This is a genomic window from Streptosporangium sp. NPDC004379 (assembly GCF_042873875.1).
GTDB lineage: Bacteria > Actinomycetota > Actinomycetes > Streptosporangiales > Streptosporangiaceae > Streptosporangium.
Window position 1 is genome coordinate 172,860 of sequence record NZ_JBIAMC010000012.1, and the last position, 57,391, is coordinate 230,250.

General features: G+C 73.1%; 50 protein-coding genes, 1 tRNA gene and 1 pseudogene (2 of these 52 only partly in view). 40 read left to right on the top strand and 12 right to left on the bottom strand.

Translation table 11 applies throughout. The features are described 5' to 3' along the window. Positions 1 to 658, top strand: the 3' end of a protein-coding gene (locus tag ACFYSC_RS25255; RefSeq protein ID WP_389966268.1) for a Tex family protein. 1,733 nt of this gene lie to the left of the window's left edge; the window shows 658 of its 2,391 coding nt (coding positions 1,734-2,391); its start codon lies beyond the left edge, outside the window; it ends in the stop codon at positions 656 to 658. Positions 659 to 897: 239 nt separating this feature from the next. On the opposite strand, the gene ACFYSC_RS25260 is transcribed toward ACFYSC_RS25255, so the two are convergent. Together ACFYSC_RS25260 and ACFYSC_RS25265 are read right to left on the bottom strand one after the other, a co-directional pair. Then, positions 898 to 1,230: a YnfA family protein gene (locus tag ACFYSC_RS25260; RefSeq protein ID WP_389966271.1), complete on the bottom strand. Its 333-nt coding sequence runs from the start codon at positions 1,228 to 1,230 to the stop codon at positions 898 to 900. An 88-nt stretch (positions 1,231 to 1,318) separates the two neighbouring features. After that, a pseudogene (locus ACFYSC_RS25265) lies at positions 1,319 to 1,855 on the bottom strand (DUF998 domain-containing protein); the annotation flags it as partial. A 473-nt stretch (positions 1,856 to 2,328) separates the two neighbouring features. Between ACFYSC_RS25265 and ACFYSC_RS25270 the strand changes: the two are divergent. From ACFYSC_RS25270 to ACFYSC_RS25285, 4 genes are all read left to right on the top strand, one after another. After that, positions 2,329 to 2,691 carry a MerR family transcriptional regulator gene (locus tag ACFYSC_RS25270; protein WP_389966274.1) on the top strand — a complete coding sequence of 121 codons (363 nt, stop codon included), beginning with the start codon at positions 2,329 to 2,331 and terminating at the stop codon, positions 2,689 to 2,691. After that, positions 2,688 to 3,665 carry an aldo/keto reductase gene (locus ACFYSC_RS25275; RefSeq protein WP_389966277.1) on the top strand — a complete coding sequence of 326 codons (978 nt, stop codon included), beginning with the start codon at positions 2,688 to 2,690 and terminating at the stop codon, positions 3,663 to 3,665. Before ACFYSC_RS25270 ends, ACFYSC_RS25275 begins: the two co-directional genes overlap by 4 nt. A gap of 112 nt (positions 3,666 to 3,777) precedes the next feature. After that, positions 3,778 to 4,740, top strand: coding sequence for a sensor histidine kinase (locus tag ACFYSC_RS25280; protein WP_389966280.1), 963 nt, complete (start codon positions 3,778 to 3,780; stop codon positions 4,738 to 4,740). 277 nt (positions 4,741 to 5,017) lie between these two features. After that, positions 5,018 to 6,778, top strand: coding sequence for a 5'-nucleotidase C-terminal domain-containing protein (locus ACFYSC_RS25285; RefSeq protein ID WP_389966283.1), 1,761 nt, complete (start codon positions 5,018 to 5,020; stop codon positions 6,776 to 6,778). Positions 6,779 to 6,824: 46 nt separating this feature from the next. Here the strand turns inward: ACFYSC_RS25285 and ACFYSC_RS25290 are convergent, their stop codons facing one another. Together ACFYSC_RS25290 and ACFYSC_RS25295 are read right to left on the bottom strand one after the other, a co-directional pair. Next, the gene (locus ACFYSC_RS25290; protein ID WP_389966286.1) at positions 6,825 to 7,829 is read right to left on the bottom strand and encodes a phosphotransferase enzyme family protein; all 1,005 of its coding nucleotides are present in this window, start codon (positions 7,827 to 7,829) and stop codon (positions 6,825 to 6,827) included. Further along, positions 7,829 to 9,271: an XRE family transcriptional regulator gene (locus ACFYSC_RS25295; protein ID WP_389966289.1), complete on the bottom strand. Its 1,443-nt coding sequence runs from the start codon at positions 9,269 to 9,271 to the stop codon at positions 7,829 to 7,831. The genes ACFYSC_RS25290 and ACFYSC_RS25295 overlap by 1 nt, the downstream gene beginning before the upstream one ends. A 229-nt stretch (positions 9,272 to 9,500) precedes the next feature. On the opposite strand from ACFYSC_RS25295, the gene ACFYSC_RS25300 reads away from it, so the two are divergent. The 3 genes from ACFYSC_RS25300 to ACFYSC_RS25310 all read left to right on the top strand — a co-directional run bounded on the left by ACFYSC_RS25300 (position 9,501) and on the right by ACFYSC_RS25310 (position 11,219). Then, on the top strand, positions 9,501 to 9,785 hold the full coding sequence (locus ACFYSC_RS25300) for a hypothetical protein (protein WP_362930092.1): 285 nt from the start codon (positions 9,501 to 9,503) through the stop codon (positions 9,783 to 9,785). A 382-nt stretch (positions 9,786 to 10,167) separates the two neighbouring features. Next, positions 10,168 to 10,902, top strand: a complete 735-nt coding sequence (locus ACFYSC_RS25305; protein WP_389966293.1) for a glycosyltransferase family 2 protein — start codon at positions 10,168 to 10,170, stop codon at positions 10,900 to 10,902. 65 nt (positions 10,903 to 10,967) lie between these two features. Further along, entirely contained in the window at positions 10,968 to 11,219 is a 252-nt protein-coding gene (locus ACFYSC_RS25310; protein ID WP_389966296.1) for a prevent-host-death protein, read from the top strand. 113 nt (positions 11,220 to 11,332) lie between these two features. Here the strand turns inward: ACFYSC_RS25310 and ACFYSC_RS25315 are convergent, their stop codons facing one another. Together ACFYSC_RS25315 and ACFYSC_RS25320 are read right to left on the bottom strand one after the other, a co-directional pair. Beyond that, the gene (locus tag ACFYSC_RS25315; RefSeq protein ID WP_362930086.1) at positions 11,333 to 11,704 is read right to left on the bottom strand and encodes an STAS domain-containing protein; all 372 of its coding nucleotides are present in this window, start codon (positions 11,702 to 11,704) and stop codon (positions 11,333 to 11,335) included. Positions 11,705 to 12,155: 451 nt separating this feature from the next. Then, on the bottom strand, positions 12,156 to 13,526 hold the full coding sequence (locus ACFYSC_RS25320; protein ID WP_362930084.1) for an APC family permease: 1,371 nt from the start codon (positions 13,524 to 13,526) through the stop codon (positions 12,156 to 12,158). Positions 13,527 to 13,657: 131 nt separating this feature from the next. Between ACFYSC_RS25320 and ACFYSC_RS25325 the strand changes: the two genes are divergently transcribed. Further along, positions 13,658 to 14,044, top strand: a complete 387-nt coding sequence (locus ACFYSC_RS25325) for a hypothetical protein (RefSeq protein WP_389966301.1) — start codon at positions 13,658 to 13,660, stop codon at positions 14,042 to 14,044. A 158-nt stretch (positions 14,045 to 14,202) separates the two neighbouring features. On the opposite strand, the gene ACFYSC_RS25330 is transcribed toward ACFYSC_RS25325, so the two are convergent. Continuing rightward, positions 14,203 to 15,312: a glycosyltransferase family 4 protein gene (locus ACFYSC_RS25330; RefSeq protein WP_389966304.1), complete on the bottom strand. Its 1,110-nt coding sequence runs from the start codon at positions 15,310 to 15,312 to the stop codon at positions 14,203 to 14,205. A 115-nt stretch (positions 15,313 to 15,427) separates the two neighbouring features. Between ACFYSC_RS25330 and ACFYSC_RS25335 the strand changes: the two genes are divergently transcribed. From ACFYSC_RS25335 to ACFYSC_RS25355, 5 genes are all read left to right on the top strand, one after another. Then, positions 15,428 to 16,219, top strand: coding sequence for a PIG-L deacetylase family protein (locus ACFYSC_RS25335; protein ID WP_389966307.1), 792 nt, complete (start codon positions 15,428 to 15,430; stop codon positions 16,217 to 16,219). 34 nt (positions 16,220 to 16,253) lie between these two features. Continuing rightward, the gene (locus ACFYSC_RS25340; protein WP_389966310.1) at positions 16,254 to 17,315 is read left to right on the top strand and encodes a YbhN family protein; all 1,062 of its coding nucleotides are present in this window, start codon (positions 16,254 to 16,256) and stop codon (positions 17,313 to 17,315) included. A gap of 40 nt (positions 17,316 to 17,355) precedes the next feature. Further along, the gene (locus tag ACFYSC_RS25345; RefSeq protein WP_389966312.1) at positions 17,356 to 20,754 is read left to right on the top strand and encodes a BTAD domain-containing putative transcriptional regulator; all 3,399 of its coding nucleotides are present in this window, start codon (positions 17,356 to 17,358) and stop codon (positions 20,752 to 20,754) included. 411 nt (positions 20,755 to 21,165) lie between these two features. Next, entirely contained in the window at positions 21,166 to 21,705 is a 540-nt protein-coding gene (locus ACFYSC_RS25350; RefSeq protein WP_389966315.1) for a DedA family protein, read from the top strand. A 90-nt stretch (positions 21,706 to 21,795) separates the two neighbouring features. Then, positions 21,796 to 22,773: a D-alanyl-D-alanine carboxypeptidase family protein gene (locus ACFYSC_RS25355; protein ID WP_389966318.1), complete on the top strand. Its 978-nt coding sequence runs from the start codon at positions 21,796 to 21,798 to the stop codon at positions 22,771 to 22,773. Between the two features lie 230 nt (positions 22,774 to 23,003). Here the strand turns inward: ACFYSC_RS25355 and ACFYSC_RS25360 are convergent, their stop codons facing one another. Next, positions 23,004 to 23,336 carry an ArsR/SmtB family transcription factor gene (locus ACFYSC_RS25360; RefSeq protein ID WP_389966321.1) on the bottom strand — a complete coding sequence of 111 codons (333 nt, stop codon included), beginning with the start codon at positions 23,334 to 23,336 and terminating at the stop codon, positions 23,004 to 23,006. 164 nt (positions 23,337 to 23,500) lie between these two features. Between ACFYSC_RS25360 and ACFYSC_RS25365 the strand changes: the two genes are divergently transcribed. Next, positions 23,501 to 24,607, top strand: coding sequence for an NADH:flavin oxidoreductase/NADH oxidase (locus ACFYSC_RS25365; protein WP_389966324.1), 1,107 nt, complete (start codon positions 23,501 to 23,503; stop codon positions 24,605 to 24,607). Positions 24,608 to 24,814: 207 nt separating this feature from the next. Beyond that, a complete protein-coding gene (locus tag ACFYSC_RS25370; protein ID WP_389966327.1) occupies positions 24,815 to 25,123 on the top strand; it encodes a hypothetical protein in 309 nt (102 codons plus the stop codon). 164 nt (positions 25,124 to 25,287) lie between these two features. On the opposite strand, the gene ACFYSC_RS25375 is transcribed toward ACFYSC_RS25370, so the two are convergent. After that, on the bottom strand, positions 25,288 to 26,103 hold the full coding sequence (locus ACFYSC_RS25375; RefSeq protein WP_362930062.1) for an RNA methyltransferase: 816 nt from the start codon (positions 26,101 to 26,103) through the stop codon (positions 25,288 to 25,290). Between the two features lie 62 nt (positions 26,104 to 26,165). Here ACFYSC_RS25375 and ACFYSC_RS25380 point away from each other — a divergent pair, with 62 nt between their 5' ends. The 15 genes from ACFYSC_RS25380 to ACFYSC_RS25450 all read left to right on the top strand — a co-directional run bounded on the left by ACFYSC_RS25380 (position 26,166) and on the right by ACFYSC_RS25450 (position 46,420). After that, positions 26,166 to 26,864, top strand: coding sequence for a cation transporter (locus ACFYSC_RS25380; RefSeq protein ID WP_389966330.1), 699 nt, complete (start codon positions 26,166 to 26,168; stop codon positions 26,862 to 26,864). A 196-nt stretch (positions 26,865 to 27,060) separates the two neighbouring features. Continuing rightward, the gene (locus ACFYSC_RS25385; protein WP_389966333.1) at positions 27,061 to 28,839 is read left to right on the top strand and encodes a substrate-binding domain-containing protein; all 1,779 of its coding nucleotides are present in this window, start codon (positions 27,061 to 27,063) and stop codon (positions 28,837 to 28,839) included. 322 nt (positions 28,840 to 29,161) lie between these two features. Then, positions 29,162 to 30,928 (top strand): sigma-70 family RNA polymerase sigma factor, encoded by a 1,767-nt coding sequence (locus tag ACFYSC_RS25390; protein ID WP_389966516.1) that lies wholly within the window; start codon positions 29,162 to 29,164, stop codon positions 30,926 to 30,928. A gap of 230 nt (positions 30,929 to 31,158) precedes the next feature. Beyond that, a complete protein-coding gene (locus ACFYSC_RS25395) occupies positions 31,159 to 31,470 on the top strand; it encodes a hypothetical protein (RefSeq protein ID WP_389966336.1) in 312 nt (103 codons plus the stop codon). 11 nt (positions 31,471 to 31,481) lie between these two features. Next, the gene (locus tag ACFYSC_RS25400; protein ID WP_389966339.1) at positions 31,482 to 32,675 is read left to right on the top strand and encodes a GNAT family N-acetyltransferase; all 1,194 of its coding nucleotides are present in this window, start codon (positions 31,482 to 31,484) and stop codon (positions 32,673 to 32,675) included. A 180-nt stretch (positions 32,676 to 32,855) separates the two neighbouring features. Then, complete coding sequence (locus tag ACFYSC_RS25405) at positions 32,856 to 33,686, top strand: glycosyltransferase family 2 protein (RefSeq protein WP_362930052.1); 831 nt, start codon at positions 32,856 to 32,858, stop codon at positions 33,684 to 33,686. Positions 33,687 to 33,688: 2 nt separating this feature from the next. Then, complete coding sequence (locus tag ACFYSC_RS25410) at positions 33,689 to 34,630, top strand: glycosyltransferase family 2 protein (protein ID WP_389966343.1); 942 nt, start codon at positions 33,689 to 33,691, stop codon at positions 34,628 to 34,630. Then, positions 34,627 to 35,451, top strand: coding sequence for a polysaccharide deacetylase family protein (locus ACFYSC_RS25415; RefSeq protein ID WP_389966346.1), 825 nt, complete (start codon positions 34,627 to 34,629; stop codon positions 35,449 to 35,451). The genes ACFYSC_RS25410 and ACFYSC_RS25415 overlap by 4 nt, the downstream gene beginning before the upstream one ends. Next, positions 35,444 to 37,591: a lipopolysaccharide biosynthesis protein gene (locus ACFYSC_RS25420; protein WP_389966349.1), complete on the top strand. Its 2,148-nt coding sequence runs from the start codon at positions 35,444 to 35,446 to the stop codon at positions 37,589 to 37,591. Before ACFYSC_RS25415 ends, ACFYSC_RS25420 begins: the two co-directional genes overlap by 8 nt. A 72-nt stretch (positions 37,592 to 37,663) precedes the next feature. Then, a complete protein-coding gene (locus ACFYSC_RS25425; protein WP_389966352.1) occupies positions 37,664 to 38,572 on the top strand; it encodes a glycosyltransferase family 2 protein in 909 nt (302 codons plus the stop codon). 283 nt (positions 38,573 to 38,855) lie between these two features. After that, positions 38,856 to 39,980 (top strand): glycoside hydrolase family 26 protein, encoded by a 1,125-nt coding sequence (locus ACFYSC_RS25430; protein ID WP_389966355.1) that lies wholly within the window; start codon positions 38,856 to 38,858, stop codon positions 39,978 to 39,980. A 432-nt stretch (positions 39,981 to 40,412) separates the two neighbouring features. Beyond that, positions 40,413 to 44,126, top strand: a complete 3,714-nt coding sequence (locus tag ACFYSC_RS25435; protein ID WP_389966358.1) for a glycosyltransferase — start codon at positions 40,413 to 40,415, stop codon at positions 44,124 to 44,126. Beyond that, a complete protein-coding gene (locus ACFYSC_RS25440) occupies positions 44,123 to 44,548 on the top strand; it encodes a hypothetical protein (RefSeq protein ID WP_389966361.1) in 426 nt (141 codons plus the stop codon). The genes ACFYSC_RS25435 and ACFYSC_RS25440 overlap by 4 nt, the downstream gene beginning before the upstream one ends. A 184-nt stretch (positions 44,549 to 44,732) precedes the next feature. Continuing rightward, positions 44,733 to 45,317, top strand: coding sequence for an RNA polymerase sigma factor (locus tag ACFYSC_RS25445; protein WP_389966363.1), 585 nt, complete (start codon positions 44,733 to 44,735; stop codon positions 45,315 to 45,317). A 2-nt stretch (positions 45,318 to 45,319) separates the two neighbouring features. Further along, entirely contained in the window at positions 45,320 to 46,420 is a 1,101-nt protein-coding gene (locus tag ACFYSC_RS25450; RefSeq protein WP_389966366.1) for an LCP family protein, read from the top strand. 183 nt (positions 46,421 to 46,603) lie between these two features. Here the strand turns inward: ACFYSC_RS25450 and ACFYSC_RS25455 are convergent, their stop codons facing one another. After that, on the bottom strand, positions 46,604 to 47,674 hold the full coding sequence (locus ACFYSC_RS25455; RefSeq protein WP_389966369.1) for a phosphotransferase family protein: 1,071 nt from the start codon (positions 47,672 to 47,674) through the stop codon (positions 46,604 to 46,606). A gap of 44 nt (positions 47,675 to 47,718) precedes the next feature. Continuing rightward, positions 47,719 to 49,311 (bottom strand): PLP-dependent aminotransferase family protein, encoded by a 1,593-nt coding sequence (locus ACFYSC_RS25460; protein WP_389966372.1) that lies wholly within the window; start codon positions 49,309 to 49,311, stop codon positions 47,719 to 47,721. A gap of 34 nt (positions 49,312 to 49,345) precedes the next feature. Here ACFYSC_RS25460 and ACFYSC_RS25465 point away from each other — a divergent pair, with 34 nt between their 5' ends. The 9 genes from ACFYSC_RS25465 to ACFYSC_RS25505 all read left to right on the top strand — a co-directional run bounded on the left by ACFYSC_RS25465 (position 49,346) and on the right by ACFYSC_RS25505 (position 57,228). Continuing rightward, entirely contained in the window at positions 49,346 to 49,993 is a 648-nt protein-coding gene (locus tag ACFYSC_RS25465; RefSeq protein ID WP_389966375.1) for a pyridoxamine 5'-phosphate oxidase family protein, read from the top strand. Positions 49,994 to 50,271: 278 nt separating this feature from the next. Continuing rightward, the gene (locus tag ACFYSC_RS25470) at positions 50,272 to 52,047 is read left to right on the top strand and encodes a protein kinase (RefSeq protein WP_389966378.1); all 1,776 of its coding nucleotides are present in this window, start codon (positions 50,272 to 50,274) and stop codon (positions 52,045 to 52,047) included. Continuing rightward, positions 52,044 to 53,447 (top strand): hypothetical protein, encoded by a 1,404-nt coding sequence (locus ACFYSC_RS25475; protein ID WP_389966382.1) that lies wholly within the window; start codon positions 52,044 to 52,046, stop codon positions 53,445 to 53,447. Before ACFYSC_RS25470 ends, ACFYSC_RS25475 begins: the two co-directional genes overlap by 4 nt. Positions 53,448 to 53,499: 52 nt before the next feature. Further along, positions 53,500 to 54,654 (top strand): DUF2510 domain-containing protein, encoded by a 1,155-nt coding sequence (locus ACFYSC_RS25480; RefSeq protein ID WP_389966385.1) that lies wholly within the window; start codon positions 53,500 to 53,502, stop codon positions 54,652 to 54,654. Between the two features lie 22 nt (positions 54,655 to 54,676). Then, entirely contained in the window at positions 54,677 to 55,279 is a 603-nt protein-coding gene (gene orn, locus ACFYSC_RS25485; RefSeq protein WP_389966387.1) for an oligoribonuclease, read from the top strand. Between the two features lie 154 nt (positions 55,280 to 55,433). Continuing rightward, positions 55,434 to 55,509, top strand: a tRNA-His gene (locus tag ACFYSC_RS25490). A 154-nt stretch (positions 55,510 to 55,663) separates the two neighbouring features. Beyond that, positions 55,664 to 55,927, top strand: a complete 264-nt coding sequence (locus ACFYSC_RS25495) for a LuxR C-terminal-related transcriptional regulator (RefSeq protein ID WP_389966390.1) — start codon at positions 55,664 to 55,666, stop codon at positions 55,925 to 55,927. A 4-nt stretch (positions 55,928 to 55,931) separates the two neighbouring features. Further along, positions 55,932 to 56,153 carry a hypothetical protein gene (locus tag ACFYSC_RS25500; protein WP_389966393.1) on the top strand — a complete coding sequence of 74 codons (222 nt, stop codon included), beginning with the start codon at positions 55,932 to 55,934 and terminating at the stop codon, positions 56,151 to 56,153. Positions 56,154 to 56,349: 196 nt separating this feature from the next. Further along, entirely contained in the window at positions 56,350 to 57,228 is an 879-nt protein-coding gene (locus tag ACFYSC_RS25505) for a metallophosphoesterase (protein WP_389966396.1), read from the top strand. Positions 57,229 to 57,294: 66 nt separating this feature from the next. Here the strand turns inward: ACFYSC_RS25505 and lat are convergent, their stop codons facing one another. Continuing rightward, a protein-coding gene (lat, locus tag ACFYSC_RS25510) for an L-lysine 6-transaminase (RefSeq protein WP_389966399.1) crosses the window boundary here: on the bottom strand, positions 57,295 to 57,391 show its 3' end. Its footprint extends 1,205 nt past the window's final position; the window shows 97 of its 1,302 coding nt (coding positions 1,206-1,302); its start codon lies off the right edge, out of view; it ends in the stop codon at positions 57,295 to 57,297.

Below are 57,391 nucleotides of genomic sequence, written 5' to 3' on the forward strand. Positions count from 1 at the left end.
CATCCGCGAGCTGATCGGCAACGGCACGGCCCTGCGGTCGCTGCGGCCCCAGGACTTCGTCGACGACACCTTCGGCCTGCCGACCGTCACCGACATCCTGTCGGAGCTGGAGAAGCCCGGCCGCGACCCACGCCCGGCCTTCAAGACCGCGGCCTTCAAGGAGGGCGTGGAGAAGATCTCCGACCTCGAACCCGGAATGGTGCTGGAGGGCGTGGTCACCAACGTCGCCGCGTTCGGCGCGTTCGTCGACGTCGGCGTGCACCAGGACGGCCTGGTCCACGTCTCCGCGCTGTCGCACACCTTCGTCAGGGATCCGCGCGAGGTCGTCAGGCCCGGCGACATCGTCCGGGTGAAGGTGCTCGACGTCGACATCCCGCGTAAGCGCATCTCCCTGACCCTCCGCCTGGACGACGAGCCCGCCCGGGGCGGGGGCAGGCGCGACCAGGCCGACGGCGGTCGGCGCGGCGATCGGCAGGGTCAGGGGGGCCGGCAGGGCCAGGGCGGCCGGCAGCAGGGCCAGGGTGACCGCGGCCAGGGCGGCCGGCAGGGGCGAGGCGACCAGCAGGGGCGGGGTGACCGGCGGCGCGACGCGCCGGGCGGGGCGATGGCCGACGCGCTGCGCCGCGCCGGGCTCACCGGCCCCGGCGGCGACCGGTAGGCGCCGACGCGCCACACGGTACGGCCGCCGCCCACACGGGCGGCGGCCGTACCGCGGGTCAACGCCGTACCGCGGGTCAACGCCGTACCGCGGGTCAACGCCGAGCCACCGGTCGAGGCGGTGCCACCGGTCGGAGCCGTGCCGCCCGGTGGCCGCGTCCGCCGTCCGGACCCGGGCGGGCCAGGCGCCGGGCCCATCGTCCGGGCCCATCGTCCGGGCCCGCCGTCCGGGCCCGCCGGTCAGCCGCGCGGCGCGTACATGATCACGGCCATCCCGGCCAGGCAGATCAGCGCGCCCGCCACGTCCCAGCGGTCAGGCCGGAACCCGTCCATGACCATTCCCCAGACCAGCGAGCCCGCGACGAACACCCCGCCGTAGGCGGCGAGGATCCGGCCGAAGTCCTGCGCGGGCTGGAACGCCGCCGCGAAGCCGTACGCGCCGAGCGCGAGGACACCGCCCGCGATCCAGAGCGGCCCGCGTCCCTCGCGCACGCCCTGCCAGACCAGCCACGCGCCTCCGATCTCGGCGACCGCGGCGAGGGCGAACAGCGGCAGGGAGCGGAGGACGGTCATGGGTACGACGGTACCCGGCGGCGATCAACAGCCCGACCAGGGCCAGCACCGCCACCTCGAAGACCACGACCAGCCGCTGGGTCACCCCTCCGGGGATGTCGTCGCCCGCCAGGGGGATCCCGAGCATCCGCACCACGTACGGCAGGACCACCAGCACCAGCACGCTGAGGGACGCCAGGCTCAGCAGCCGCACCGGCCGGGCGTAGGGGCCCGCGGCGTGCCGTCTGGAGAGGATCAGGCCCGCCACCGGCATGGCGAGGAAGGCCGCGAACGCCGCGTAGCGGTGGATGCCCCCGGACATCGACAGCGGCAGGCCGGGCGCGTCCGTGGGGAAGACGCCGATCAGCAGCATGCACAGGCCCCAGGCTCCGACCAGCAGTGCGGCCCCGCGGTCCGCGGTGCGCCGGGCCAGCGCGATCCCGAAGGCCGCGGCGCCGGCGGCGAAGAACGCGAGGGACACGGGCAGCAGCCACCCGTCGGGGGCGAACGCGTACTCGCTGATCAGCGTGTGCACCGGATCCAGCCCCGTGGCCACGTGCAGCCCCACCATCGACGCGGCTCCCGCGCCGATCGCCGCGTAACCGCCGCGGATCATCCCTGTTCCGGAGAAAACCTGACTCGCCATGACTCAAAAATGGCGTCCGACCAGGGGCTCGGAGTATTGGAGATGATCCCCAGGCGCCCCTGAGCCGTCCCCGATGCGCACCGGCCCGGGGTGGGGCCCGCCCTTCGGGGACGCCCCGCATGCGACGTCCCTGAGCTGCGCGGAAACCGCCGGGGGTAGGGCTTTCCCCCTCAGGGTCGGTCCCCCGGGACGCCTCCGGAGCGGAAAGCCCCCTCGCGGGACGCCTACCGCAACCGGCGCCCGCCGCCGGGACCGGCACCCGTCGCCGAAGACCTCCGGCCCCGGCGCCGGGACGCCTCCGGGACCGGTTCCGGAACGCCTCCGGGACCGGTTCCGGAACGCCTCCGGGACCGGGTTCCCGTTCGCGGGACGCGTCCCCGGAGCCGCGTGTCCCGCCCGCCGGACCTCTCCGGACCGGGCGTCCCGGGGGGCCGCTTGACTTCGAGCGCGCTCTAAGGGGCAGGGTGAGACATATGGGGATCACCATCCAGGAGGCCTCGCGCCGCTCGGGGCTCAGCGCGCACACGCTGCGGTACTACGAGCGGATCGGGCTCATCCACGAGGTGGAGCGCGACCCGAGCGGGCACCGTGCCTACACGGAGACCGACCTGGCCTGGCTCGACTTCCTGACCAGGCTGCGCTCGACCGGTATGCCGATCGCGGACATGTGCCGCTACGCCGACCTGTCCCGCCGGGGCCCGGGGACCGCCGCCGAGCGGCGGCGGATGCTGGAGGTCCACCGGGAACGGGTCAGGACGCGGATCGCGCGGCTCACCGAGGACCTGGGGTCCCTCGACTACAAGATCGACCTGTACACCGCAATGGAGGCACGATGAACAGGCGCCGTCTCGGCCGGAACGGCCCCGAGGTCTCGGCCGTCGGACTGGGCTGCATGGGGATGTCGGAGTTCTACGGCGCGGCCGACGAGGCCGAGTCGATCGCGGTCGTCCACCGCGCCCTCGACCTGGGGGTGAACCTCCTGGACACCGCCGACATGTACGGCAGGGGGCACAACGAGGAGCTGGTGGGCCGGGCGATCGCCGGCCGCAGGGACGAGGTGGTGCTGGCCACCAAGTTCGGCATCGTCAGGAGCGACGACGTCAACGCCCACGGCGTCGACGGAAGCCCCGCCTACGTCAGGAAGGCCGCCGAGGCCTCCCTGAAGCGGCTGGGCGTGGACCACATCGACCTGTACTACCTGCACCGCCGCGATCCCGATGTGCCCATCGAGGAGACCGTGGGGGCGATGGCCGAACTGGTCGCCGAGGGCAAGGTCGGTCACCTCGGCCTGTCGGAGGTGGGCGCGGAGACGCTGCGCCGGGCGCACGCCACGCATCCGATCGCCGCCCTGCAGAGCGAGTACTCCCTGTTCACCCGTGACATCGAGGCGGAGATCCTGCCGGCCGCGCGGGAGCTGGGCATCGCCCTGGTGGCCTACTCCCCCATCAGCCGGGGCCTGCTGGGCGGCACCCTGCCGCCCGCCGGGGAGCTTCCCGACGACGACTTCCGCAAGCGCCACCCCCGGTTCACCGGGGAGAACGGGGCCCGCAACGAGGAGCTCGTGGCGAAGGTGCGCGGGATCGCCGAGGAGGCGGGCTGCACCCCGGCTCAGCTCGCCCTGGCCTGGCTGCTCACCCGGGGTGAGGACGTGATCCCGATCCCGGGCACCAAGCGGCTGCGCTACCTGGAGGAGAACGCGGCGGCGGCCGGCGTCACGCTGAACCCGGACCAGCTCGCCGCGCTGGAGGCGGCGGTGCCGGGCGGCGCCCGGGGTGAGCGGTACGTGAACATGTCGCTGATCGAGCGCTGACCGCACCGGGCCGGAGCACCGGGCCCCCATCCTCCGGGCGGCGCGAGAGTCGTGACTCCTATCAGTCTCACGGCGGATGCCGCGCGTCCGGGGCCCGCCCTACCCTCGCCCCATGAGCCTCCGCCTTCCCCCCACCGCGGCCGGCCGACTGCTCGCGCTGACGCTGGCGACGGCGGTCTGCGCCGCCGCCGGTGCGGGTCTCACCGTCGCGGGCCTCGCCGTACGGCGGCACCTGCGGATCGGCCGCCGCGCGCGGGAGCGCGGCGAGACGCTCGCCCGCGAACCGGTACGCGCGAAGCGCACCGTGAACGGCCGCGTGACGAACAGCCGCGTGACGAACGGCCGCGCCGTGAACGGCCGTACGGCGAACGCGCGGGCGGCCGGCGGCCTGACGGCGGGCGAACGGGCGGACGGCGAGTGGACGGCGAGTGAGGAGCGGGCGCGGATCGCCCGGGAGCTGCACGACGTCGTCGCGCACAACGTCAGCGCGATGGTCATGCAGGCGGGCGCCACGCGTCTGTCGCTCCGGCCAGATCAGGTCACCGAGCGCGAGGCGCTGCACGTGGTGGAGGAGACCGGCCGGGCCGCGGTGGAGGAGTTGCGCCGTACGCTGGGGCTGCTGCGCACCGGCGCCGAGGACGACGGGCTGGCGCCGCAGCCGACCCTCGCCCGCCTGGACGAGCTGATCGAGCGGATGCGCGCGGCGGGCCTCGACATACGGCTGAGCGTCGAAGGCGAGCCGAGCCCGCTGCCCCTGGGCCTGGACCTGTCGGCGTATCGGATCGTGCAGGCGGCGCTGGACAACACCCTGCGGCGCACGGGTCCCACCGCCGTCAGGGTTCGGATCGCCCACCGGCCCCGGGAGCTGGTCCTGGAGATCACCGACCGCGGCCCGTGTGACGGCCGCACCGGAGCGGCGGGCGGATCCGGATCCGGGCTGGCCGGTGTGCGGGAGCGGGTCGCGCTCTTCCACGGCAGCCTCTCCGCCGGCCCTGAGCCCGGTGGAGGGTACGGCGTGCGGGCGGCCTTCCCGCTGGCCGCCCACGCGGCCAGGCCGGACAGGGTCACGGGATAGGACGGCCTCTCACCCGGCCTCCCCGGTCAGGCCGTCAGGCCGGGCAGGACCACCGGCCCCTCCGCGGCCGGGCCGGACAGGGCCACGGAACAGGGCGGCCCGCTCTCACCGGTCCGGCCGGTTCGTCCCGGCGGAACCCACGGATCCACGGACCCCACGGACCCACGGGCCCACGAAAGGGACAAAGATCACCTAGGCGATAGAAACGCCTACATTCACCCTGTCCGTAAGGCCCCCGTGACCCTCCGGCAACCTGGGATGGTTACTGTCCCGTGACATGCACAGTAAGAAGCTCGCCGTCCTCGGCGTGGCCGGGCTGACCGCCCTGGCCATCCCCCCGTCGGTCGCACACGCCTCGGCCGGCAAGTCGGTGACGGTGACCGTGATGGGCACCTCCGACCTGCACGGGAACACCCTCAACTGGGACTACTTCAAGAACGCCGAGTTCGACGACGGCAAGGGCAACGACGTCGGCCTCGCCAAGGTCTCGACGATGGTCGGCAAGATCCGCGCCGAGCGCGGCGCCGACCACACCCTGCTGTTCGACTCCGGCGACACCATCCAGGGCACGCCGCTGGCCTACTACTACGCCAAGGTCGAGCCGATCACCCAGACCGGCGAGCTCCACCCCATGGCTCGCGCGATGAACGCCATCGGCTACGACGCGGTGACCCTGGGCAACCACGAGTTCAACTACGGCCTGCCGCTGCTGGCCACGTGGATCAAGCAGATGAAGGCCCCGGTGCTCGGCGCCAACGCCGTTGACGCCACCACCGGCAAGCCCGCCTACCAGCCGTTCGTCATCAAGACGATGAAGGTCAGGGGCGAGAAGCCGGTCCGCGTCGGTGTGCTCGGCCTGACCAACCCCGGCGTCGCGATCTGGGACAAGGGCAACGTCGAGGGCAGGCTGCGCTTCGACGACCTGGTCAAGACCGCCAGGAAGTGGGTGCCGGTCATCCGCGGCCTCGGCGCGGACGTGGTCGTGGTCACCGCGCACGCGGGCGACAGCGGCATGTCCTCCTACGGCGGCGACCTGCCGGTCGAGAACGCCGCCGCCCTGGTCGGCGAGGAGGTCCCGGGCGTGGACGCCGTGCTGTTCGGGCACGCCCACAACGAGGTGCCGCAGCGGTTCGTCACCAACAAGGCCACCGGCAGGCAGGTCCTGCTGACCGAGCCGGCCAAGTGGGGCCAGCGGCTCAGCGTGCTGGACTTCACGCTGACCAAGCAGAAGGGCCGGTGGACGGTCACCGGCAAGTCCTCCACCACGCTGAACACCAACACCGTCGCCGAGGACCCGAAGATCGTCGCGCTCATGAAGAAGCAGCACGACACCACGGTCGGGTACGTCAACAAGGAGGTGGCCACCTCCAAGGACGAGCTGCTGGCCGCCGAGTCCCCCTACAAGGACACCCCGATCCTGGACTACATCCAGAAGGTCCAGACCGAGACGGTGAAGAAGGCCGTCGCCGGAACGGCGGACGCGAACCTGCCGGTGCTGTCGATCGCCGCGCCGTTCAGCCGGACCGCGACGTTCCCCGCGGGACCGGTGAGCATCCGCGACATGGCGGGCCTGTACATCTACGACAACACGCTGATGGCCGTGAGGCTCACGGGCGCCCAGCTCAAGGACTACCTGGAGTACTCGGCGAAGTACTTCGCGCAGCTCGCCCCGGACGCCCCGGTCGACCTGGCCAAGCTGACCAACGCCGGCAACATCCCCGACTACAACTACGACCAGCTCTCCGGCGTCCGCTACGAGGTGGACATCGCCAAGCCGGTCGGCCGGCGGATCACCGGCCTGTCCTACGACGGGCAGCCCGTCGCGGCCGACCAGCGGTTCGTGGTCGCGATCAACAACTACCGCCAGTCGGGCGGCGGCGGCTTCCCGCACGTCTCGACCGCGCCGGTGGTCTACAACGCCCAGGTGGAGATCCGCCAGGCACTGATCGACTACGCCACGGAGACCAAGGTCATCGACTCCGCCGACTTCGCCGAGGCCAACTGGAGGCTGACCCGCGACGGCAAGCCGCTGTTCTAGGCCCCTCATCGAGGATCCCCGCACCCGGCGGGGCGCCCGGCCCGGCTCAGCCCCGGGAGGCGCTCCGCCGGGGCAGGACGGTGACGGGTTCCGCCATGTACCACCGGGTGAACCGCTCGCCGCGGGCCAGCGAGTCGAGCCTGCGGGGCAGTTCCCGGCGGGAGAAGGGGTCCGCGCCGGCGTTGCGGATGTGGATGCCCACGGCGTACATGTCGCGGACCTCCATCAGGGTGGCGTAGCCCGGCCACGACCGCAGGTCCCGGCCGTAGGCGAGGGCGAAGGCGTCCACGTCGGCGGCGGTGAGGCCGAAGCGGCGCTGTCCGTGGTAGGTGTGGACCAGGTCCCATTCGCACGGCCCGACCGCGACGCCGTCCCAGTCGCAGAGCACGACGTGCCCGTCGGTGCCGCGCAGGAGGTTGTCGATCCAGGCGTCGCCGTGCAGCAGCACCGGGGCGCCCTTCACCTCCAGGCCCGACCACCGCTCGGTCAGCTCGGCGATGCGGTCGCGCAGCCAGGTCCGCTGACCGGGGGTGAGCACGGCGGAGCGCTCCACCTCGGCGCGGATCCCGGCCAGCGGGTTGGCGAACCGTTTCACCGCCACCGGCGGCACCGGCAGCAGGTGCAGGGTGCGCAGGATCTCGCCCAGCTCGGTGGTGGTGGGGCGCTCGGCCGCCGCCGGGACGTAGTGCCAGAAGGTGACCACCCCGCCCTCGTGGACCACCGGCTGCTCGCAGATCGTGTCGGCCGGCCGTACCGCGGGGAAGCCCTGCTGGGCCAGCCACCGGGCCACCGCCAGGACCATCGGCAGGCGGGCCCGCGCGTCGGACGCGGTGGCGATCCGCACCACGATCTCCCCGCGCAGGTTGAAGACGGCGTTGCTGCGCACCCGCAGCAACTCGGCGCCCCGGTGGTCGATCCCCAGGCCCTCGCAGACGTCGCGCAGGACCGCGAACGCGTCCCGCGCCAGCGAGCCGCCCGGACCGCCTGAACCACCGGGACCGTTGGAACCACCCGAGCCGCCTGAACCACCCGGGCCGCCTGAGCCGCCCATCAGACGGCCCGCGCCGCGTCGTCGAGCAGGTCGGCCAGCCGGCGCGCCGGCGTCGTACGGTGCCGGGTCTGCGGCATCCCCGCCAGCACCGCCCGTGCCCGGTCGAGGACGATGGAGGTGCGGTGCTCCGCCGGCACCTGGAGGAGCGCCTTCTCCGCCAGCAGGCACGCCTCCTCGACCTCGCCGCCGCGGACGAGGTGCGCGGCCCGGTCGAGCAGGATGAGCACCGGGTCGATGGCGTAGGCGCCGGAGGGACCGGGCGTCCAGTCGACCTCCTCGCCCAGCTCGATCAGGGTGCCGATCCGGTAGAACTGCATCCGCCGTTCGGAGAAGCGGAAGGCCAGGTGGTCGTGGCCCTCGGGGGGCATCCTGGCGAAGATCCGCTCCGCTTCGGCGAGCGCGACCCGGGCGGCCCGGTGCTCGCCCAGCCTGGCGAGCGCGCGGGCCTCGGCCGCCGCGCCGAGGGCCGCGGGAGAGCTGGGCGCGCTGCCGGCCAGCGTCCGCGCCTCCCGGGCGAGCCGCACGGTCTCGGCGAGGTCGCCGTAGTAGTAGGGCAGCATGGCCTCCTGCGCCCGGACCAGGGCGCGCAGCCGCAGGTCGCCCGTGTCGTCGGAGGCGGTGCGGGCGGTGCCGTACCAGGTGTGGGCCTGGCGGGTGTCGCCGAGCTTCATCAGCGCGTCGGCCGCCAGCAGCGCGAGCATCACGGTGGCGTTGAGCAGGCGCCGCTGGGCCATGGCGGGCTGCCGGGCCCCGACGAGGGTCCGCACGTCGGACAGTTCCAGCATCAGCCGGTAGAGCATGGGCAGCGGGGCGCTGGTGACGTATTCGCGCCGGTAGCGCAGCACCTGCTCGTCGAGGCGGTCGAGCTGCTCCTCGGAGACGGTGGCCGCGACGAGCGTGCGGTCGAGGTCCTGGCGGATCCGCTCGACCTCGGCGAGCAGGCGCCCGTTCAGCGGCAGGCGTCCGCCGAGCAGCGCGTGGTGGAACAGCGCGCGGCGCTCCATGCCGTCGTCGCCGCCGGCCTCCTCCTGGGTCTGGTACGGCGTGCGGCCGTCCCCCGCCGCGACCACCACGACCCTGGCCCCGCCGCCGTCGTCCTCGCAGTAGTCACCGGCCAGGCCGAGCCGTACGGCGTTGGCCCGGTACAGCCGCGCCAGCAGGTCGATGGTCTGCGGCCGCGGCCGGGCCCGGTGGTTCTCCCACGCGTTGAGCAGGTCGATGCTGGCCCGCGCCTCGCCCAGGTCGTGGCGCTCGCACAGCTCCTCCAGCTCCTCGACCGCCTGCCGGGCCGACCATCCCCGGGCCAGCCGGTGCGCCTTGAGCAGGCTCACCCCGCAGCAGCCGTGGACGGCCTGCGCCGTCTGCCAATGGGTCCATCGCCTCGCCTGCGCCTGCTCGCGCCAGCGCCGCGCGCACGCGGGCGGGTGCTCTCCTCGGGCCACGGCGCCCTCCCCGGTCGCTGTTCACCCATCACGGACGGGGGCGCACCACAGCGTGAGCGCTCCCGCGCGTCGCTTTCCCGTTATCGTGCTTTCCGCACGGAACACCGGGAATTTTCCTCCCTATTCCACCAGTTCGGTGGGAGATAGCAAGATGGGACATTGCCTGTCGGGCCGGGAAAACGCACTCTGCTGGGAAGAACGACACCAGCATCCGCCGGGAGTGATCCGGATGACGGCAGAAGACGGCCAGGCCGTTGATCATCTGCGGCGCCTCGCCGCCCAACTGGAGGCCCACTCCTTCAAGGTGTGCCTCGACGCCCCCGCGGGACCGCTGCCCCGCCTTCACGTGACGAACCCGATGGCCCCCACGGTGTCCGAGGACGTCCTCGCCGCCCACGAGGAGGACGGCGAGTGGTGGTTCTGGCTGTCGTGGGCCGGCCGCATCGGGCACGCCGAGGACGTCGCCACGGCCGCGGAGCGCGTGGCCAGCGTGCTGCACGTGGCACGCCGATAGGTGATTCTTGGCGGCCACATGGGTAAAACGTGTTCAGCCCCGAGACAGGAGTGACCGTTGAGAAGGATCCAGATCATCCAGCGGCCGCGGCCGCCCCGCACACCGGCGCCGCTCGACATGCGGACCCCCTCGGGAAAGCTCCTGCCCTTCTAACCCCTCCAGCCCCGCCGGAGGAAGCCCCCCTCCGGCCCGGCCGGCGCGGCGCGCCGGAGCGAGCGCCCCACCGGCACACGCCATCCGTACCGAGGCCGTACGGAGGTCACGCCCGAGCCTCACCCGAGGCCGCGCGGCGAGACCGTCCCGCGACCGTGCAGTGGCCGTGCCATGGGCGTTGCAAGGAGGATTCAAGCAGGTTGCAGGCGGTCCGGAGGACCTTGGGACCATGAGCAGCCGTCCCTTCCCCGTCAGCGTCAGCGTGGTGGTCCCCGCCCTCAACGAAGCCGCCAACCTCCCGCACGTCTTCGCGACCCTTCCCTCGTGGATCGACGAGGTGATCCTCGTCGACGGCAACTCCACCGACGACACCGTGGCCGTGGCCCGGTCCCTCCGTCCCGCCCTGCGCGTGGTCGTCCAGACCCGCAGGGGCAAGGGCAACGCCCTCGCCGAGGGGTTCGCCGCCGCCACGGGCGACATCATCGTCATGATCGACGCCGACGGCTCCACCGACGGCCGTGAGATCTTCGCCTTCGTGACCGCGCTGGTCGAGGGCGCCGACTTCGCCAAGGGTTCCCGCTACGCCCCCGGAGGCGGATCCGACGATCTCAGCCCGATGCGCTCGCTGGGCAACAGGGCGCTGACCATGATCACCAACGGGCTGCACGGCACCCGATACACCGACCTGTGCTACGGCTACAACGCCTTCTGGGCACGCCACCTCGACGCCCTCGGCCTCGACTGCGACGGCTTCGAGGTGGAGACCCTGATGAACATCCGCGCGGCCCGCGCCGGCCTGGTGATCCGTGAGGTGCCCAGCCACGAACGCAGCCGCATCCACGGCGTCAGCAACCTGAACGCCGTACGGGACGGCTGGCGGGTGCTCCGCACCATCCTGCGCGAGCGCCGCTCCCACCGCGCGGCCGAGTCATCGGCACCCGTACGGGCGGCCGCGACGATCTGAAACGGCCTCCTCCGACCTCAGGTCCGGCTAACGTGCGTCTCAACCCGGCCGGACAGGAGGTCCTCATGCGTGAACGGCAGGCCCAGGAGGCGGAGCGGCGTTTCGGCGAGGCCGTACGGCGCGCCGCCGCCGAAGGCGCCGAGGTGGCCGACCGGCATGGTGAGGAGGTCGCCGCCGTCATGGGCATCGCCGGATGCCGTCGACCCGGGGGCGACCTCCCTGATCTCAGGGAGTTTCTCCTCTCGGCGCCCGGCTGGGACGACGGCGTCGAGTTTCCGCGCGACCGTGACCTTCCCCGGGGGATCGATTTTCGCTGACGGGCATCGGTCATGTGCCCGGTATGAAGGTGATCTCCGGATCAAGGAGGCGGAACCGGGCTCCGCGCACCGGAGGAGACGGCCCGCTGTGGTCTGCGGGGTCTTTTCCCACCTCAGCAGGTGGTGGCTTCCAGGGCCTCGGTGACGGAGGGGAAGACCTCGAAGACCTGGGTGAGACCGGCGAGGTTGAGCCGCCGGGCCAGGTTGCCCTGGATGCCGGTGAGGATGAACCGGAAGCCCCTGACCTGGCCGTTGTGCCGTGCCTGGAGCAGCTCGCCGATGCCGGAGGAGTCGCAGAAGGTCAGGGCGGACAGGTCGAGGATGACGGTCTTCGACGGCGCGGCACCCCAGACCTTGCTCAGCTCGGCCCGCAGGATCGGCGTGTGGTAGTGATCCAGTTCGCCGCTGGCCTGCACGACGATCGTCGAACCATGCAGTCCTGACGTCGCCGTGAAACTGGGCTCCGGCTCATTACCCACGAACATGATCAACCTTCTACAGCGGCCCTTCTCAGCCATGCAACCTTCTCACACGGAGCGGACCGCCTTGGTGGTGCGGCCGTCCGGCGCCCTCGGCGCCCGGCGTCTCCACCCGATCCTCGCACGCGCCCGGTGGTGTGCGGCGCCCGCGGGTCCGGCAGGGGTTCCCCCTTCCGTGACGCCCGTCAATCCCCTTCGGGTGACAGGTGCCCCACGTCGACGGGAGTATTCAGGATCCGGGCCGTCGTCTCACGGAAGGGCCCGCGACGCCTCCGCGTGGAAGGTGTCATCGTGGATGATGCCGTCTCGACATGTGGACAAAAGATGCGAAATCCCCGAGGCGTTGACGTAGTCTCTCCGAAACTCCACCTAAAGGGAGTCGGAGATGAAAAGGGTACAAATCGTCCAGAAGCCCCGTCCGCCTCGTCCGCCCGTGCCCCTCGACCTGCGCACGCCCTCAGGCCGAAGGCTCCCCTTCTGACGGCTTCCCGCGCCGTCCGTCCTTCCTCCGCAGGAACAGCCGGTTGGCGAACCACAGGACCACCCCCACGGCCAGGAGCGCGCCCGCGCGAAGGTAGACCTCCCCTTCGCGGCCCGTGACGGGCAGCGCCAGCACGACACAGACCACCGCGCCCAGGACGGGCATCCACTTCGGGGCCCGGTAGTGCTCGTGCTCCACCGGGTCCCTGCGCAGGACCAGCACGGCCACGTTGACGATCGCGAACACGCACAGCAGCAGGAGCACGGTCGTGTCCGCCAGGCCGCTCACGTCACCGGTGATCACCAGCGCCACCGCGACGCCCACGGTGAACAGGATGGCCACCCACGGGGTGGACCTGCGGCGGTGGACGGCCGCGAAGACCCCGGGCACGATGCCCTCGCGGGCCATGCCGTACACCAGGCGCGAGGCCATCAGCATGTTGATCAGCGCGGTGTTTCCCACGGCCAGCAGGGCGATGAGCGCGAACAGCTTCGGCGGGAACGCCAGGCCCGCGACCTTGACCACCTCCAGCAGCGGCCCGGTGGACTCGGTCAGGGTCCTGGTGTCCACCAGCATCGTCGCGGTGAAGGCGACGGCCATGTAGATCAGCGCGGCCACGGTGATGCCGCCGAACAGGGCGCGGGGGAAGTCCCGCTGCGGGTCGCGGCACTCCTCGGCGAGGTTGACCGAGTCCTCGAAGCCGAGCAGCGCGTAGAAGGCGAGGGCCGTGCCGCCGAGGACGCCGAGGAACGCGCCGTTGACCGGATGGAACTGCACCGCCCGGGCGGGCTCGCCCTCACCGGAGACCAGGGCGTAGATCCCGATCGCGACGATGACCAGCAGGCCGAACGCCTCGATGATCGTCAGGACCACGTTGACCCTGACCGACTCGGAGATGCCGGCGAAGTTCACCAGCGTGACCAGGCCGAGGAAGATCAGCGCGCCGATGACCGTCGGCAGCGTGACGAACTCGCCCAGGTAGTTGCCGCCGAAGGCGCGGGCCGCCGCGCTCGCCGAGGTGATCCCGCTCATCAGTACGGTGAACGCCACCATGAACGTGACAAAGGGGATGCCGAACGCCTTGTTGGCGTACAGCGCCGCGCCGGCCGCCCGGGGATACTTGCCGACCAGTTCGGCGTAGGCCGTGGCGGTGAGGGCCGCGAGCACGAAGGCGATGAGGAAGGGCAGCCACAGCGCCCCGCCGACGTAGCCGGCCACCTTCCCGACCAGGGCGTAGATCCCCGCGCCGAGGATGTCCCCGATGACGAACAGCAACAGCACCTTGCGCCCGATGACCCGCTTCAGCGAGTGCTGGACGGTTTCGGGATCGACGGTCGCCTCAGCCATACCGTCCCCTTACCCGAAGCGGGGCGAGGATCACGCCGAGTCACAGCCGCCGCCTTTTTAAGCATCTGTCAAGTGCCCGGCAAGTGACGCCTCTAGGGTGCACCTGTCGTAAAAGGCAATGAAAGGCAAAGATGTTCTCCCTCCTCCCCTCCCGCCGTATCGCCGCCACCGTCGCGGGAGCCGTCCTCCTCTCCCTGTCCGCCGCCTGCGGCGCGGGCGGCGACGCGGCGATGTGCGCCGACGCGCTGAAGCTCATGAACGACTACAAGACCGACGTGGCGGGCGTCGGTGTGGACATGGAGAAGCTCAACGCGGTGAACGAGAAGTTCGCCTCGGACATGAAGGCCATGGCCGCCAAGGCCGACGGCGACCTCGCCTCGGGGCTCAACGACCTGGCCGCATCCTTCGGAAGCCTGAAGATCGACCCCAACGACCCGGGGGCCGCCGCCGGAGCGATGCAGGGCCTCAGCGGCAAGATCGTCTCGGCCGGCACCAAGATGAACGCCGCCTGCTCCTGACGCGCGCCGCGCCTCCCCGATCCCTCCCCGATCTCCCCGGGAGGCGCCCGTCCCGCCGCACGGACCGGCCTGCCCGAGGGGCCGGGCCGTGCGGCCGCACGCCCCGCCGTACCGGCCGCGCACGGATCACCCGCCGGCCCCGTACGACCCCTTGCAGCTCAGCCCCGCGCTCCGCGCGCCTGCTCGTAGCAGCGGTCGAAGCCCTCCAGCACGGCCGGCCAGGAGCTGCGGACCGGCTCGGTCGCGCGGTTGTGCGCCGCGATCGCCTCGCGCAGCCCGCGGTCGCGCACCAGCCCGGCCACCGCCGCGACCAGGCCGTCGAAGCTCTTTCCCAGCAGCCCCTCCTTGCCGGGCCGCACGAAGTCGGCCACCCCGCTCTGCGCCCGCGCGACCACCGGCACGCCCGCCGCCCTGGCCTCCAGCGCCGCCAGCCCGAACGACTCGCGGGGCGCGGGGGCGACGAACACGTCCGCGGTGGCGAGCAGCTCGCGGATCCGGTCGCGGTCGTAGCGGCCGGGCAGCGACACCCACCCGGTCATGCCGTTGGACCGCAGGTAACGCTCCATCTGGGCGCGCGCCGGGCCGTCCCCGACGATCGTGGCCCGCATCGGGACGTCCCGGGGGACCTGCGCCCTGGCCTCCCTCAGCAGCCGCAGCAGCCGGACCGGCTGCTTGCGGGGCGCCAGCCGCCCCACCGCGACGACGTGCACCGGCTCGCCGTCCGGCGTCCGCCGGGCCGGGCCGGCGGCGCGCCAGCCGGAGACGTCGAGGCCGTTGGAGACGACGTGCACCGGGACGCCCCGGCCGGCCACCGCGCGGATCGGCCGGGCCGCCGCCTCGCTCACCGTGGTGCCCACCAGCCCCCAGCGGTGCCACTCGAACGCCAGCCGCAGACCGGTGTAGACGGCGCGGGTGACCGGGTCCCACATGCTGTGCACGGTCACCACGGCGGGCAGCCCGAGCCGTACGGCCGCGCGGACGCCCATCCAGGCGAACGGCGAGACCGCGCCGGTGTGCACGTGGACCACGTCGGGCCGTCGGGCCCTCATCAGCCGCAGCAGGTGCCCGACCCCGAACGGGTGGACCGGCAGGTCGAAGGGCAGCCCCGCGACGATCCGGTGCACCCCCGGCAGGGGCTCGCCCGGCGTGGCGGTCGCCACCTCGACGTCGTGGCCCGCCTCGCGCTGCGACCGGATCAGATCGGCGACCTGGACCTCGATCCCGCCCAGGCGCGGCAGGTAACAATCGCTGACGTGGAGGATCCTCACCGTGCCAGCGTATCCCCGCGTGAGATCATGCCTGCGTGCCCGTCTGGGGAGGCCCCATGAGCGGGAGACGGACCGCGCGAACGGAGTGAGGGCGATCAAGACCGTCAGGACAGCCGTGTTCTTCCATGCCCATCCCGATGACGAGGCCCTGCTGACCGCGGGGACCATGGCCATGCTCGCGGCCGAGGGGCACCGGGTGGTCCTCGTGGTGGCGACCTCCGGCGAGCGCGGCCAGGCCGACCTGGAGCCGGGCGAGGCGCTGGGCGCGGCCCGGGTCGCCGAGCTGTATCGGTCGGCGGCGGCGCTGGGCTGCGCCCGCGTGGTGAACCTCGGGTACGGCGACTCCGGGCTGGCGCCCGGCGGCGGGGTCGCCGACGACCGCCCGGACAACGCGTTCATCGACGCCGACACCGAGGAGGCCGCCCGGCGGCTCGCGGCGATCCTCACCGAGGAGGACGCCGGCCTGCTGACGACCTACGACCCGGCCGGGGGCTACGGCCACCCCGACCACGTCCAGGTGCACCGGGTAGGCGCCCGGGCCGCGGAGATCGCCGGCACCCCGATCGTGCTGGAGGCCACGGTCAACCGCGACCCGCTGCTCAAGGGCATCCGCCTGATCAGCCGCTTCTACCCGCAGCTCGACATCCGCGCCTTCGAGGGCGCCTACTCCCCCGGCGAGGCGATCACCCACCGGGTGGCCGTGCGGCGCTTCGCCCGCCAGAAGCGGGCCAGCATGGCCGCCCACGCCTCCCAGGCCACCGGAGCCGACACCCGGACGCTGGGCGTGATGCTCAAGGTTCCCGGACCCCTCTACCGCCTCGTCTTCGGCACCGAGTGGTACGTTCAGCGCGGCCTGCCGCCCGGCACGAGGCTGAAGCATCCCTTCGAAGTTCCGTCGAAAGGATGAGCCCCGGACCGGCAGACTGGTTCATGGGGGTGCGATGAAGAACAAGTGGGTCCAGATCGGGTTGTCGGCGGTGTCGCTGGCGCTGGCCGCCACGCTGGTGCGCTTCCTGCCGGAGATCCTGGAGGCGATGACCGGCGAGCACGTCTCCTGGTCGCGGATCGGCGCGCAGTTCGCCGGGCTGAGCTGGCAGATGGTCGCGCTGATGACGGCCGTCTGGCTGGCGAGCCTGCTGGCCTACACGTTCGTGCTGACCGCCTCCCTGCCGGGCCTGACGCACCCGCAGGCTCTGACGCTCAACGCGGCGGGCAGCGCGGTGAGCAACCTCCTGCCGTTCGGCGGCGCCGCCGGGGTCGCGATGACCGTCGCGATGACCAAGGGCTGGGGTTTCCCGCTCCGGGCCGTCGTGGTCTCCACCCTGGTCAGCGGCGTCTGGAACACCCTCTTCCGGTTCATCCTGCCCGCCGTGGGCATCGTGGCCCTGCTGTTCAGCGGCCAGGACCTCAACCCCGCCGTGACCGGCGCGGCCTGGGCGGGCGTGCTGTCCATCCTGGCCCTGGTCGCCGTCGTGACCGCCGCCCTCTACTGGGACCGCGCCGCGGCCCTCCTCGGCCGCCTCCTCGACGGCCTCGCCAGGCTGCTCCCCGCGAAGGTCAGGCCCGACCGGCACGGGCCCTCCCAGGCGCTGGAGAAGCTGCGCGCCGACACCTCCGAGATCGTCCGGCGCCGCTGGCCCGGGCTGACACTTGGCATGATCTTCTTCCTCGGGCTGCAGTGGCTGATCCTGGTCTGCTGCCTGCACGCCACCGGCGCCTACACCGGGCTGGCCCAGTCGGTCGCCGCGTTCGCATTGTCCAGGGTGCTGACCACCGCCCTGGTGACCCCGAGCGGGGCCGGGATCATGGAGGCCGGCACCGTCGGCGCACTGGTCTTCTTCGGCGCCCCGGTCGACTCGGCGACCGCCGCCGCGCTGCTCTTCGGGTTCTGGACCTACACTGTCGAAATCCCCTTCGGCGGCCTGGCGCTCGGCGCGTGGGCGCTTCTGCGCCGGCGTGAGAACGCCACCCCGGCCCGCGCGGAGGAGCCGGCCCGCCGTTAGATGGGAAAGACCTTGTGCGCGATTCGAAGGCACGCATAGCGTGGCGCCTGACATGGTGGCGTTCCGGGTTCTCGGGCCGGTCGAGGCGCATTCGGATGATGACGAGCTCGACCTCGGCGGGCTGCGTCAGCGCGCCGTCCTCGCCCGGCTGCTCGTGGCGCGCGGGCAGGTCGTCCCGGTCGACTCACTGCTGTACGACCTGTGGGACGACGACGGCGCCCGCGGCGCCCAGGCCAACCTCCAGGTGTACGTCTCCAGGCTGCGGCGGGTCCTGGAGCCCGGCCGCCCGCGCGGGGGGCCCAACCGGCTGCTGGTGACCGTCGCCTCGGGGTACGCCCTGCGGGCCGGACCCGACCAGGTGGACGCCCTGCGGTTCGAGGCCCTGGTCCGCACCGCCGGGGAGCAGCTGGAGGGCGACGACCCCGTCTCGGCCCGGGCGCGCCTCGCGAAGGCGCTGGCGCTGTGGCGCGGCACGCCCTACTCCGACTTCGCCGACCAGCCGTGGGCCGAGGCCGAGGTCAACCGGCTGGCCGAGCTGCGCCTGGTGGCGCTGGAACGGCACGCCGACAGCGGCCTGCGCCTGGGCATGCCCGCGGAGTCGGTGCCCGACCTGGAGGCGCTGACCGCGCGGCATCCGCTGCGCGAGGAGGGCTGGCGGCTGCTGGCCCTGGGCCTGTACCGCTGCGGGCGGCAGGGCGACGCGCTCGCCGCGCTGCGCCGGGCTCGCGCGATCCTCGCCGACGAGCTGGGCATCGACCCCGGCCCGGCGCTGCGCAAGCTGGAGTCCGACATCCTCGCCCAGGACCCGGGGCTGGAGCTGGCCGTGCCGGTCGTCCGGCAGCGCGCCGCGGTCCCGGCCGACACCTGGCCGCCCAGGCCCGCGGCGGGCGCGGGCGGTACGGCGGGCGCGGTGGAGCCGCCGCCGCTGGAGACCGAGCCGTTCGTCGGCCGGGACGCCGAGCTGGGCCGGTTGACCGCGGCCGCCGCCAGGACCGCCCGCTTCACCGTCTCGCTGGTCGGCGGCGACGCGGGCGCGGGCAAGACCACGCTGGTCCGCCGGCTGGCCTCGCGGCTCACCGCCGACGGCTGGGTCGCCGCCTCCGGCGCCTGTCCCGACAGCAGCGCCACCCCGCCGGGCTGGGCCTGGGTGGAGATCCTGCGGACCCTGGTGGACGCGGCCGGGCCCGGCGAGTACGCCCAGCTGCTCGCCCCGCTGCTGGACGACGCGGCCCCCGAGCCGGACGACGACCAGGCTTCTGGGGGTTTCCGGCTGCACCGGGCGGTGGGCGGCTACATCGCCGCGGCCGCCCGCTCGGCGCCGATCCTGCTGACGCTGGAAGACCTGCACTGGGCCGACGACCAGACCCTGGCGCTGCTGCGCGCGCTGCCGAGCCTGCTGTCCACCAGCCGCGTGCTGCTGGTGGTGACCTGCCGCGACAGCGAGCTGAGCGACCGGCAGGCCGAAGTGCTGGCCGCGCTGGCCCGGCTCGGGCCGGTCCGGGTGGGCCTGGACGGCCTCGACGCCGACGCGGTCGCCGAGCTGGTCCGGGCGACCTGTGTGCGGGAGGTCGACGAGGACGCGGTCGGCACCATCGCCGAGCGGACCGGCGGCAACCCCTTCTTCGTCCGGGAGACCGTACGCCTGCTGGACGCCGAGGCGACGCGCGACCGCGCGACGGCCGCCGAGGTGCTCTCCGGTGTGCCGTCCGGGGTCCGCGACGTGCTGCGGCGGCGGATCTCCCGGCTGCCCGCCGCGGCTCAGCAGATCCTGCTGCAGGCCGCGGTGATCGGCCGCGACGTCGACGTGGACGTGCTGGTGGACGTCGCGGGCGACGAGGACGCCGTGGTGGACGCGGTGGAGGCGGCGCTGCTGGCCGGGCTGGTCACCGAGCCGGGGCCGGGCCTGCTGCGGTTCGACCACGACCTGGTCCGTGACACGGTCTACTCCGACGCCTCCCGGCTGCGCCGTTCCCGGCTGCACGCCGCGGTGGCCGCGGTGATCGAACGCAGGAACCCCGGCGACGTGGCGGCCCTGGCACACCACTACGACGCGGCGGGCACCACGGAGACGGCGGGCAAGGCGGTCCACTACGCCCGGCTCGCCGCCGCGCAGGCCGAGCGCCGCTTCGCCCACCGCGAGGCCGCCACGCTGTGGGAGCGGGCCGTGGCCGCCTTCGACCGTTCCGGCGTGACCCACACCCCCGAGACCACCCGCGAGCGGCTGCTGCTCACCCTGAACCTCATCAAGGCGCTGGCCCTGTGCGGGGACATGGCGGCGGCCCGCAGGCGGCGGCGCGAGGCGATGGACGCGGCCCGGCCGCTGGGCGACCTGGAGCTCACCGCCCGGGTCGCGGCCTCGCTGGCCGTACCGCACAAGGGCATGGCCCGCGACTTCACCCGCACCGCGTGGGAGATCGTCGACGTCGCCGAACAGGCGCTGGTGGAGCTGCCGGCCGCCGAGCAGTCGCTGCGGGCGAGCCTGCTGGCCACGCTCGCGCTGGAGCTGGAGGGGTCGGCCACGCCGCGCGGCGAGCAGGCGTCGCTGGAGGCCGAGGAGCTGGCCCGGCGGACCGGTGACCCGGCGCTGCTGGCGACCGCGCTGAGCGGACGACTGCGTCAGTCCTACGGCATCACCCCGGTCGGCGAGCGCGAGGTCATCGGCCGGGAGCTGCTGGAGGTCGGCGAGGCGAGCGGGCAGGTCTCGGTCCAGGCCCTGGCTCACCTGGTGCTGATGGAGTGCGCCGCCGCGTCGGGCGCGTTCGCCGACGCCGACGCGCACGTCGCCGCCGCCGAACGGCTGGCCCGGCGGTACGGCCTGCCCGCCCCGGCCGCCGTGGGCGCCTGGTACGCCGGGCAGCGCCTGATGATCGCCGGTGACTTCGCGGGCGCGGAGCGCGCCTACCGCGACGCCGCACGGCTGACCGCGCGGGCCGGGATGCTGGAGGGCCGCCAGGACCTGCCGCTGATCACCGCGTTCTGCCTGCGGCTGGTGAACGGCCGGGCCGCCGAGATGGTGGAGCCCCTGGCCGAGGCCCACCAGCGCGGGGCCAAGTGGACGACCGACGCCTACGCGGTGGCGCTGGCCTCGGCCGGGCACGCCCGCGACGCCGGGGCGGTCATCGCGGTGAAGACGCCGGTGCGGCCCGACTTCCTCTATGAGCTGGCGATGATCTGGCGGGCGCTGGCGGGCATGCTGCTGGACGACCGGGAGCGGATGACCGAGGCGTACGACACGCTCAAGCCGTTCTCCGAGCGGATCGCCGGGGCGGGCACCGGCGTGGTGGCGCTGTGGCCGGTGGCGCTGACGCTCGGCGACCTGGCGCTGCGGCTCGGGCTCACCGACGCGGTGCGGCCGCACTACGAGAAGGCGCTCGCGGTGGCGCGGCGGGTCGGGGTGACCCGCTGGATCGAGGCGGCGCAGCGGTCGCTCGACGGCTGACCCGGCAGAGGGGCTCCGGCCGCTCGTCCGCGGTGAAGACCGCCGCCCCCGGGACGGAGCCGGTGCGGCGGACCGTCGTTCCCGGAGCGGGGCCGGCCTGGCGGGCCGTCATGCCCGGGGCGGAGCCGGCGTGCTCCAGGGTCGTGCCCGCGTAGGCTCCGGCGAAGGCGAGGCTCGCCACGAGCAGTTTCGCGACGTTCGCGGTTCCGCTCGCCAGCACCGTGACCCAACCGCTCCGCGGACCCATGACCGCACACCTTCCTCTCCTCGTATCAGGTGTACGCGGGTACGGTTGATCTCTGCTTGACGTCCGCTTGCAGGGGTTCCGTAGTATCGAACAGGTAAGCCTGACCTAATATCCGACATATCCGTCGTGTGTCGACGATGCGAGCGTGAGGGGGGTGTTCACCGGTGCGATCTCCGGCGGCGGGCATCCCCGATCCCACCTCCGCCGCGCTGTGGGGCCTGCCGCTGTGGCTGTGGGTCGTCCTCGGCGGCATCGGGCTGTTCGGGGTGTTCCAGGTCTACTACTGGGTGGGCCACCGTCTCGGCTCCCGGCTCTACGCCTCCCGCCTGGGCCGCAGGCTCGGCCAGGAGAACATCCGCAGGGTGGAGGACGCCGTCCGGAAATGGGGGGCGCTCGCCGTCTACGGCTGCTTCTGGGTCCCCGGACTGCGGCACACGCTGCCCTGGACGGCCGGGGTGCTGCGGATCTCCTACCCCTGGTACGTCGTGGCCAGCGCGCTCGGCTGCCTGACCTGGGTGCCGGTGACGTCCTTCGGCCTGTACTCGGTGATCTGGGGCTGGCTGCGACTGGCCGCGCGGTCGCCCGCGCTGGCGGCCGTGGCCGCGGTCATGGCGGCCGCCGCCGTCACCGTCCTCGTCATGCGCCGCCGTCGCCGTCGCCGCGAGGCCGAACGGCGGCCCGAGGACACCCTGACCGCCGTCTGACCGGCCTTACGGCGGTCACCGGAAAGACGTCTCACCCGAAAAACGGTCAAGGGTCGTATGCCGGCCGCCGGTTCTGTCACCATGATTCCCATGCAGATCGGGGGAATCCGCCTGGGCGCCTGCGCCGCCCTCGCCGCACTGACCGTCCTCGGTGCCGGCGTGACCGCGCCCGCCCACGCCCAGCCGGGGCCCGCGCCCGCCCACGCCCGGCCACAGACAGGGCCCGTGCGGGCCGGTGGCGCCGCGCCCGCCGCCGCGCGGGCCGGTAGCGCCGCGCCGGCGGTCACCGGGAAGGCGGCCTACCTCTTCGACGCGGCCACCGGGACGGCCTACTTCGACAGGCAGGCGAGCAGGCGGCTGCCGGTCGCCAGCCTGACCAAGGTCATGACCGCCTACGTCGTGCTGCGGCAGGCGAGCCTCGACTCCGTCGTCAGGATCGACGCCTCGGACGTGCGGCACGCGCGGACCAACGACGCGACCTCGGCGGGGCTGCGGGCCGGTGAGCGCCTGACCGTCAGGGACCTGCTCTACGGCGTGATGCTCCCCTCCGGGGCGGACGCCTCGCACGCCCTGGCCCGCGTCTACGGGCCGGGAGCGACCCGGTTCACGGCCAAGATGAACGCCGCCGCGCGCGCCCTCGGCCTGTCACTGACCCGCTACGCCAACCCGGACGGCCTCCCCAAGCCGGGCGGCGGCTACTCCACCGCCATCGACCAGGCCAAGCTTGCACAGACCGCGCTGAACGACCCGGTGCTGCGGACCATCGCCTCCACCAGGCGTCACGTCGTGCGGGCGTCGAAGCTGCACCGGGCGCACACCTGGACCAACAGCAACAAGCTGCTCGGCAGGACCCCCGGGGCACTGGGCGTCAAGACCGGTTACACCCGGGCCGCCGGGTACTGCCTGTCGTTCGCCGCCGAGCGCGACGGGCACCTGCTGATCGGCGTCGTCCTGGGCGAGCCGAGCTCGGACCGCCGGTTCAGCAGCGCCGGCCGGCTGCTGGACTGGGCGGCCGTACAGGCCGCCGGGTCACCGGACATGGACTCCGGGACGGTCGGGGACCTCTGAGCTCATGGCGACGCTGCGCGTCGCGGCTCGGGGGCTGATAACCGATGTCTTCCCTCGTCGTTCACTCGCTACGCTCGCTCCCTCCTCAGTCCAGACACCGGCGCCCCCGAGCGGGCTCATTGCGACGCTGCGCGTCGCGGCTCGGGGGCTGGTAACCGGCGCCTTCCCTCGTCACTCCGCCGCTCCGCGGCTGCGTTCCTCAGTCCAGACACCGGCGCCCCCGAGCGGGCTCATTGCTGTGCGGCGTGGGCGTGCAGTACGGCGTCGAGCAGGCCGGGGAAGAGCTCGTCGAGGTCGTGGCGGCGCAGCGCGTTCATCTTCGCGGTGCCGCGGTAGACCTGGCTGATCACCCCGGCCTCGCGGAGCACCCGGAAGTGATGGGTGCTGGTCGACTTGCTGACCACCAGGTCGATCGCCGAACACGGGGCGCCCTCGTCGTCCACCTCGGACAGGAAGGCCACCACCCGCAGCCTCATCGGGTCGGACAGCGCGTGCAGCACGGCCTCAAGCCGGATGTCCTCGCGGCGGGGGTGGTCGAGAGCCCTGTCGGACGTGACCCGCATGACGACTCCTTCCCTCGGGATCATCGATTGTACGAGAACCATCATAATTTGACATTTCTCGTACTACGAGATTTATCGTACTAGGGTGCCCGGACGGCGAGCCCCGCTTCCGGCACGGAGTGCCCGGAACCGGGCGACCCGTACGACGACGAAGGAGCGAGGCCGTGAGCGCGCTGTTCGAACCCCTCACCCTGCGGGGCCTGACGATCCCCAACCGCGTCTGGATGGCGCCGATGTGCCAGTACTCGGCGGAGGCCGAAGGTCCGGAGCAGGGCGTTCCACACGACTGGCACCTCTCGCACCTGGCCGCCCGTGCGGTGGGCGGGGCCGGGCTGATCATCACCGAGGCCACGGCCGTCACGCCCGAGGGCCGCATCTCCCCCTTCGACCTCGGCATCTGGAACGACCGCCAGGTGGAGGGATTCGCCCGGATCACCCGCTTCCTGAAGGAGCACGGGGCCGCTCCCGGCATCCAGCTCGCGCACGCCGGCCGCAAGGCGTCCACCGACGTCACCTGGCGCGGCGGCGGCCCCCTCGGCCCCGACCGGTACGGCTGGCAGCCCGTCGCGCCGAGCCCGCTGACCTTCACCGACCGCCACCCGGTCCCGGCGGAGCTGAGCGTCGAGGAGATCGGGCGGCTCGTCGAGCACTTCGCCGCGGCGGCCCGGCGGGCGCTGGCCGCCGGGTTCCAGGTGGCGGAGGTGCACGGTGCGCACGGCTACCTGATCAACCAGTTCCTGTCGCCGTACACCAACCGCCGCACCGACGCCTACGGCGGCTCGTTCGAGGGCCGCACCCGGTTCGCCCTGGAGGTCGTGGACGCCGTGCGCGCGGTGTGGCCGGAGGAACTGCCCGTCTTCTTCCGCATCTCGGCCACCGACTGGCTGACCGAGAACCCCGAGGACGACCGCGAGGGCTGGACCGCCGGCGATACCGTACGGCTGGCCAAGGAGCTGCTCGCCCACGGCGTCGACCTGCTGGACACCTCGACCGGCGGCAACGCCCCGGGGGCGCGCATCCAGACCGGCCCCGGCTACCAGGTGCCGTTCGCCGCGCGGGTGAAGGCCGAGACGGACCTGGCCGTGGCGGCAGTCGGGGAGATCACCGAGCCCCGGCAGGCGGAGGAGATCATCGCCTCCGGCCAGGCCGACGCCGTACTGCTCGGCCGGGAGTTGCTGCGCACGCCGTACTGGCCGAACCTCGCCGCCCGCGAGCTCCAGGAACTCGGAGCCGAGCCCCGCTGGCCGGACCAGTACCACCGGGCCGTCTGAACCCAGCTTTCCCCATGTTTCGGGCATAAGATGATTAATATAGAAATAGGTGCTTAAGCTTATTTATATATTATTTATGCGCATCCAGTGACTTTTGCCGAACCGTAGGTTCTTTGCGGTGTCATGGTCGATTCCTGTCCGGCAGTGTTGTCCCCCAGGGAAACCCCGAGGACGAATCCTGTCCTCACCTTCACCCGGAGGGTCACCATGAGGACGAAGATCACCGCCCCGGCCGTCGCCGCAGGGGCGGGGCTGCTCGCGGGCACGCTGTTCGCCACGCCGGCGGGAGCGACCGTGACACCGGTGGCGGCGCCGCAGGCCGCCTCGCAGAGCATCGCGGCCACCACGCAGACCGCCGGCCTGCAGTACCGTCCCTGCCCCCGCCATCGCGGCTGCCACCGCGGCTGGAACCGCTGGCACCGGTGGGACCGCTGGGATAGATGGGACCGCTGGGACAACGGCGGACGGTGGAACAACTGGAGCAATTGGAACAGATGGAACGACTGGGGCTGGTGACCTGGGTGGCCGGTTCGTCCGTATGGTGGCCCGCCGGACCACCTGCGGACGGGTCCCGCGCGAGCGGGGCGCCGCGGGCCCGGAACAGGCTGTCCTTGATCGGGGCGAGACGGGCCCCGGGTGAGCGGGGCGCCGCGGAGGGACCCGCCGCGCCGGCCCGGAACTCACCGCCCGCGCATCAGGCCGTGACAGGCGATGGCCGCCGCGGCGACCACGTTGAGGGAGTCGACGCCGAGGTCCATCGCCTGCGGGCTCATCGGGATGCAGACCGGCTCGTCGGCCTCGCGCAGCCAGCGCGAGGAGAGCCCGTCGCCCTCCGAGCCCAGCAGGAGCGCCACCCGCCCGGTCATGGCGGCCCGGTCCAGGGGCGTGGCCGACTGGTCGGGGGTCAGCGCCAGGGTGCGGAACCCGGCCGCGCGCAGCTCCGCCAGCCCGCCGTACCAGTCGGTCATGCGCGCGTACGGCACCGCGAAGACCGCCCCCATCGAGACCTTCACCGACCTGCGGTAGAGCGGGTCGGCGCAGCGGGGTGACAGGATCACCGCCTCGACGCCGAGGGCGGCGGCGCACCGGAAGATCGCGCCGACGTTGCCGTGGTCGACGAGGTCCTCCAGGACCACGACCCGCCGGGGCCCCTCCGGGGACGTGCCGCCCAGGAGCCCGGCCACGGAGGGCAGCGCCCTGCGTTCCATGGCCGCCAGCGCGCCCCGGTGCACCGGGAAGCCGGTGACCTCCTCCATGACGGCGTCGTCCACCACGTGGACCCGATCGCCGAGACCCTCCAGCACGTCGGAGAGGGAGGCGACCCAACGGCGGGTCAGCAGTACCGAGCGCACCGGGTAGCCCGCGGCCACGGCCCGGCGGATCACCTTCTCCCCCTCGGCGATGAAGAGCCCGTGCCGGGCCTCCAGGCTCTTGCGCAGCTCGACGTCGCGCAGGTTGGCGTAGTCGGCCAGTCGGGGATCGGAGGCGTCAATCACCTTGGCATACTGCCACGACCACCCCGCGCCGCTTTCCGGCGAAGCCTCGCGTACGCGCCTCCGTGACGCTCCGTGACCTGTATGTTGCTGGGAGCTTCGTCGGGGAGATCGGGGGCGTCGTGGCCGACCGGGTCGTGCTGTCACAGCCGGTGGTGGGGGACGGGTGGCTGCGCGACGCCCGCCGGGCCCGGATCCTGTCGCTGGCGACCCTGGCGTGGCTGGGCGTCGAGAGTGTGCTCGGGCTGGCCGCCGGGCTGGGCGCCCACTCGCTGGCGCTGATCGGCTGGGGGGTGTCGTCGCTGGTGGAGGCGGCGGCCAGTCTCATCGTCGTCTGGCGGTTCACCGGGTCGCGCACCCGCTCGGCCGACGCCGAGGTCAAGGCGGGCAGGGCGGTGGCGGTCAGCTTCTGGGTGCTCGCCCCCTATCTGGTGCTCCATGTGGCGCACGACCTGGACGCGGGGCACCGGGCCGAGCCCAGCCTCCTGGGCGTGGTGGTGACGTCGGTCAGCCTGGCGAGCATGCCGCTGCTCGGGCTGGCCAAGCGGCGGCTCGGCGCGCGGCTGGGCTCGGCCGCCACCTCGGGTGAGGGCACCCAGAACCTGCTGTGCGCGGTGCTGGCCGCCGGGGTGCTCGCGGGGCTGGCGCTGAACGAGACGGCCGGCTGGTGGTGGGCCGATCCCGCCGTGGCGACGCTGCTGGCGGCGGTCGCCGTGCGCGAGGGCCGGCGGGCCTGGCGCGGGCACGCCTGCTGCCACCACTGAGGATCCGCGGGAACCGCAAAGGTCTCGTCCCGGCACACGCGGCGTTCTCCGTACCACGACTGGTGTTTCACCGCACCTGTCATTCCCAGTACAGTTCCGTGCACATTGCGGGACATCTACCTATAAGGTGACCCGCCACGGCGCGTTCCGTGGAGCGTGCGCCGGCTCCAGACTTCGAACCCCTTGAGAAGGCATCGTGGGCGGACGCCACCGGACGGATGAGCTCGACGAGGGCCACCCCTCCCCCTCCTCGCCGCCGGCCAGGCAGCGCCGTACCCGGCCCGGAATGGTGCTCGCCCCGCTGGCCGGCGCGGTCGCACTGGCCGTGCTGCTGGGCGTCGCCGCCTTCGTGGTCGTCAACCGGGACCGGGGATGCGCCGGGGGGCAGGTCGCGGTGCGCGTCGCCGCCTCACCGGACATCGCGCCGGCCGTGTCCCGGATCGCCGAACGCTTCACCAGGGCCCGGCACGACGTCGGCGGCCGCTGCGTCAGGGTCGCGGTGACGAAGGAGGCCCCGGCGGCCGTGGCCTCCGCGCTGGAGGACGGCGCCGGCACGCCGGGCGCGATGGACGTGTGGATCCCCGACTCGTCGCTGTGGGTGGCCGGCCTGCGGGAGAGGAACCCCGGCGTCCCGGCCCCCGGCGCGTCGCTCGCCCGCTCCCCCGTCGTCCTGGCGGCGTCCGAGGCCGTGGTGGGCGACCTGCGGAAGAACCTCGGCGAGGTGAGCTGGCGCGGTGTGGTCGACGCCGCGAACGTCGCCAACGTCGAGGGGCCGGGCCGCAAGGTGCGGGTGCTCGCGCTCGACCCCGTGGCCAACGCGGCCGGGCTGGGCGCGCTGCTGGCCGCCTCCGGAGCGGCCGCTGCCGCCGGGACGAGCCAGGAGCAGCTCGCCGGCGCGCTGAAGACGCTGTCCGGCTCCGCGGTCCGCGACCCGGAGGCGCTGCTGTCGAGCCTCGGCGTGAAGGGCAGCCGCGCCCCCGTGGGCGTCGCCTCCGAGCAGGGCGTGTGGGCGTTCGGCGCCGCGGAGAAACCCGAGGTCCCGGTCGTGCCGCTCTACCCGGCCGAGGGGACCCTCGACCTGGACTACCCGCTGGTGGTCACCGGCGCCGACCCGGCCGTACGGCGGGCGGCGGCGGCCTTCGCCGCCGAGTTCGGCACCGAGGCCGCCCGCGAGGAGCTGCGCCGCCAGGGCTTCCGCACCCCGGACGGTACGGCCGGCGCGGCGCTCTCCCCCGGCGGCGGCTTCCAGGCCGAGGCGCCCCGGCGGCTGAAGACGCCCGGCCCCGCGGAGATCACGCGGATGACGCGGTCGTGGTCGCGGCTGAACCTCGGCACGCGGCTGCTGGCGCTGGTGGACGTCTCCGGCACGATGGCCCTGCCGGTCCCCGGAACCGGACGCGACCGGATGGAGGTGATCTCCAAGATCGCCATCGAGGGCATGCGGCTGTTCCCGCCCAAGAGTGAGATCGGCGTCTGGGAGTTCTCCACCGACCTCGACGGCCCCGGGGTGGACTTCCGGAAGACGGTCCCGGTCGGCCCGCTGGCCGAGCGCGTCGACGGCGTGCTCCGCAAGGACCTGCTGGCCCGGAAGTTCGCGGCGATCCGGGCCGTGCCCACCGGCGACACCGGGCTGAACGACACGCTCCGGGCCGCTTACGCGCAGATGACCGAGGAGTACCGGGATGACAAGATCAACACGGTTCTGGTCCTGACCGACGGCGCGGGCAACGACGACCCCGGCGGCGGCCTGTCCGACTCGGAGATCCTGAAGTACCTGCGCGACGCCTACGACCCGGACAGGCCGGTCAGCATCCTGCTCATCGCCTTCGGGCCGGATGCCGCCAAGGGCAAGGTCCGGATGGACGCGCTGGCCGAGGCGACCGGCGGCGAGGCGTTCATCGCCAAGGACATCCTCCAGGTCCGCACGTTCTTCCTGGAGGGAATGCGGCGCCGCACCTGCCTGCCGGACTGCTGAGTCCCCGCCGTTCTCCGCCGTTCCCCGCGGGGGCGGCCCGGCGCGTCCCCTCCGGCGGCGCCCGTCCCGGCGTCCGTCTCCGGTCGCGAACGGCCCCGCGGCGAGCGTCACGAGGCTGTTCACAACAGCCCCATGAATCACAGTTTCCCCAGTTCATACCGTATGCGCATGGCATGGGGCTTTCAGGACAACCTGCCGCCCAGGGGTGGCGTCTCCTACGCGTGTGGGGTCTCGGGCATGGCCCGTGAACGAGCCCGTCCCGCGGGGAGGAACGCACGTGCCCGGATGGCCGGCCACAGGCCGAACCGATGATCGACGATTGGTGGAGGAGCTCCGGCGTGCCGGCGCGGCGGCGCCGGCGACCCTCTACGACTCCTATGCCGACCGTCTCCATGACTACGCCCACTCACTGCTGGGCGACCGTGACGGCGCGGCCGGCGACGCGGCCGACGCCGTGCACGACGCCCTGGTCACCGCCCGGGAGCGGGTGGACCTGCTGCGCGACCCGGGACGGCTGCGCCCGTGGCTGTACGCGCTGACCCGGGTGGAGTCCGCCGGGCGGTCCCGGAACCCGCGGGAGCCGGCCCGCACAGCGGTCCTGGAGGTCATGGACCCCGAAGACCTCCCCGACGACCCCGGTGAGCGGGAGCTGGCCCTCCTGGTGCACGAGACCCTGGCCGAGCTTGACGGGCAGGAGCGTGAGGTCCTGCTGCTGTCTGCCCGGCACGGCCTCGACGCCGCGGAGGCCGGCGCCGTGCTGGGTCTGGGCTCCCGGCAGGTCGCGGCCCGGCTCGCCCGCGCCCGTAACCACCTGGAGAACACCGCCGCCGCGGTGGTGCTGGCCAAGGTCGGCCGGGCGCACTGCCCGGACCTGTCGGCCATGGTGGACTCGCTGGAGGGCCCGCTGCCGGCCATGCTGCGCAGGCGTCTGTCGAGCCACATCGCCCGCTGCGAGGTCTGCATGGAGCGGCGAGGCCGGCACGTGCCGGCCGAACGGCTGCTCGACCTGGTGCCGGCGGCCTTCGCGCCGCTGTCCCTGCGCCGCCGGGTCATCGCGACCTGTGTGGATCCGGAGCTGCGTGACGCCCGTGCCGCCGTCGCCGGGCCGGTCGGCCGCTTCGACCGGTCCGGGTTCCCGGTGGTCGCCGGGGGGCGCGGGGGGCGGCGCCGTACGGCGGGGGCGCGGCGCGCGAGGACGGACCGGGGGCGCGAGGCCGCGGGCCGGACGGGCGGAGACACGGGCCGGACGGGCGGGAGCGCGGGCCCGGCCGGTGGAGGCGCGGGCCGAGCCGGTGGAGGCGCGGGCCGGGCGGGCGGGAGTGCCCGGCGTGCCCCGCGGGGGGCGAAGCCGGCGGTCGTGGCGGCGGCCTGCGTGCTGGCGGCGACCGGGGTGATGGTGGCCGTCACCGGAGGCGGTTTCGCCGGAGGTCCGGCACGGGGCGCCGCGCCCGCCGGGGAGCCCGCCGTGATCTCCCTGGGCCCCGGGCCGGAGGCGGACCCCTCCGAGCCCGTGCCCGGCGACCCGGCGGACGCCGGGGAGACCGCGCCGGAGGACCCGGAGCCGACCGGGGACGAGGAGGACGGGTCCGAATCCAGGACGTCCGCCCCGGCCGTCCCCACCCCCTCGCGCGCCGCGGGCCCTGCCCGGCCCGCTCCGCCGCGGCCCGCTCCCCGGCGCAGCCCCTCCCGCCGGGCCACCGCGACTCCGACGACACCGGCGGCCGGGCGGCCGGCCGTCTCGTGTCCCGCGAACCTCGGCAGGGGTGCGGGGCAGGTCAGCCTGACGGCGAGCGGCGGCGCGCTGTCGTGGTCGGCGTCCGCCTCGGGCGGGCTGGACGTCAGCCCCGCCTCGGGACGACTGACGGCCGGCAGGAAAGCGGTGATATGGGTCACTGCCGCCGACCCGAGCGAGAGCGGCTCCGGGCGGGTCTCGATCAGAGCCGCAGGCCGTGTCCTCGGCTGTGCCCTTTCTTGGGAAGCACCTGGTCAGGAGGAGGAAGACCCGCCGGGCGACCCGCTGCCCGTCCCCTCGTCCGACCCTTCCTCCGCCACCTCCGCGGAGGTCCCGAGCGCTCCGGAGGCGACCTGAGTCACTGACCTTCGGCCGACCGAATTCGGCATTTCTTTTTACGATCCTGTAAACCGGGCACCTCTGCCAGGCGTCGGCATTGACGTGCAGTGGAGTGGTTGGTCACATGAGACTGCGATCAACCGTGTGAAGACGAGTGCTGAAACGAGATCGGATCGGGGAGTCAGGAGATGCCGGGTCACCGCGTGGTGCTCAGGTGGATCCTGGCGGTGGCCTGCGCCGGGGGCGCCGTGATCGCGCTGGTGGGGATCGACACCCCGCTGCGGCCGGCTTTGACGGGTCTGTTCGTTTTGCTTACCCCCGGGGTCGCCGTGGTAGGACTGTTGCGGGATCGTGACTCTCTTACGGCAATATCGACAGGGGTAGCGGCAAGTCTGGTCATGAACGTTTCCCTTGCCACCTCGATGCTGATCCTTGACGCATGGTCGCCTCGCGCCGGAGTGGCGACGATCGCGGTGCTCAGCGGCTTCATCTACGTACTACGCCTGCTGCAGCCGAAGAACGCACGCTTGCGGACCGAACAGGGGGCCGGGTCGAAGTGAAGATCACCGTCGTGAGTCCGAGGGATCTCGGGGAGTCCGAGGCGTCACGGTGGCGCGAGCTCCAGAAGGCCTCCCCCAGCCTCGACAACCCCTTCCTGTCGGTGGAGTTCACCCGGGCCATGGGACGGCTGCGCGACTACGTGCGGGTCGCCGTGATCGAGGACGACGGCGTCATCGCCGGGTTCTTCCCCTACGAGCGGCACGGCCTGGGCGTCGGCAGGCCGTTGGGCGGCTTCCTGACCACCTGCCACGGGCTGATCTCCGTACCGGACCTGCGGCTCGACTCCCGCGAACTGCTGCGCGGCTGCGGGATCTCCGCCCTCGAGTTCGAGTACCTGGTCCCGGGCCAGCCGACGTTCGCCCCGTACGAGACGGACGTGCGGCCGGCGCCGCTCATGGACCTCCGCGGCGGCTTCGACGCCTACGTCGAGCAGGTGCGCGCCCAGTCCTCCAAGAACTACAAGACGGTCCGCTACAAGGAGCGCAAGCTCGGCCGCGAGCAGGGTGAGATCCGCTTCGAGTACGACTCCGCCGACCCCGCGACGCTGCGCACGCTGCTCGGCTGGAAGTCCGACCAGTACCGGCGGACCGGCCGCGTGGACCGTTTCTCCCAGCCGTGGATCGTCCGGCTCGTCGAGGAGCTGCACGACGGGCCGTCCGCCGACTTCGCGGGCGTCCTGACCATGCTCTACGCCGGTGACACGCCCGTCGCCGGGCACTTCGGCCTCCGTACGGAGACCACCCTCGTCGGGTGGTTCCCCGCCTACGACCCCGAGTACGCGCGGTACTCGCCCGGGATCATGCACCACCTGCACATGGCCGAGCACGCCGCCGCGGCGGGTCTCGCGCAGGTGGACATGGGCAAGGGCGGGCGCGAGTACAAGGACTGGCTCAAGACCGGTTCCGTCATGGTCGCCGAGGCGCGCGTCTCGCGGCCGTCCCCCGTCGCGGCCGCCCAGTGGCTGCGCCGGGTGCCCGTCAACCGGCTTCGCGCCGTCGTGGTGGAGAACCCCACGCTGTTCCGCGCGGCCGACCGTGTGCTCAAGGGCTACGGCCGGGCACGGTCGAGCCTCCAGTCGCGCACCACCCCGCGGGAGAACGGCCTCGCGCCGCGGCCCGCCGCGGGGGAACCGCGAGCCGCCGTCCCGGAACGGTCCGCCGTCCCGGAGCGGCCCGCCGCTCAGGAGTCGTCGCGGGCGCGCTGACACCCTCAGCCCCTTCAGCCCCCCTCGACGGCCCCCGGCCCCCTCTTCCCCTCCAGTCCCTGTCCCTGTCCCCGACGTCCCCGATCGTCCCCAACGCAAGCTCCCTCTACCGAAGTCACGCCGTTCTCATTTCCCGAGTGAGGGCGAGCGGGCGGAAGGACCAAAGGAACATCCGTCATCATGAATCCTGACACCGTCAGACAGAACACCAAGCAGCTCGGCGTGCTGCGCTCGGTGCCGCCCATCGAGCGCTTCACTCCCATCACCCCGCACATGGCCGTCTCCCCGACCGTCAGCGTCGTCGTGCCCGCTATGAACGAGGCGGAGAACCTCCCGCACGTCTTCGCCACGCTGCCGCAGTGGATCGACGAGATCGTCCTCGTGGACGGCAACTCGGTGGACGACACCGTGGCCGTGGCCCGGCGGCTGCGTCCCAACGTGAAGGTCGTCACCCAGCGCGGCAAGGGCAAGGGCGACGCGCTCTCGGCGGGCTTCGCCGCGTGCACGGGCGACATCATCGTGATGATCGACGCCGACGGCTCCACCGACGGCCACGAGATCATCCAGTTCGTGGGCGCCCTGGTCACCGGCGCCGACTTCGTCAAGGGGTCGCGCTACGCCGCGGGCGGCGGCAGCGACGACCTGACCTTCAGCCGCCGGGCCGGCAACACGGTTCTGACCACGCTGGTGAACTGGTTCTACGGCACCCGCTACACCGACCTCTGCTACGGCTACAACGCCTTCTGGGCCCGGCACCTGCCGGCCCTCGACCTCGACTGCGAGGGTTTCGAAGTCGAGACGCTGATGAACATCCGCGCCGCCAAGGCCGGGCTGCGCATCCAGGAGGTGCCCAGCCACGAGCGGTGCCGGATCCACGGCGAGAGCAACCTGCACGTCGTCCGCGACGGCCTGCGCGTGCTGCGCACCATCCTGCGCGAGCGCCGCCGGCGTCCCGCCGCGGCGCTGCCGGAGCCCACTGCCACCCCCGCGGCGGATCAGGGCGCGGCATAGCCATGAAGATCAGTGTCGTCATCTGCGTCTACACCGAGGACCGCTGGGAGGACATCCGGGCGGCCGTCCGGTCCGTGCTGGACCAGCGACGCACGCCGTACGAGGTCATCCTCGTGGTCGACCACAACCCGGACCTGCACCTGAGACTCAAGCAGGAGTATCCGGACGTGGTCGTGGTGGAGAACACGCACCAGAAGGGCCTGTCCGGTGGCAAGAACACCGGCGCGGAGATCGCCACCGGCGATGTCGTGGCCTATCTGGACGACGACGCGGTGGCCGAGCCTGGCTGGCTGGAGGCTTTGGAGGAGGGCTTCCAGACCCCGTCCGTCGTGGGGGTGGGCGGGCTGACCAGGCCGTTGTGGGCCACGGGGCGCCGCCCTCGCTGGTTCCCCGAGGAGTTCGACTGGACCGTGGGCTGCACCTACCGGGGCATGCCCACGGTCCGGGCTCCGATCCGCAACGTCATGGGCGGCAACGCCGCCTTCCGCCGCGAGGTCGTCGGCGAGGTCGGCGGCTTCCACACCGGGATCGGCCGCAGCGTGCAGGGGCGTAAGAGCCGCCCGCTGGGCTGCGAGGAGACCGAGTTCTGCATCCGCCTGTCCCAGCGGCGCCCCGGGTCGGTGATGCTGTTCGAGCCGGGAGCGGTGATCGGCCACAAGGTCCCCGCGCCCCGGATGGGCTTCGCCTACTTCCGGTCGCGCTGCTACGCCGAGGGCCTGTCCAAGGCCCTGGTCGCCTCCAGCGTCGGCGCCCAGGACGGCCTGTCGAGCGAGCGGAGCTACGCCACGAGGACGCTGCCCCTGGGGGTGCTGCGCGGCGTCGGCTCGGCGCTGCGGGGCGACCTCGCCGGCCTCGGCCGGGCCGCGGCGATCATGGTCGGCCTGGCCTGGACCGCCTGGGGGTACGCGGTGGGCACCGCCCGGCTGAGGCTGGGGCGGTCATGACCGGCGTTCCGATACTGATGTACCACGCGGTGAGCGACACCCCGAACGACGCGACCCGGCCTCTGGCCGTCTCGCCGGGGCGCTTCGCCGATCAGCTCGGCCTGCTGCACGACCGGGGCTTCACCCCGATGACGCTGTCGGACCTGGTCGCGGGCGTGCACCGGACCGGGAGGCTGCCGGCCAAACCGGTGGCGATCACCTTCGACGACGGCTACGCCGACTTCCACAGCGACGCGCTGCCGATCCTCGACCGGTTCGGCTATCCCGCCACGGTCTTCGTGACCAGCGGCTGGGTCCAGGACGCCGGCCCCCACGCGGCCGGGCGCAGGCTGGCGCCGATGCTGGCGTGGAGCCAGGTCCGCGAGGCCGTCTCCTGCGGCATCGAGATCGGCGGGCACAGCCACAGTCACCCGCAGCTCGACCAGCTCCCCGACGCCGAACTCCGCAACGAGCTGCGCACCAACCGGACCCTCCTGGAGGACCAGATCGACCGCCCGGTGGCCACGATGGCCTACCCCTACGGCTACTCCAGCGCGCGGGTGCGCAGGGAGGTGCGCCGGGCCGGGTACTGGACCGCCTGTGCGGTGGCGAACGACGCCTTCGAGGAAGGCGACGAGATGCTCTCGATCCCCCGCCTGACGGTCACCGAGCGGACGTCCATGGCGAAGTTCACCAGGGCCGTCGAGGGAGAGGCGCTGCCCCTGCTCTACCTGCGGGAGCGGGCCCTCACCAAGGGTTACGCGCTGGTGCGCCGCACACGCTACGGGTGGCGCCAGGTCTCGACGCTGTACGCGCGGGGGCGGGTAACGGCAGGTGAGTGACACGAGTCTCTCCAGTGGAACGGCGGAGACCCGGGTGACGCGGGACGGGCCGCTGAAGAACCTGTGGAGCCGTCTTCCCAAGGACCTCAACGACCCCCTGCTGCGCAACGCCTACTCGCTGATCGTCAACGCGGGCGCCGCGGGCGCCCTGGGGCTCGCCTACTGGACGGTGGCCGCCCGGTTCTACTCCGAGGGCGACTACGGCCGTTCCTTCGCGCTCATCGCCGCGATGCGCCTGCTCGCGGCGATGACCGCGTTCGGGTTCGTCGGCGCGCTGACCCGCTTCCTGCCCGAGGGCGGGCGGGCGACCGGGCGGCTCGTCGGCGCCGCGTACCTCGTGGGCGGTGGCGCGGCGGCCCTGGCCACCGGCTTCTTCCTGGCCACGCTCGACCTCTGGGGGCCCAACTACGGAAGCCTGCACGGGATCGGCACGGCCGGGTGGTTCCTGTTATCGGTCGTCCTGTGGTCGGTCTTCACCCTCCAGGACGTGGTGCTCACCGCCCTGGGCAAGGCCACCTGGGTGCCGCTGATCGGGGTGGGCGTCGGAATCGCCAAGATCGTCCTGGTGGCGGTGCTGGCCCCGGTCTTCCCCGGCACCGGGATCTTCCTCGCCTGGACGATCCCGGTGGCGATCACCGTCGTGCCGATCAGCATCGCGATCTTCGGCAGGCTGTCGCCGATGGCCGCCGCCAGGGGCGCCCACCGCGCCCCGCCCCGCCCGCGCCGCATCGGCCGCTTCCTCGCCGGGGACTTCCCCGGCACGCTGCTCATCCTCATCAGCGTCTACCTCGTGCCGGCGATCGTGTCGGGCGGCGTCGACGCGAAGGTCGCCGGATACTACGGCGCGGCCGTCACGCTCGTCGGCGTCTTCGACATGCTCGCCCTCAACATGGCCATCTCGCTGACCATCGAGGGCTCCGGCGACCCCTCGCTGCTGGCCGGCAAGTGCCGCCTCGCGCTGCGGCGGACCCTGATGCTGCTGGTCCCGGTGGTCACCGTGGCCGCGCTGAGCGCGCCGCTCGTGCTGCGCCTGGGCTGGGGTCCCGCCTACGCCGATCACGGGGCGGCGGTGCTGCGGCTGCTGGCCCTCGCGTGCCTGCCGCACGCGGTGATCGAGATCTATCTCGGTGTGCTCCGCGCGCGCAGCCGGGTACGGACGCTCCTGATGCTCCAGGCGCTCCTGTGCGTGCTGGTCGTGAGCCTGTCGTTCGTCTTCTTCCGGCTCTACGGCATCACCGGCGTGGGCATCGGCGCGCTGACCGCCCAGCTGGTCGTGGTGGCCGTCGTCACGCCCGGCCTGGTCTCCGTGCTACGCGCGGCGCCGCAGGCCCCGGCCGCGGAGGCCGATCTCTCGCCGGACGAGACCCCGACCCTGGTGATGATGATCGTGGACGCCCAGCCCACCGTGGCGACCGTGGCGTCGTCGGCGGCGCACGGCCCGGACCGGGCCGCGGGGCGGGAGGCCGCACCCGTACGGCCCCGCGTGCCCCTGGCGGTGCGGGCCAGAGCCTGGCTGCCGCCGCTGATCACCGCCGAGGGACTGGCGGTGGTCGCGCTCGCCGCCGTGTCCGGCGGCGCCCCGTCGTTCCCGTCCACCGCCGCGGCCGTCGCCGGCGCCGGGCTGCTGATCGTGGCCTTCGCCGCCGAGCTGCTGATGAACCGCCGCCGCCCGGTACTGTGGACGCAGCTCGTCGCCGTCGCGGTGTGCCTGAACGCCACCGCGGCGCAGGCCGGTCCGGCCGCGGAGCTCGCCGGCCGGGTGCTGCGGATCATGACCACCGGCGAGGCCCCGGGCGGCGACCTGCTGCTGGCGCTGCCGGCCTTCCTGGCGCGTGCCATGGGCCTGACCGACCCGACCTGGCTGCTGGCGTGGGCGCCGGCCGCCTTCGCGGTGGCCGCGCTGGCTCCGGCGGCGCTGGCCGTACGGACGCTCCGTGCCGGTGAGCGGCTGCGCTGGCCCGCGGTGATGCTGGTGACGATCGTCTTCCGGCTCGTCTCGACGGGGTCCCCGCAGGTGGCCCTGGCCGTCCTGCTCGGCCTGTGCGCCGCCGCGCTGGCGCTGACACCGGCGCGCAGGACACGGCGCGGACCCGAGCCGGCCGTCTCCTCGACGGACGAGCCTCTGAGAACGGCGGCCTGAACCACCTAGACTGCCGCCACGGCGCTCGACCTGCGTCTCCCCACAGCTCAAGCTCCATTGAAAGGACCCATCGTGAACGACTGGCCGGCGGTCACCGCAGTCATTCCCACCCGCAACCGCCCCGACTTGCTCCGTGAGACGATCGACTCGATCCTCGGCCAGGACTACCCGGGCGACGTGACGTGCGTCGCCGTCTTCGACCAGAGCGACACGGACGAGTCGTTCGCGTCCGACGCCCCGGGACGCCGCGTGCTGGTCACCCCGAACAAGCGGCAGCCGGGGATCGCGGGGGCCCGCAACACCGGCAGCCTCATGGCCGACAGCGAGCTGGTCGCCTTCTGCGACGACACCGACCTGTGGCTGCCGCACAAACTCCGCGCCCAGGTGGCCGCGCTCGGCGACGGGCACTTCGTGACCTGCGGGGTGGAGATGTTCAACGACACCTCCTCCTATCCCAGGTCGATCCCCATGACCTCGGTGACCCTGCGCGACCTGCTGAACAAGCAGCTCCCCGCGATGCACCCCTCGACCTACCTGATGCGGCGCGAGGCGCTGGTGGACGGTTTCGGGCTGGTCAGCGAGGAGCTGCCCGGCGGCTACGGGGAGGACTACGAGCTGCAGCTCCGGGCCGCCAAGCTGGGGCCGATCACCAACCTCCCCGAGATCGGGGTGCGGCTGCGGATGCACAACTCCTCCTACTTCTCCTTCGTCGACATCAGCGCGACCGTCTCCGAGGCGCTGCGCTGGATACTGGACCAGTACCCGGAGTTCGCCGGGGCGGGCGGCTACGCGCAGCTCAGCGGGAAGATCGCCTTCGCCGAGGCGTCCATGGGCCACTCCTCGCAGGCGCTGCGCTGGATCGGCCGCACCGTGCGCAAGCGCCCCTGGGAGCCGCGCGCCTACCTCGCGCTGGCCGTGATCGCCGGGGTTCCCGCCGATGCGATCGTGAGCCGGCTGCTGCGGATCGGCCGCGGCATCTGACGGACGCCAGACCCCGCCGCGGCGGGATTCGCGTCCACGGGGGACCGGAGAAAGCGGCGTCCGGCGGAAACCGATGGAATCCGTGAGTCCACAGATTCACAGGAAACCGTAAGAAACGGCAGAAGCGGCGACCACCTGCGGTTAAGCGCGTCTCCTTATGCTCGCCATAACAGCGGACGGGCATGATCTCATATAAAAATCAATTAAAATTCGAACGACCTGAGAAGACGCGCTCTATGTTGATCGTCACCGTTCTCTCGGCCTCACCCACTCGGACGGACTCATGAGCCAGCCTGGAAACAGAAGGCACGCCAGACCCGCGGGGAAATCCCCGGTCTCACGGTGGCTGCTCGTCGCCCTGGCCGGCGTTCTCGTGGCCGCGGCGGGCGTCTACGCACTCGTCTCCAGAGGCGGCGGCGATCGCGAGGCGGCCGCGCCCCCTCCCCCGACGATCCCCGGAGAGAGCGCCTCTCCCACCTCCTGCGCTCCCACCGACAAGCTCGTGCCGCCCTGCGGGGCCTGGTGGGGCATGCACGTGCCGGTGACCAGTGACGCCCAGCTCGTCTCCGGCGTGGAGGCCGTCGAGAAGCAGATCGGCCGCAAGCTGGACATCACTATCAGCTACCACGACATGTCCGACAGCCCGTCCGGGCGGTTCTTCCGGGACGGCGAGGTCGCGCTGAGCTCCGACCGTCTCACCCTCCTCGGCTGGGAGTCGTCGATCTGGAGCGACAACCTCGACATCCCCTGGAAGGAGATCGCGGCCGGATACTACGACCAGGCCATCATCGACCAGGCCGCCCGGGTCAGGGAGTACGGCAAGCCCGTGCTGGTCGGCTTCGACGGCGAGAAGGACCGTGACGAGACCGGCCAGGACCCGAAGGACTACATCGCGGCCTACAAGCACATCGTCGACGGCTTCCGCCAGGAGGGCGCGGACAACGCCGTCTGGGTCTGGGGCGTCACCGGCTACTACCCGTTCCGCGACCGGTGGAAGTCGTACTACCCGGGCGACGACTACGTCGACTGGATCAGCTACGACCCCTACAACTTCGCCTCCTGCCGCAAGGCCCCCTGGCAGGACTTCGAGAAGACGGTGCGGCCCACCTACGACTGGTTCCAGGAGAACGGCTTCGCGGGCAAGCCGATGATGCTGGCCGAGTACGGCACCGAGAGCGACAAGAGCGACTCCTCCGCGCGTGCCGACTGGTACCGCGACATCCCGGACGTGGCGAAGACGATGCCCAACCTCAAGGCGTTCATCCAGTGGAACAACGTCGACGGCGAGTCCTGTGACTTCAGGCTGACAGGTTCCGGCGTCATGGAGGCGTTCGCCGAGGCCGGCCGGGACCCCTACTTCAAGCAGCCGGGCGCGGCGCAGGGCGGCGAGGCGCAGGCCACGGGCTGAGCGACGACGCGCCGCCGCCCGGGGACGACCCGGACGGCGGCGCTTCGGCGACGGGCGCGGGCGATGACGGCACCGCGCCGGGAAGGGACCCGGCCTCGGACGGCGGTATGCCGGGAATCTGGTGGATCCCGATGGAACACGCCAGGCGGGAGTCCCGGCAGCCAGGCACGGAGGAGAATCCGCGCGGAGTAAAGTCGGGGTCTGGCATTGGCATGACGGGGACCGGGAGAGGGCGACGTGGCGGGCAGGAAGGCCGAAGAAGTCAACGAGGAGCCGGCCACCCGAGCGTTCTCGCGACCGCCGTCCACTCCGGCCGCGCCTCCCGGAAGCCCCGGGGAGACCGAGGCGTCCGGGACGCCGGAACGTTCCCGGGGCGACGAGGAGCCCACGGACGAGGCTGAGCCCACGGACGGCGGGAAGTCGCCGGACCGTGTGGAGTCCTCGCACGAGGAGCAGTCCACGGACGGCGGGGAGTCTTCGGACGAGGCTGAACCCTCGGGCGGCGGGACCGCGTCCGGAGCGGCCTCGGGTCGCACCGTCGCGTCCGGGGAACCCCCGGACGGCGCCGTCGGCGACGAGGAGCCCTCGGGCGGCATCGCCGGCCACGAAGCGGCCTCGGACGGCGAGGATGACGAGCCCTTCTGGCCCGTGTGGCCCGTCCTGCGGACCGAGGACCGGACCGAGAGCCAGGACCGGACCGAGAGCCAGGACCGGACCGAGGACGAAACAGGGGACGAGGTCCCCGGTGGTGACGGACCCGCCGACGAGGAGGCCCCCGGCGGGCCCGCCGACAGGGACGGGTCCGCCGAGGAGGACGCGGTCCCCGGCCGGGGCGGACCCGGTGCGGAGGGCGCGACCGTCGTCGTGACCGGCGCCTCGCTCGCGGCGCTCCGCGCCGACGCCCGCGACAGCGACAGCGACAGCGACAGCGACAGCGACAGCGAAGACCGTGGCAGAGCCCGCGACGGAGCCGGCGACCGTGACGAGGACGAGATCGAGATCCTCATCGCGGAGGAGGACACGGACACGGACGCCTCACCAGGCGGCGAGGACGAAGGCGCCTCACCCGGTGACGGGACCGGCCGGGACGGCGAGAGCGACGCGGACGAGGAGGCGGATGACGCCTCACCCCCGGCCTCGTCCCGGACCCCGTCCGGCGACGCCTCACCCGAAGGCGGGAGCGACGAAGGCGACACACCCGGGGAGGAAGAGGGAGCCGAGGAGCTCGTCGTCCTCGCTCCCCCCGTGGAGGACGACGACGCCACCGTGAGCTGGCGCGTCCCGGCCGACCTCCTGAGCTCGCGGGCCCGCGGGTCCTCCGTACCCTCGTCCGTACCGTCCGGCGAATCGTCCGGCGCGGTGTCCGCCGGTTCGGTGCTGACGGCCGGGAGGACGGCGGCACGGACCGCGGAGCCGTCCCTGTCGGTGGTCCTCGCCGCCGACTCCATGGACTCCCGGGCCCGGCTGACCGCCACGGTCGCGGCGCTGCGCGCCCAGGACCCGGCGCCCGAGGAGATCATCCTGGTCGTCGACCAGTGTCCGGAGCTGGCCTCCTGGGCCGAGGCCGAGCTCGCCGGCGTCACGGTGCTGCCGGGGCGTGAGGCGGGCGGCGCGGCCGCGGCGCGCAACCTCGGGCTGGCGAACGCCCGCGGCGACGTGATCGCTTTCCTGGACGAAGGCTCACTGCCCGAGCCCGGATGGTCGGCGTCACTGCTGGCCGCCTACGCCGACGACGTGGTCGCGGTGCGCGGCCGGGTGACGCCGCGCTGGAGCGCCGGCCGTCCCGACTGGTTCCCCACCGAGCTGTCCTGGGTCCTGGGGGTGCCGTGCACCGGCGCACCCGAGGAGACCGAGGAGATCGACGACCTGTACGGCGGCGCCCTGTCGTTCCGGCGCCGGACGCTGTCCGAGGCGGGCGGCTTCCCCGAGACGCTGGACCGCCGCGCGGGCGACGCCGCCGCCGAGCCCACCGGGGGGACCGCGACCGAGCTCCGCTCCCGCCTGCGGGAGCTCGCGCCCGAGGCGAAGCTGATCCACGAGCCCTCGGCCGCCGTGCGGCTGAACGTCCCGCCGCGCCGGGCCCGCCTGTCCTACTTCCTGGCCCGGTGCTTCGCCGAGGGCCGGTCGCAGGCGGGCGTGCCGCGGCGGGCCAGCGGACGGGAGGGGGCACTGGCCCACCTGGCGCCCGTCCGGGCCGGGCTGCCCAAGGCGATCTTCCGGGCCGTCACCTTCACCGGCCCGGTGGACGTCAAGGGCTGGAAGGCCCTGCTGGTCATGCTCCTCGGCCTGGCGGCGGTCAACGCCGGCTACGTCGCCCGGCGGCTGCGGACCACGCGCACCGAGGGGACCGCCCGGCAGGTGAGCACCCTGACCTGGTTCGTCTCCCGCACGTCGCTGCCGCTGGCCAGCATCCTGTGGGGGCTGTCGCTCCGAGGCGTCCACCTCGACGGGATGACCGACCTCGGGCTGATCACGGTCATGCCGGTCACGTTCTGGCTGGCGATCGCGGTCATGGTGATCGGATTCGTCTGCCTGCTGGGCGACCGGGAGGCCCTGGAGTTATGGCACGCGGGCTACGTGCTCGTGCTGATCGCCGTGCTCCACGCGACCCCCGCCCTGCTCTACCCGTCGCTGCGCTACTCCTGGGCGTGGAAGCACGTCTCGGTCATCGACTACCTGATCAGGTACGGCGCGACCGACCACAGTGTCACGTCGCTGTCGGCCTACCACCAGTGGCCGGGGTTCTTCTCCTTCTTCGCCCTCATGACGAGGGCCGCGGGACTGGAGAACGCCCTCGGCATCGCCGTGTGGGGACCGGCCGCCTTCAACGCCGCGCTGCTCCTGCCGTTGCTGCTGCTCTGGCGAACGGTGACCCGCAACCGGCAGCTGGTGTGGGGCGCGGTGTGGATCTACTTCTCCTGCTCCTGGGTCGGGCAGGACTACTTCTCCCCCCAGGCCACCACCCTCGTCCTCTACCTGATCGTGCTCTCGGTCGTGGTCAGGCGCTTCCGGCGCGGCCCGATCCGGGCCGGCGAGGATCCCGAGGCGCTGGCCGCCGAGCCTCCGCCCGTCTCCGGCACCCGGACCCGCCTGATCTGGTCCTGCCTGCTGGTCGTCGTCGTCCTGGGCATCGCCTCCTCCCACCAGCTCACCCCGCTGGTGCTGACGGCCGCGCTCTTCTCCCTGGTCCTGCTGCGCCGCCACCGCAACCTCGGCATCCTGGCGGTCACCGCGATCGTCGTGGTGGGGTGGGACCTGCTGGCCGCCCGGCAACTCCTGGAGGAGCGTCTGGGGGACATCCTCGAGTCGCTCGGCGACGCCGGCGGCAACCTCGACGACGGCCTCATCGCCCTCGGTGACGCCTCCCCGGGTCAGGTGATCGTCGCCTACGCCGACCGCGCGCTGTCCGCCGGGCTGTGGCTGCTGGCGCTGGCCGGAGCCTACAAGCGCCGCCACCTGCTCAGGCGAGCGTGGCTGCCACTGGTCGCGATCGGGCTGAGCCCGCTGCTGTTCCTCGCCGGCGGAAGCTACGGCGGCGAGATCGTCTTCCGGGTCTACCTGTTCACGCTGCCGCTGACCGCGTTCCTGGCCGCGGCCCTCTTCCTGCCGGCCCGCCGGGAGTGGGTCCGCCTGACGGTGCTGCCGCTCGTCTTCCTGCTGATGGTCACCGGATTCTTCTTCGGCAACTACGGCAAGGAGCAGACGAACTACTTCACCCCCGAGGAGGTCGCGCTCGTCCAGGCGGTCTACAAGGTCGCACCGCCCGGCTCGCAGATCATCGCGCCCACGTTCGTCCTCCCCGGGGCCTACGACTACTACGAGCGCTACGATCGCACCTGGCTGGACGAGCTGCCGCCGTCACGCACCGCCGTGAAGGACCTGCCCGACAACGTCCCCACCCTGCCGGAGATGATCAAGAATCCGATACCGTCGCTGACCAGGCTGATGTCCTGGCTTCCGCCGGACGGCAAGGCGTATCTGATCATCAACCGGGCGCAGAAGGCCGCCACCGAGACCGCGGGCACCTTCCCCAAGGGGACGGTGGACCGGCTCGACAAGAGCGCCGCCGCGTCGAGCCGTTTCAAGCTGCTCCTGCGCACCCCCGGGGGCGTCGTCTACGAGATGATCCCGGAGAAGAGCAAGTGACCCCCTCGAACCGGCCGAGCTGGCCGATGCCGCTGCTCGCCCTCACCGGATGGCTGGCCCTGCTGGTGACGCACGTGGCCGACGTGGGCTTCCTGCGGGTCACGGTGACGATCGTCTTCATGCTCACCTGCCCGGGGACCGCCGTGCTGGCACTGGCGCGCCCGCTGTTCGGACGCCGTGACCACGCCGGGGACGCCACGGAGAGCACGGCGCTCGCCCTGGCCCTCAGCGTGGCCCTCGGGATGATCGTGAGCGAGGCGTTCTTCATGAGCGGCACGTTCACCACGGACCGGGCGATGATCGCGCTGGCCTCCGTCACCACGGTCGCCGCGCTGGGCGCGCTGCTGACCGGGCGGCTGGCACGGCGTTCCCGTCGCGGTGCCCGCCGCCGCGCCGTGGCGGCCTCCACCGACCCCTCCTGACGTAGGGCACCGCCCGGCCGCCGCCGTACGCCGGGGACCGTGTGGGTGGGAGGCCGTACGCGTGGGGAGAGCCGTGCGGCCGGGAGCGGCGCGGCGGCGGGCGTGAACCCGGGGGCGGGGGTGTGGCGATACACCATGACCACCCGTCCCACGGAAGGCCGGCCTTGATGCCATGGTGCCCGCGATGACCGCTCCGCCCACCGCCCGGAGCCTCGACTCCGACCTCGTCAGGGAGTCCCTGACGCGGCCGGAGGCGTTCTCCGCGCTGTTCGACCGTTACGCGGCGATGCTCTACCGGTACGTCTCCCGCCGGCTCGGTCCGGAGAGCGCCGAGGACCTCGTCGGGGAGACGTTCCTGGTCGCCTTCGCCCGCCGGAGGAGCTACGACCTGACCTACGACGACGCCCGGCCCTGGCTGTTCGGCATCGTCACCAGGCTGGTCTCCCGGCACCGCCGCGCCGAGGCCGCCCGCTACCGGTCGCTGCTGCGCACCGTCCCCGAGGACGTCGTGGAGTCGCCCGCCGACCGGGTGGCAGCCGGGGTCACCGCCCAGGCGTCGCGGCCCGCGCTCGCCCGCGCCCTGGCCGGGATCGCGGCCCGCGACCGCGACGTCCTGCTGCTGGTCGCCTGGAGCGACCTGTCGTACGAGGAGGTGGCGCGGGCCCTGGACATCCCGGTCGGCACCGTGCGGTCCCGCCTCAACCGGGCCCGGCGCAAGCTCCGCGCGGCGCTCGGCGACACCAACCCGTTGCACCAGGAGGAGGCGTGACCATGGACGACCTGACGATGCTCCGCGACCTCGGCCGCGATCTGGAGCACGAGCCGCCCGCGACGCTCACGCACCAGCGGCGGCGTCTCCTCGGCGCCGCGTCCCGCCCGCAGCGGACGTCCCGGATGTTCCCGGCCGCCCGGCCGCTTCGGACGCTCCGGGTGACGCGCGGCTGGGCGGCGCTCGGCCTGGCCGCCGCGGTCACCGCGGCCGCCGCCGTCGCCGTCCCCGTGGTGCTCCGGGCCTACGGCTTCCAGGCGGCCGTCGGGGACCCATCCGTCACGGCCCCGGAGGGCAGGCGCCCGCCCGCCGCCGACGGGACCCTCGACATCCTGTTCGTCGGAACGGACAGCGAGGCGTTCAACCCCCGCTACAAGGGGAACATCGGCGACCGCAGCGACACGATGCTGCTGATCCACCTGCCCGCCGGACGGAAGAAGGCCACGGTCGTCTCCTTCCCCCGCGACTCGATCGTCCGGATCCCCTCCTGCCGGGCCTCCGGCGGGAAGTCCGTCCCGGCCCGGACCGGAATGATCAACTCTGCTTACACGGAGGGCGGGCTGAACTGCGCGTGGAAGACGGTGGAGTCCCTGACCGGGATCCGCGTCGACCACGCGATGGAGACCGACTTCTCCGGGTTCGCGAAGCTGGTGGACGCGCTGGGCGGGGTGGAGGTGACGCTGCCGCGGGCGGTGGACGACCCCAAGGCGAAGGTGAAGCTCCCCGCCGGCCGGCAGACGCTGGACGGCAGGGCCGCGCTGGGCTACGCGCGGATCCGCTACACCCTGGGCGACGGCTCGGACCTCATACGCGTCCAACGCCAGCAGGGGCTGATGGCCGCCTTGGTGAAGAAGGCGGAGAAGCTGACCGGCGATCCGGCGAAGCTGGCGGGCTTCCTCACCGAGGCGCGCAGGTGGGTCAGGACCGACCCCGGGTTCGATGCGGAGACGATGCTCAGCGTCGCCGCGAGCCTGCGAACGGTCAAGCCCGGTGACGTCGAGTTCGTGATCGTGCCGGTGCATCAGCACCCCGCCGACGTGAACCGGCTGCAATGGAACGCCCGCGCCTCCGAGCGGCTGTTCGCCGGGCTCCGGAAGAAGTAGGGCCGCCTCGCTCCCCGGCGGGCGGGCCGGGGAGCGCGACCGGAGCGAGCGCGCGCCCGGGAGGGGGGCGCGTGCGGGACGGGGGCGCGTGCGGGACGGCATCACGACGAGGACGAACTTCGCGGTGAGGACGGAAGCACGGTGGAGCATGGCGGGGGTCGGGGCCGCGGTGAAGGGAACGGATCAGAGGCCCTCGTCCAGTGCCCGGTGCGCCCGGGCGACCAGCAGCGGCACCGCGGCTCCGATCTCGTCGAACCCCTCCCCGACCGTCTTGCCCTGGACGAAGCGGGCGTGGATGCCCTCCACGATGACCGCCAGCTTGTAGTTGCCGAACGCCAGGTAGAAGTCCAGGTCGCCCAGGTCGGCGCCGGACACCCGGGCGTAGTGCTCGGCGAACCCCCGGCTGTCGAGGAAGCCGGGGGTGAGCGTGATGTCACCGGCGACCGGCAGGGCGGCCCGTTCGTCGTCGCCGGGGTCGTGCCAGTAGGTCAGGGTCAGGCCGAGGTCCGCGATCGGGTCGCCCAGGGTGGACATCTCCCAGTCGACGACCGCCCGGATGTCGGGGGCCGCGCCGGGTGCGAGCCGTACCAGCGTGTTGTCCAGGCGGTAGTCGCCGTGCACGAGGGCGGCGCGGGAGGCGGCGGGCAGGCGGTCGCGCAGACGCGCGGCGAGCCGGTCGTACTCGGGCAGCTCGCGGGTCTTCGAGCGCTCCCACTGCTGCCCCCAGCGTTCGAGCTGGCGTGCCATGTACCCGTCGGGGTGACCGAACCCGGCCAGGCCGACGGCCTCGTAGTCGACGGCGTGGATGGCCGCCAGGATCTCGGCGAGCCGTTCCGAGAGCGCCCTGGCGTCCCCGGGCGACAGCTCGGCGTCCTGCCGCCCCCTGACGGCCCGCCCCTCGACGTGTCCCATCAGGTAGAACGGCGCGCCGATGACGTCCTCGTCGACGCAGAGGGCGATCGGCTCGGGCACCGGCACCGCCGTCCCGGCCAGCGCCGAGATGACCCGCCACTCCCGGCGCATGTCGTGCGCGGTGGGCAGGACGTGGCCGAGCGGGGGACGGCGCAGGACCAGGGCGCGGTCCCCGGCGCCGGTCGGGGTGTCGGTCCGGGTGTCGATGCGGGTGTCGATCCGATACGTCAGGTTGGACTTCCCGCCCGAGATGAGGGAGACCCCGGTGGGCTCCCCCAGGTCGGGGACGTTGCTCGCCATCCAGGCGACCAGGCGGGACCAGTTGATGCCGGGCGTGCTCATGACCAAACATTAGAACGCCATTCGGCGCTCATCCGCCAGACGGGTCACCGCCGTATGTCCCCGATCAACTCGGCGATCACCGCGGCTCCCCGCCTGACCTCGGTCAGCGAGGCGGCGCCGTACCCGAGCACCAGCCCGTACCGGCGCGGCCGATCGCTGCGGCGTGGGCTCTCGGTCCAGTCGACGAGCACGCCCCGCTCCGCGGCGCGGGCGACGACGGAGGGGACGGCGGAAGGCGGGATCTCGATCATCACGTGCAGCCCCGCGGTGTCGCCGCTGACCAGCGGGCCCAGCGCGTCGACGACGGCGGCGCGCCGGCGGGCGTACTCCAGCCGCATGCGCCGCAGGTGCCGGTCCAGGTCTCCCCTCTCCAGCAGTACGGCGACCGCCTGCTGGACCGGGCCGCCGGTACGGTCGGCCAGGTCGTGGCGGGTCCGGGCGACGGCGGCGAGCAGGCCGGGGGCGGCCACCAGCCAGCCGACCCCCACGTCCGGGGACAGGGACTTCGACAGCGTGCCGAGCAGGACGACGCGTTCGGGGTCCAGGCAGTGCAGCGCGGGCAGCGGGGCGACGTCGTAGCGGAACTCGGCGTCGTAGTCGTCCTCCACGACGATCGCGCCGGTACGGCGGGCCCAGGCCAGCAGGCGCTCCCGCCGCGGGATCGGCAGGCGTCCGCCGAGCGGGTACTGGTGAGCGGGGGTGGTGTAGAGGACGCGCAGGTCGTCGGGGAGCTCCTCGACGACGACGCCGTCCCGGTCCACCGGGCAGGGCACGATCTCGGCGCCCCGGGCGGCGAAGACGTTGCCCGCGACCCGGTAGCCGGGGTCCTCGACGCCCGCCCGGTCGCCGGGACGCAGCAGCGTGGCGGCGATGAGGTCGAGGCCGTTGCCGGTGCCCCGGGTGACCATGATGTCCTCCGGGCCCACGGCGACCGTCCGGGTCCTGCGCAGGTGCTCGGCCAGCGCCTCGCGCAGGCGGGGCAGGCCGTAGGGGTCGGGGTCGTCCCCCGGCGGCAGGTCGGCGGCGGCCCGCCAGGCCCGGCGCCAGGCGGCCCGGTCGAGGTCGCGGACCCAGGGCCGGCCGGGACGCAGGTCGATCACGTGCTTCGCGGGAGTCCCGCCCGGGCCGGCGGAAGCGACGCCCCTCACGGCGGGAACGGAACCGGCGGGAACGGCGTCCCCCGCGGCGGGAACGGGACCGGTGGAAGCGGCGCCCCTCACAGCGGGAACGGGACCGGCGGAACCGGACCCGGGGGCTCCGGCGGCCCCCGCCGCTCCGGCCGACGCGACGGGAGCGGGCGCGGGCGCGACGGCGGGGGCGACCGGCGGGAAGGGCGCGTGGACGACCACGTCGGCCACGTAGGTGCCCGAGCCGTGGCGGCCGTCCAGCCAGCCCTCGGCGTACAACTGCTGGTACGCCTCGGTGACGACGGTGCGGCTGACCGCGAGCTGCCGGGCGAGGGCGCGGGTGGAGGGCAGGCGCTCGCCGGACTTGATGGTGCCGTCGCGCATGGCGGCGCGGAGCCGGTTCCCGAGCTGGACGGTGAGCGGGACGAGGGCGTCACGGTCCACCGAGACGGGCAGGTCGACGGAGGTGCGCGGCAAAGTGGTCTCCCGGAAGCACAGAAAAGTGGCCATGTTCCCCATGTCCACTTCTCCATAGGTTAGAGGCATGCTTTCCACGACTCCGCGCACCCGTCCCGGCCGCATGGGGGAACGGGCCAGGACCGGCCGCGAGGACCTGTACGAGGTGCTGGACGCCGGGCTGATCTGCCATCTGGGCGTGGTGCGGGCCGACGGGGCGCCGATGGTGCTCCCCACCTGCTACGGCCGCGTCGGCGACACCCTCTACCTGCACGGCTCGACCGGCTCCTCGTCGCTGCGGGCGGAGGGCGAGGTGTGCGTCACGGTGACCCACCTGGACGGGATCGTGCTGGCCCGCTCGGTCTTCAACCACTCGGTGAACTACCGCTCCGCCGTGGTCTACGGCCGTCCCCGCGTCGTGACGGACCCGGAGGAGCGGATGGAGGGACTGCGCGCGATCACCGAGCAGCTCGCGCCCGGTCAGTGGGACGCCGTCCGCCCGCCGACGCGGAAGGAGCTCGCCGCCACCGCCGTGGTGGCCCTCTCCCTGGCGGAGGCGTCGGTGAAGGTACGGCAGGGCCCGCCGGGTGACGAGGAGGAGGACTACGCGCTGCCCGTCTGGGCCGGGGTGTTGCCGCTGCACGCCTCCTGGGGCGAGCCGGAGGCCGATCCCGCCCTGGCCGCGGGGGTGGACGTCCCCGGGCACGTCGTCTCCCGCGCCGCGCCGGGCCGATAAGGCACGCCGTCTCCCAGGCCGTGCCGGGCCGATAAGGCACGTCGTCCCCGCGCCGGGCCGACAGGGCACACCGGTCCCCCGCGCCAGACCGGTGGGGCGCATCGTCCCCCCGCGCCGGGCCGGTCACCGCCGCCGCCGGAAGGGCTTCCCGCGGGCCGTACACCCTCGCTTTTACAGGCGTTCTGATGATTTGTGGTTAATCACCGGAAACCGAGGTTCTGTCGCTAAGCTACGGTCCGTCTTTCATGGGTGGGGGCCCAGTCAACTGAGGAGACCGCATGTACGGCACGTCATCGGCCTGGCGAGTCCCCGGCTATACGGAGATCCGCGAGCTGGGCGCCGGTGCCGCCGGCCGGGTGATGATGGCCCGGCACGACGCCGACGACGTCCTCGTGGCGATCAAGTACCTGTCCGACAGGCTCAGGGGCGACGTCGGCTTCGTCGCGCGCTTCCGGCACGAGGCCCGGGTGCTCTACACCCTCGACAGCCCCCACGCCGTCCGGCTCTACGACTACGTCGAGACCGGCGAGGGCGCCGCGATCGTCATGGAGCTGGTCAACGGCGTCCCGCTGCGGGCCGTCCTCCGCTCGGAGGGGCCGACCGGCCCGGAGGCCGCGCTGACGGTGCTCAAGGGGGCGCTCACCGGCCTGGCCGCCGCCCACAAGATCAACGTCGTGCACCGCGACTTCAAGCCCGAGAACGTCCTGATCGAGCCCGACGGCACGAGCCGGCTGGTCGACTTCGGCATCGCCGTCCGCTCCGGCGAGGGGGACGTCCCGGCGGGCACGCCGCCCTACATGGCGCCGGAGCAGTGGTCCGGAGGCCCGGCCTCCCCCGCCACCGACGTCTACGCGGCCACCGCCGTGTTCTTCGAGTGCCTGACCGGCGCCCGCCCGTTCCGCGGGACGAACATCGCCGCGCTGGCCCGGCAGCACCAGAGCATGGCCCCTCCGACGGAGGAGGTGCCCTCGGCCCTGCGGGGCCTGGTGGAGCGGGGCCTGGCCAAGCACGAGACCGACCGCCCGCCGACCGCCATCGCCTTCCTCACCGAGCTGGAGGCGGTGGCCGCCGACGCCTACGGCCCCGACTGGGAGGAGCGGGGACGCCGCCGCCTGGCGGCGCTCGCCGGGATCATGGCGTCGCTCCTTCCCTTCCCGCGCAAGCCGGCGACCTCGGAGGCGCACACCTCGCTCGCCGAGACCGACCTGGGCGACCCGGTGCCGGGAGGGACCGGGTCGGACGAGCATGAGGACCTGGACCTGGACGACCACGGCTGGCGGGCGGTGATGTCCAGGCGGCGCTCCAAGATCCTGGTCGGCGTCGGGTGCGTCGCGCTGATCGGCGTCATCGGGATGGTGCTGGTCAACTCCTCCGGCTCCAGCGAGATCCAGGCCCGCAGCTCGGCCGCCACCGTGAGCGCGACCCCCTCGGAGCCGGTGGAGTCGATCACCCCCGGGGAGACCGACGAGCCGCAGGAGGAGACGTCGGAGGAGCCCACGGCGAAGGCCACGCCCAGCCCGTCGGCGACCGACGAGCCCCCGGCGGCGACCTCCGCGGCCAGCCCGCCGCCGGTGCCGCCCGCGCGCCGGCCCACCGCCCGGCCTTCCAGGGCCACCGCGAAACCGTCGGCCACCCCGACGCGGACCCGCCGCCCGCACCGGCCCGCCCCCAGCCGGAAGCCCTCACCGACCGCGACCGCGACCGAGGAGGAGACCTCCGACATCGGCGGTCCGGGCGAGCAGCCGACGCGGACCTCGCCGCCGCGGGCCACCTCCACACCGCGGCCTTCCGCCCCGCAGGCGACGCAACCGCCGAGGACGCCGAAGCCCGAGAGCCCCACCCCCACCGAGGGTGGCGGCGAGACCAACCCCACTCCGACACGCTCCGGCGAGGGCCGGCCCAGCCTCAGCCTCTCCCCCGCCCCGCCCGAGGAGACCGCGTCCACCGCGTTCCTCGCCCTCGGGGCGCTGACCGGCGGCGCCGTCCCGTTCGCCGCCGGTCGGGGCACGGCCGGACGGCGCCGCGGGCGCCCGGACGGCCGGACCTGGCGGTGAACCCGGGCCCGGAGGGTCTCGCCGGATTCCGGCCGGCCCGCCGGACACGCACCGGGGAACTGGGCGACTGGTGGTCGGCGGTGACGGCCGACGGACGGCCGGGCGGCGCCCTGCGCTTCTCCCCGGAGCTGGTCGCCGACCCGGCGGCGCGGCGGCGGCTGGCCGGGACCGTGACCTCCGACCTGGATCTCGCCCGGGGCGGCCGGATCGGGCTGCTCCCGGTCGCCGACCTGGTCGCGGCCGGGGACGACGTCTGGCTGCTCACCTCGGAGCCCGCCGGCCCCACGCTGGCCGACCTGCTGTCCGAACCGCCCGCCGCCCAGGGGCCCGGTGCGGGCGGCGCGGCCGCGGTCCTGGTGGAGACCGCGCAGACGCTCCTGGCACTGCACGCGGCGGGCCTGGCCCACGGCGCGCTGCACCCGGGCACGGTGGTGATCGCCGCCGACGGGTCGGCGCTGCTCGCCGAGCGCGGGCTGACCGGGGCGCTGCGCGACCGTCCCGCGGCCCCGGAGCACGACATCACGGCGTGGGCCTCGCTCGCCATGGACCTGGCCGCCCGCTGGGCGGCACCGTACCCGGAGGCGGCCGGGCTCCTGGAGCGGGCGGCGGCGACCGCCTCCGCCCGGGGCCTCACCCAGGCCCGTGACGTCCTGCTGGCCGGACGCGACCTGCTGCCGGAGGGGTTCGCCGGGCGCGACCGGCTGGCGGAGGCCGCGCGCCGGCGACAGGCGGAGGCCGCCCTTGCTCCGGGCCTCCCGGGGCCCGTTCCCGGGACCCCACCGCCGGACGAGGGGGGGATCGCCACGCTGCTGCCCGCCGCCGCGGGCGGCGGACACGCGGGAGGCGACGAGAGCACGGTCCTGCGGTTCGGGCCCGGGGTGCCGGCGGAGACCGACGCCGCGCGGATCTGGCGGAGCGGCCGTGACGGGTCTTCCGGCGCGGCCTCCCGCGGGCGGCGGGCCTCCGGCGGCCGGGTCCGGCGCGGCCGTACGGCTCTCGCCTCGGTGATCATCGCGCTGATGGTGGCCGCCGGGGTGCTGGCCTGGCTGTTCCGCGTGCCGGAGGACCCGGGGACGCCGCTGGCGGTGACCGGGGTGCGGGTGATCCCGCCGAAGAAACCGAAGGACTGCTCCGTGCTCGTCAGGATCACCGGCGTGCTCTCCACCAACGGCTCCGCCGGGAAGGTCCGCTACCGGTGGCGGCAGAGCGACCGCAGGACACCGGTCGAGAAGACCGAAGTGGTCGAGGCCGGGAAGACCTCGCACGAGGTGACCCTGCGGTGGAGTATCAACGGCAATGGGGACTTCCGGGGGACCGCCACCCTGCAGGTCCTCTCGCCCCTGCCCAAGGGGAAGAAACTCCAGGACAAGGCCACTTTCACCTACCGATGCACGTCATGATCCGGATATGCCGATAATGCAGGATAAATAGGTTCTTACTACTCTGACGGCCATGACCACGCAGACCCCCGCCGGCTGGTACCCGGATCCCTACGGCTCACCGCAGCTGCGATGGTGGGACGGGAACCAGTGGACCGACGCCACCCATCCGGTGGAGACCCCCGCCGGACCGGCGTCCCCGCCCCCGACCGGGCAGCATCCCGGACAGCCGGGCCCCGCCGGGCCGCTCCCCGGCCAGGCGGGCCGGACCGGTCCGCACGACCATCCGGCCCCGGCGGGCCCGCCCGTCCAGCCGGGACAACCGGGACAGTACGGCCCGCACGAACATCACGGCCGGCCCGGCCAGTCCGGTCAGTACGGCCGGCCTGGACAATCTGGGCAACCGCCGTGGGACGGCCCGCCGAACGTCACGGCGCAACTGCCCGCGGGCGCGTACGGCCCGCCGCAGCCGCGCCGGAACGCCTCCCTGCCCTGGATCCTCGGCGTCGGCGGCGCGGTGGTCCTGGTCGTGGCGATCGTCGCCGCCGCGTTCCTCATCAACCCCGGGGGCCGTGAGCGCGCGGACGACCGCCCCCCGTCCCCTACGGCTGCGACCACGGAACCGACGCCCTCGCCGTCGGACCCGGCGACGCCGGAGCCGCTCCCCTCGGACGGCCCCGAGCTGCCCCAGCCGGAGGACGGGCGCATCTCCGACTCCACCTCCGGCCTGTCCTACGACTTCCCCGGCGAGCCCTGGAAGGTGCCGCCCGGCACCCGTACGGACGGCACGAGCTTCCTGGGCGGCAGCAGGGTCGAGGCGATCTCCCAGAAGGACTTCGACGGCGAGGGCCACGACTGGGTCGGCAACGTCTTCACCGGCGAGCTGCCGGACAGGTTCGGCTACGACGGCGTCCCCGGCATGCGGGCCACCCTCGCGTCACTGCTGCTGGGCATCGAACCGGTCTTCTACAGCCCCCCGCACGACAAGAAGATCGTCGAGAACAAGGCGATCAAGGTGAGCGGCAGGGACGCCTGGCTCCTCGTCTTCGACATGGACTTCTCCAAGGAGGCCAAGGCCAACGGCTGGAAGTTCAAGAAGGAACGCGGCGCCATGGTGCTCGTGGACCGCGGCGCGGGCAGACGCCCGGCGCTGATGTACATGTCCGTGCCCGACAACCTCGGTCTCCAGGTGGTCGACCGGGTGGTCGGCTCCCTCAAGCTCTCCTGAAGGTGGGACTACGCTGAAGGCTATGAGTGACCTGCTGGTCTGGATCGACTGTGAGATGACCGGGCTCGATCTCGGCCGAGACGCCCTTGTCGAGGTGGCCTGCGTGGTCACGGACAGTGAGCTGAACCAGCTCGACGAGGGCATGGACGTGGTGATCAAGCCTCCGCCGGAGGCGGTGGAGCAGATGTCGGACGTCGTCCGGGAGATGCACACCGCGTCCGGGCTGCTGGAGTCCCTTGAGGGCGGGGTGACCCTGGCCGAGGCCGAGGCCATGGTCCTGTCCTACATCAGGGGCCACGTCCCCGAGGCGAAGCGGGCGCCGCTGTGCGGCAACTCCATCGCCACCGACCGCTCCTTCATCGCGCGCGACATGCCGGGGGTGGACGCCTTCCTGCACTACCGGATGGTCGACGTGTCCTCGATCAAGGAGCTGGCCCGGCGGTGGTACCCGCGGGTGTACTTCTCCGCACCGGAGAAGCAGGGCGGGCACCGGGCGCTGGCCGACATCACCGAGAGCATCCGGGAGCTGCGCTACTACCGCGCGGCGGTCTTCGTGGCCCAGCCGGGGCCCGACTCCGCCACGGCACGCGAGCTGGCCGAGGGCGTCTCGGCGGAGCCGGCCTGACGGCGCGGGACGCCCGCGGACGGGGCACGGACCAGGCCGCGGGCACGGCACGGAACGGGCGTACGGGCCGGGAGCGGAACGCGTTCGCGAAACGCGGTACGAAACGACTCCCGGGAACCGCTACACTTTTCCATGTGCTGCCACGGCAGACGCGGTGGGTGTAGCTCAGTTGGCAGAGCGCCAGGTTGTGGTCCTGGATGTCGAGGGTTCAAGTCCCTTCACTCACCCCACGGGGAACGGCCGGTCCTACGGGACCGGCCGTTCCGCTTTCCATCCGCGACTGGATCACCAAATCCAGATATAACCGGTTATGCTCACTTCATCGCCTCGCCGTAAGACCGGGGGGTTTCGGCGACCTGACCGTGTAGCCGCCACGGAGGCCGGATGAGATCCGACGACGCCCCCCACTCCCCCCATCCCACCGACCCGCGGGTCGCGACGGGCCTGAGCAGACGCGAGGCGGAGGTCATGGAGCTGATAGCCACGGGCCGCTCCAACGGGCAGATCGCCCAGCACCTCTTCCTCAGCGAGAAGACCGTGAAGAACCACGTGAACCGGATCTACGCCAAGCTCGGCGCCGACTGCCGGATGACCGCGATCGGCCTGTGGAGGCAGCGGGAGGCCTCCAATGAGGGCCGAATACGATGATCATGTGATCAAGAATCGCGACATATCGTCAAACAGGTCACCTCTGCGGTTCGTCGTACTGCTCATCGGGTTGTCCGTGCCCTTCTGGCTGCTCGGCGCCCTGGGCGGGAAACCGGCGGAGTCGTTGGGCGCCGATCTCCCGGTGAGCGCGTTCATGGCGGTCTGCCCGCCGCCGGCGGCGATGCTGCTCGTCCGCGGGGAAAGCCGGCGGCCACCCGCGGGCTGAAGGCCGTGAGGATTGGACCGGTCATCCGGCACGGAACCGGATCTTACCCGTGGTCCGGTCGCCGTCGTAGGTTCCTGTTCACCAGCCCGCCCGTTTTCACGGGCCCGCGGGACCCGTGTACGTCGCGCGGACGTGCGGCCCGCGGCGTCCCGCCGTCCCCTTCCGCCGGGACACCACGTGAAAAGGAGATCCACCGGTGATCGTCATCGCCCACCTCAGCGACATCCACATCGACGACGGACAGCGCAGCGCCGACCGCGCCCGCGCGGTCATGGACCATCTGGAGGGGCTGCCCTGGGACCTGGACGCCGTCGTGGTCACCGGTGACATCGCCGACCACGGTCTGGCCGGCGAGTACGAGCTGGCCCGGCGGATCCTCACGTCCCGCCACCCGGTGCTGACCTGCCCCGGCAACCACGACGAGCGCGCCGCGTTCCGCCGTGTCCTGCTCGGACGGCCCGCGGAGGCGGGGCGGACGGCGACGGAGACAGGACGGACGGAGACGGAGGCGGAACCGGCGGCGGCGGAGGCGCCCGGGACGACCGCGACGGGGGAACCCGGAGCCGCAGACGCGGTGGACGAGGTCGCGGCGCCGGTCAACCAGGTCCACCGGGGGAACGGGTTCGTCCTCGCCCTGTGCGACTCCTCGGTGCCCGGCAAGGACCACGGCCACCTGGAGGAGGAGACGCTGGCCTGGCTGGCGGACGTCCTCGACGGCACCCCGGACACCGTTCCGGTGCTGGTCGGCTTCCACCACCCGCCGGTCCCGCTGGCCATCCCCTACGTCGACGAGATCCGCCAGTTCGGCGAGCGGCGCCTGGCCGAACTGGCGGACCGCCACCCGAACCTCCTCGCCTTCCTGAGCGGGCACGCCCACACCCCCGCGGCGACGACCTTCGCCGGCCGGCCCCTCCTGGTGGCCCCCGGGGTGGTGTCCACGCTCCGGCTGCCCTGGGACCACCGGGCCCACGCCGACGACCACGCCGACCTGACCCAACCGCCCGCTCTCGCCTTCCACGTCCTGGACGACGAGGGGAGGCTGACGACCCACTACCGGTGGGTCCCCGGCGCCTGACCTCCGCCCCGCCGTACGGTGCCCCACGAAGCGGAGCGGCTTCGTACGGCGGGGCGGCCCGTACGGCTAGGCCGGCGGGGGCGCGTCCCGCAGGGCGGTCAGGGCGCGGGAGACGGCCTCCGTCCCCTCCTCCAGCTCCTCGCGGGTGATCGACAGGGCCGGG

Bases quoted from the DNA above. Each gene is read 5' to 3' on its own strand.
- ACFYSC_RS25430 (WP_389966355.1), top strand. From the start codon at position 38,856: ATGAGCCAGCCTGGAAACAGAAGGCACGCCAGACCCGCGGGGAAATCC.
- ACFYSC_RS25305 (WP_389966293.1), top strand. From the start codon at position 10,168: ATGAGCAGCCGTCCCTTCCCCGTCAGCGTCAGCGTGGTGGTCCCCGCC.
- ACFYSC_RS25355 (WP_389966318.1), top strand. From the start codon at position 21,796: ATGCAGATCGGGGGAATCCGCCTGGGCGCCTGCGCCGCCCTCGCCGCA.
- ACFYSC_RS25340 (WP_389966310.1), top strand. From the start codon at position 16,254: ATGAAGAACAAGTGGGTCCAGATCGGGTTGTCGGCGGTGTCGCTGGCG.
- ACFYSC_RS25495 (WP_389966390.1), top strand. From the start codon at position 55,664: ATGAGATCCGACGACGCCCCCCACTCCCCCCATCCCACCGACCCGCGG.
- ACFYSC_RS25455 (WP_389966369.1), bottom strand. From the start codon at position 47,674: ATGAGCACGCCCGGCATCAACTGGTCCCGCCTGGTCGCCTGGATGGCG.
- ACFYSC_RS25445 (WP_389966363.1), top strand. From the start codon at position 44,733: ATGACCGCTCCGCCCACCGCCCGGAGCCTCGACTCCGACCTCGTCAGG.
- ACFYSC_RS25260 (WP_389966271.1), bottom strand. From the start codon at position 1,230: ATGACCGTCCTCCGCTCCCTGCCGCTGTTCGCCCTCGCCGCGGTCGCC.
- ACFYSC_RS25460 (WP_389966372.1), bottom strand. From the start codon at position 49,311: ATGGCCACTTTTCTGTGCTTCCGGGAGACCACTTTGCCGCGCACCTCC.
- ACFYSC_RS25465 (WP_389966375.1), top strand. From the start codon at position 49,346: ATGCTTTCCACGACTCCGCGCACCCGTCCCGGCCGCATGGGGGAACGG.
- ACFYSC_RS25370 (WP_389966327.1), top strand. From the start codon at position 24,815: ATGAGGACGAAGATCACCGCCCCGGCCGTCGCCGCAGGGGCGGGGCTG.
- ACFYSC_RS25275 (WP_389966277.1), top strand. From the start codon at position 2,688: ATGAACAGGCGCCGTCTCGGCCGGAACGGCCCCGAGGTCTCGGCCGTC.
- ACFYSC_RS25270 (WP_389966274.1), top strand. From the start codon at position 2,329: ATGGGGATCACCATCCAGGAGGCCTCGCGCCGCTCGGGGCTCAGCGCG.
- ACFYSC_RS25285 (WP_389966283.1), top strand. From the start codon at position 5,018: ATGCACAGTAAGAAGCTCGCCGTCCTCGGCGTGGCCGGGCTGACCGCC.
- ACFYSC_RS25280 (WP_389966280.1), top strand. From the start codon at position 3,778: ATGAGCCTCCGCCTTCCCCCCACCGCGGCCGGCCGACTGCTCGCGCTG.
- ACFYSC_RS25310 (WP_389966296.1), top strand. From the start codon at position 10,968: ATGCGTGAACGGCAGGCCCAGGAGGCGGAGCGGCGTTTCGGCGAGGCC.
- ACFYSC_RS25470 (WP_389966378.1), top strand. From the start codon at position 50,272: ATGTACGGCACGTCATCGGCCTGGCGAGTCCCCGGCTATACGGAGATC.
- ACFYSC_RS25415 (WP_389966346.1), top strand. From the start codon at position 34,627: ATGACCGGCGTTCCGATACTGATGTACCACGCGGTGAGCGACACCCCG.
- ACFYSC_RS25320 (WP_362930084.1), bottom strand. From the start codon at position 13,526: ATGGCTGAGGCGACCGTCGATCCCGAAACCGTCCAGCACTCGCTGAAG.
- ACFYSC_RS25450 (WP_389966366.1), top strand. From the start codon at position 45,320: ATGGACGACCTGACGATGCTCCGCGACCTCGGCCGCGATCTGGAGCAC.
- ACFYSC_RS25315 (WP_362930086.1), bottom strand. From the start codon at position 11,704: ATGTTCGTGGGTAATGAGCCGGAGCCCAGTTTCACGGCGACGTCAGGA.
- orn (WP_389966387.1), top strand. From the start codon at position 54,677: ATGAGTGACCTGCTGGTCTGGATCGACTGTGAGATGACCGGGCTCGAT.
- ACFYSC_RS25405 (WP_362930052.1), top strand. From the start codon at position 32,856: ATGAATCCTGACACCGTCAGACAGAACACCAAGCAGCTCGGCGTGCTG.
- ACFYSC_RS25300 (WP_362930092.1), top strand. From the start codon at position 9,501: ATGACGGCAGAAGACGGCCAGGCCGTTGATCATCTGCGGCGCCTCGCC.
- ACFYSC_RS25290 (WP_389966286.1), bottom strand. From the start codon at position 7,829: ATGGGCGGCTCAGGCGGCCCGGGTGGTTCAGGCGGCTCGGGTGGTTCC.
- ACFYSC_RS25410 (WP_389966343.1), top strand. From the start codon at position 33,689: ATGAAGATCAGTGTCGTCATCTGCGTCTACACCGAGGACCGCTGGGAG.
- ACFYSC_RS25480 (WP_389966385.1), top strand. From the start codon at position 53,500: ATGACCACGCAGACCCCCGCCGGCTGGTACCCGGATCCCTACGGCTCA.
- ACFYSC_RS25360 (WP_389966321.1), bottom strand. From the start codon at position 23,336: ATGCGGGTCACGTCCGACAGGGCTCTCGACCACCCCCGCCGCGAGGAC.
- ACFYSC_RS25325 (WP_389966301.1), top strand. From the start codon at position 13,658: ATGTTCTCCCTCCTCCCCTCCCGCCGTATCGCCGCCACCGTCGCGGGA.